Origin of the sequence: Rickettsiella massiliensis 20B, from assembly GCF_000257395.1 — a bacterium.
Classification (GTDB): Bacteria; Pseudomonadota; Gammaproteobacteria; order Diplorickettsiales; family Diplorickettsiaceae; genus Diplorickettsia; species Diplorickettsia massiliensis.
Genome location: NZ_AJGC01000001.1, coordinates 54,792 through 112,462 on the forward strand (window position 1 = coordinate 54,792; position 57,671 = coordinate 112,462).

The following is a 57,671-nucleotide window of genomic DNA, read 5'->3' on the forward strand; positions in this document are numbered from 1 at the left end:
ATTTAATTTTGCAGGAGAAGACCAAGAAAACAAATTCATTGTATTCCTTAAGTTAAATCCCAATTTGTGATCAGTAGCTTGATTTGCCAATGTTGATATGAAAGTAATAAATGATCGGGCAGATCAATTTTTCCACGGTTGGTATAATGTAAATAATTGACTTGCCAGCCAGATTGGCGCAGTTTTAAAAGACGATTATAAGCATCTAAGTTTGCCGTGTATCGGGTTTGTGGGGCCGGTAAGCCGCGTAGCCAATAGCGTAGTTGAGAGACGGGTAAACGTAAACCAAGTTGTTGTTGTAATAATTTTTCAGCAGTCGCCGCTTGATAGTTTTTTTGAGAGGTGATTAAGGAAACGTGTTGAGCATTGCCTTTGAGTAAAAGGCTCGGGGAGCCAAAAGGTCCAAGAAGATGAAATTGATAGTTAGGTTCCGCTTGTTGCCAACTAAACGAAGCATTGACGCCGAGCTTTTGTTTGGAATGAACCGCAAAATTACCGCCCGCTTGCCAATGTTGGAGGTGTTTTAATTGCGCTTTTCGCTCAGACCATGCTAAATAGTGATTAATCGTTTCCGGAGAAGAGGGGGGTTGGGTTGGAAAACCAGCACAACCCGTAAATAAAAAAGGAAAAAGAAGTAAAAAAAGGTTTTACGGTTGGAAAACATGGCTTATCCTTATTAGGCGGATCATGATAAAAAGTCGAAAATATCCTAGACGCTTCGTGCTTTAAGATCGATTCTTTTTGATTAAAAATTGTACCTTAAAGCGAGCATTCTAATAATAAAAACAATTTAACCGCTATTTAAATAGGTCAAACATTCTATGCGCGTTACTCGTTTGTATCAACCACAAACCTTAATTTGTGGGCAAGTGATTGATTTATCGACAGACGCAGCACAGCATCTGATCCGTGTGCTGCGCGGCAAGAAGGATGATCCGCTCATTGTGTTTAATGGACAGGGTGGGGAGTTTCAAGCAAAAATTGTTGCGATAACTAAAAAAAGGTCCAGGTACAAATTGAACAGTATCGAAAGGTCTCACGTGAATCGCCGGTTTCGATTGAATTGGTTCAAAGTCTGATTCGTTCAGAAAAAATGGATTATGTGGTACAAAAGACAGTTGAGCTGGGTGTCACCCAGATTTTTCCTGTGCTCAGTACACGAAGTTTGCTTCGTCTTGCTGTGGAACGACAAGCAAAACGGCAGCAACATTGGCAAGCGATTGCGGTGGCGGCTAGTGAACAGTCCGGGCGCACACAAGTGCCTCGGGTGGCTCGAGTGAATACTTTTGCAGATTTTCTCCACTCAGAAGGGTTTTATATTGACGCCCGGCGCGTCTTGCTCATTGGCGGAACAAATTAAAACATTAAAAAAACCGCTTCACTCAATCCGTGTTTTAGTGGGCCCAGAAGGGGGATGGTCAGAAGAGGAACAAAAAATGGCTCAGCAGGCGGGGTATCAACCGATTCATTTAGGGCCACGTATTTTACGAACAGAAACTGCAGGTATCGTCATTATGGCACTTTTACAAGGATTATTGGGCGACATTGCCGTAAATTTAGTCTAGGATGGAAACCGAATCATTATTGAGAGAGTATCGAACCTTATGGCGAGAAGAACGAAACCGTTACTGGATCCTTTTGCACAACGCGAGGCTGAAAAATATACCAATCCCATTCCGAGCCGGGAGTATATTTTAGATCATCTAAAAAAAATAGGCTGTTTAATTAAACGCGATGAGTTGTGTCAGGCTTTAGGTTTGCACGATCCTGAAGCAGTTGAAGCCTTACGGCGCCGTTTACGCGCGATGGAGCGTGATGGACAAATTGTGTTGACCCGCCGTGAAGGCTATGGCTTACCAAAAAAAATGAATTTAGTGCGGGGGCGGATTATTGGACATCGTGATGGTTTTGGTTTTCTGGTTCCGGATGATGGCAGCGATGATTTATTTTTAAGTACTCGCCAAATGCAGCTCGTATTTCATGGTGACCGCGTCTTAGTACGTGTTGTGGGTATGGATCGACGAAATCGACGTGAAGGAATCATTGCTGAAGTACTTGAACGGAATACGCCTTCGTTAGTAGGACGACTTTTTACTGAAAAAGGGGTTTCTTTTGTGGTTCCGGCGAACACTCGGATTACCCAATCAATATTAGTAAGCCCTGAAGATCAAGCGGGTGCACGGCCAGGACAATTGGTTGTGGTAGAAATAACCAGTTACCCGAGTTTTCATAAACAAGCGATTGGTCACATTACGGAAATTTTAGGGGATCATATGGCCCCTGGTTTAGAAATTGAAGTGGCGATACGTAATTATAATATTCCTCATGTTTGGCCAGACGCCGTACAAAAAGAAATTTATTCTCTTGAAAAAGCGGTTTTAGATACCGCGGATACAACACGTGTTGATCTCACTGAGTTGCCTTTTGTGACGATAGATGGCCAAGATGCGCGGGATTTTGATGATGCGGTTTATTGTGAACGAAATAAAAAACAATGGCGTTTGTTGGTCGCGATTGCGGATGTCAGTCATTATGTTGCATTGAACAGTGCTTTGGATCAAGAAGCACAGAATCGCGGTAATTCTGTGTATTTTCCAAACCATGTCGTACCCATGTTACCGGAAATTCTTTCTAATGAATTGTGTTCACTTAAGCCCGAAGTGGCACGCCATTGTTTAGTTTGTGAAATGCATCTTTCGGCGAAAGGTGAGTTGAAAAAATTTACATTTTATCCGGCTACGATTTATTCACATGCACGATTAGTTTATGAGAAAGTCAGTCAGTGGCTTGAAACGGAAAAGTATCCGGCCGCCTACGCAGCGATATTCCCTCATTTGCAAAATTTACATCACTTTACGAAGTATTAAGAGAAAATCGTGAAAAACGTGGGGCGATTGATTTTGAAACCACTGAAACACGGGTTATTTTTGATAAAGCGCGTAAAATAGAAAAAATTGTCCCCACTGAGCGTACCGTTGCGCATCGTATCATTGAAGAATGTATGTTATTGGCTAACGTTTCGGCTGCGCAATTTTTAATTAAGGCTAAAATACCGAGTTTATTTCGTATTCATGCCGCGCCAACCACAGAAAAGCTAACGGATCTTAGAGCGTTTCTTGCTGAGTTAGGATTACGTCTTCCGGGTAGAAAAATACCTAAGCCCAAAGATTACGCACTCTTTTTAAAATCGATTACAACCCGCGCCGATATCTCTTTAATTCAAACTGTATTACTGCGCTCACTCAGCCAGGCAGTATATAGTCCAGAAAATATCGGCCATTTTGGTTTGGCATTTGATGCGTATACTCATTTCACCTCTCCCATTCGACGTTATCCGGATCTGATTGTCCATCGTGCGATTCGTCACATTTTAGCCAAACAGAAACCGAAAAAATTTAGTTATGATGCGGTCACGATGGCGCGCTTAGGTGAGCATTGTTCGACTACAGAACGGCGTGCCGACGAAGCCACGCGTGAAGTGCTAGATTGGTTAAAATGCGAGTTTATGCGTGAACGAATTGGCGAGCATTTTTCAGGAATTATTACTAATGTAACTGGTTTTGGTTTATTTGTAGAACTAAAAGATATTTATGTCGAAGGACTCGTTCATGTGACGGCCCTACAAAATGATTATTATCAATTTGATCCCAAAAAACATTGTTTAATCGGTGAGCGGACTGGGAAGGTGTATCGTTTAGGCGATCCAATAAAAGTATGCATTGGACGGGTTGATTTAGATCAACGAAAAATTGATTTTGAACTCTGTCAGAACGTCACAACTCAAAAAGTGAAAACGTCTCGAAACCGAAATAAGCATAGAAAGAAAAAAACGAGTCGCAATCGATAAGACAAAGTAAATATCTTTACGAAAAAACGTTTATGTTGGCATCGATACGTCAATCAATGTAATCAGTGTTTTTATATAAATATAAGTCGATGGGTATTATTGCTTAAATTAAATGCCGCAGAATCTGTAATAGTTTTTTGACCGAAAAATTATAATATTTCTGCTCGCGCCCTTCGTTTCTATCATTATTTTTTGTATAATCGGGGAGTTTTTTCAATGACGAATTTCTGTATGTGATTGAATATTATCTATACAGAGTAAAAAAATAACAAATCAGTCAAAATACATATAAATAATGAAAAACGGCGACTAGTTGATTTGATTGAAGATAGAGCGGAGAGCGTTGTCTCGATGTATACAGAGAAAACATCAAAGAAATAGATAGCCGATATTTTTATCAACGACAAGTTGAGTACAATCTGTGATCAAACAAAGACAGAGCGTTTGATCTTGGGTTGCAGAAAAGGTGTGCTGAAAAATTTGTCAGTTGTCGTACCGCTTTATAAACGGCTTTAGATCAATCACGATAATCATGAACCAAAACCCCTGTTATTCAGTGATGGAGTATTTATTTTATAAAAATCAGAGGGATGATTTGTGAAGGATTATCTACAGTGTGCTCAATCATGAAGATAAGGGAGTTTTTTTATGATGCCTAATATTATGCCATACCAAACAGATGATATTTACTTACATAAGCTGATAAATTATAAAGATCTTTTTGAACTCATTTTTAACAATATTAAGCTTGACTCTATTTGTGAAATTGGTATTGAAATAGGTGAGTTTACTTCAATTATTGAAATTTATTTGCAAAAAGGAATTATCAAAGAATATCATGGTGTTGATGTTTGTATCACGCCTACCACGAATAAAATTAGCTCTAATGCCTATTATCATCAGGTCACTTCTTTAGAGTATCTTACTTCGGATATGCACACTGGTCATGATTTCTATTTAATTGATGGTGATCATAACTATTATACGGTGAGTGCTGAATTAGAAAACATCTTTGCTGCTGATTCAGGTAAGAAAATTTGTATTCTACATGATACTAACTGGCCTTGTGCGCGACGTGATTTTTATTACAATCCAGGCCAGATTCCAGAAAAAGCTAAAAAGCCGTTATCATGGGATAAAAGCTGATACGTAATAGTATTAAAATGCAAGAGTTTGGTTTTTATGGCAAAGGAAACATTGCTATTGCTGAAGAAGAAAATACGCCTAGGAATGGCGTGATGACTTCAATTGAAGACTTTATATCAGGGAAAAGAAAAATTTTAAAACCATCTCATTCCCGCAGTTTCTCGGGTTGACAATCCTGTATAATGAAAAACTCTTATCATCAGTAGAAAAAGATTTTTTCTTAGATATTTCAATGCTACTGAATAATAAGTTTATTGCTAATTGTCTATATCAGCTTGAATATAATCGTCTTGATATTTATACGAGGTTGGTGGCTGCTTATCAATTGCACGAATATAAAAATCAGGAAATTTCCAAGCTGGGGCATGAAATAATAACATTAAGACGGAAACTTCAACAAGCTGAGTTACTTTTATTAAAACACAAAAATTCGTTTAATGATAATAGCAGGCAAGAAGAACAAATGGGACCTATATCATCTAATCGATTGATACGACGTTATCTCATCTCCGAATTAGAAAATGTCTATAGAGTCAAGCAGAAGAGAAACATAGGGATTAACTTATGGATGACGAACTTGGTTAACTATGTGAAGCTTAACCACGCTTCTCTTGGTAAAAAATTTGATAAAAATCGCCGTATTAGTCATCTATCTGATTTTGTAGCTAAAACCATTAATTATAAATTGGTTACGCTTGATTTTTTTGATACGTTAGTTATTCGCTCCGTTGAGCCACCTGAACTTGTTAAAGATAAAGTAGCCGAAATGAGTTGCGATATATTGTGTGGATGGCTAAAACGCAATATCAATACGGCCTACTATCATGAACTACGTGCGTTTTATGAAAATAAGCTGCGTGATGAAATGCAGTCTATGTTATTAAAAGATCATGAAACTACACTGCAGTCTATTATAACAAATTTAGTTAGTCATTTCGGGCTTAGTGATGAAATACTGATATCTCGACTGGTGGAAGTAGAAATTCAGCTGGAAATTGATGTTTTGAAAGCGAATAACGGTGCACTGAAACTCTTACGTGCGCTTAAACAAAAAAATAAACGTATCATCGTTGTTTCAGATATGTATCTACCGCGTCATGCGTTAATTAGGATTGCGAAAAATCTTGGGATGGAAGAGTATATTGATGAATTTTATGTCTCGGGAGATATTGGCTATGCCAAATATTCCAGTCGCTTGTTTACTTACGTTGCTGAAACTGAAGGTGTTGCGATCACTGATATAATACATTTGGGTGATAATTTTAACTCAGATTATTTTGTTCCTAATAGAGTCGGTATTTCTTCTTACTGGTTACATCAAACAGCTCATCTGAAGCGACGTTATCTTGCTAATAAAAATAGAGTGAGTAATTTTCAGTCAGCGATTGATAAGCTCATTGAGCAGGCAATACCGGTTAGTTGTGCTAAGCCACACTTGGTTGTAGCCTATTATAAAGTTTTTGCGCCCGTAGTATTTAGTATGGCGTATAAAAATCTCAAGGATAGTATCAAGCTAGGAATTAAAAATTTTTATTTCCTGGCGCGAGAAGGTCTTGCATTAAAAGTTGCCTACGATCTGTTGTTGGCAAACCATCTGGAATTCCAAGGATTGAATATAAACACTAGAGTGCTTTATATAAGTCGTGCTAGTAGCATTTGTGCCCGTTATCAAGGCAAAGAACAATTGGGGGTAATTATTGATACAATTTATGAGCGTTTTGGAGCCCTTAGCTATGACAATCTTCTTAATGCTTGGTTAATTCGTGAAGGTGAATTCGATTATCAACCATTAAAACGGCCAGAAATCAATCAACCTCAAGACATTTATATTTTGTTTAAAAACGAAGCATTTTCTAGTAGCTTTGATCGTTACCAACGTAAGGCTCAAGAAAATTTGTATAAGTATTTACAGCAAGAAGGTGTGTTTGAACAGGCAAGTTTCTTTGTTGATATTGGTTGGCGAGGAACTATCCAAAGTAATATTCAGTTACTTATTTCCGAGTTTGATATATTGGGGGCTTATCTTGGTACCAGTACCACTTATGGTCTCAACAGTATGAAAGGTTACTTGTTTAATGAGTATGATCTACGCACCAATATTATTATTAAATCTGCGCCAATTTTAGAAAAATTACTCTCAGTCAGTAGCGTTAAGTCAACATTGTATTATCAGCGAACTGAAAAAGGTTTTATACCTGTATTTCAGCCTGGTTCAGCAGAGGTTTCAGAATTAGAGATTATACGCGATGACTGTTTTAAACAGTTCGCGCCAATTTTTGAACAATTGACTCGAGATTATTGTTTGTATGCTGATGAAATGATTAATTTTGCAAAAAATAAATTATATTGCTTTGTCACTCGTCCTAATAAATATTTTATTCGCGAAGTTGCAGAGCTAGAATTTGAGTTAGATTGGGGTGATAGTCAAAAATATAAGCTGATTAAACCAATTCAAAAGAGAATGTTGTTAAGAAAGCCGAAGATGTTTTACCGTGATGTCATCTCGTCGCTGTGGATCTTTGCTACACTAAAGGTGAGCGGTCTTGGTATATTGAATTTTCCACTATCTCAGGCGATGTGTCTTGATCCATTCATTATTACGAAACTATCCAGTATTTTTAAAAAATTATACTACCGATTACACGCAAAAATTAATAGCGGTAAAAAAATGATTATTAATAAAAAACTATAATACCTAGTTTCTAAAACATAGTATAATCTAGAAAAAAATAAAAGATATATTCTAATAATCGTTTATTAGTTATAGAAAACAATTTTTAGAAATCTATTAGGGCTATCTTTTTATTAACGATGATAAATTTTATATTTCATTTTTATATCAATTATTTGATAATAAAATAATTGATATTTACTTTTATTTATTTTTAGCTCGTAATATTCGCTGAATAACTCAGAGTTTACATATTAGTAAAATAATGATTAGTCTAGTATAGAGCCTACTTATTATATCTAACTCTAACTTATTGATCCACGGTTTTCTCCTTGAAAAAAATGAAAAATACTTTATTATCCGACTTTTACATCTATTAAAATTAATAGTAGCGCCGATTAGATAGATATTACTTATTTACAAGTTTTACAGTTTACAACTAATAGTCGTTTATCAAATTAATAGGGATGTTAATATTGCTGTTTTTTAGTTGCTTTAAAAAAATATCAAAAATTTATAAAGTATATGTGACATTCAAAAAAGATTTACAGTATTTATATTTTTACGAAAGTTATTTTCTAAATTTAAGATAGGTACTCGTTAATTTTTAGATAAGGAGGTGTTGTTGAAGATAATCTTATTAGGGAATAGTTTATCTACAATGATAAATTTTAGAAAACATTTGATTGATTATCTTGCAGAGAAGAACCACCAGGTTTTTTTGATTGTTCCTATAGATATAATATTACCTAATAATTTATTTAAACGTAATGTATATATTAAAAATATTAACTTTAGTCGATCTATAAAAATTCATAAAGAATGCCAATCAATATTTCAGGCAATAAAATATTTAAAGCAAATTAAGCCAGATATTGTATTTAGTTATTCTTTAAAAATATGTATATTTGCAATGTTAATTGTATGGAAAGCGGTGCTTTGTAATGTTATTACAGGTCTCGGCAGTGCTTTTAAAATAAAAAAATATAGATACTCAACAATAGGTATTTTATATATCATAAAGTTTATTAGAAAATTTTCAAAAAAAACAATTTTTATTTTTTAAATAAAAATGATCTCTCTTTTTTCGTAGAGAAAAAACTGTTTGATAAGGATAGCTGCTTCGAGCTTCCAGGGGAAGGTATTGATTTAGAAAAGTTCCGATTTTCACCTATAATAAAGGTAAATATATTTACTTTTTTATTTATAGGTCGTTTTATTAAAGATAAGGGTGTTTTGGAATTAATCGAAGCGTGTCGAAAAATGAAAAAGAGGCAGGTTAACTTTCAAGTAATATTTATTGCTCCTCTTGATAAAGAGAATCCAACTAGCTTACATCATGATATTTCACTAAAAGATTTGGATAAGCTGGGAATAGAATATATCCCTTATGTTTCTGATGTGAGAGCATATATTAGAAAAAGTCATTGTGTCGTTTTGCCTAGTTATGGTGAAGGGATGCCACTATCTTTATTAGAAGGAATGGCGATAGGCAGACCTATTATCACTACAAATGTTCCAGGATGTAAAGATTTAGTAAATAATAATGGATTGCTGGTTAGTGTCAAATCGACCGAATTTTTATATGAAGCTATGTTAGCTATGACAGGAAAAGATTTAGTATCATTACAGAATATGGGATTAAATGGAAGAAAATTTGTTGAGAAAAAATACTCTATTTTTTACGTATTAAATAAGTATCAAGAGTTAATAGACAATATAAAAGATAAAAGAAAGGAATAAAATTTAAAAGTAATTTAGGTATTTTTCCATATAAATAGCCAGAGGGCCAGCCAGAGTGTTTCATTTTGATTTTTTTTGGGCTAAGAAGTAAACCGGCGCCATAAAGATTATTGAAATATGTATTTTTATAAAAATAGACTAGTGCCTCATTAGGTCTCCAAACTATATTTATTAATTTTTTTCTATGCCGCTTAATATTTAGAATAGGTTGATTATATTGCTTTATTTCATCTAATACCGCTTGTTGGAAGGGTAGAATAATTTGCTTAGTAAGCACCTCTTGTTTTTTACATTCTATTTTTTGGTATAAAGGAGTAATATTTTTTTCATTTGTACCATGATATCCCAAAACACTATGAGTACTATTATTACATAAAATTTCTAATGGCAATACAAACCTTAATAAACATTCATATATAGAAAAAAATTTAGATTCATTTCCATTAAATAAAAATGCTTTTTTATATTTATTTACTGAAGTATCACTTTTAAAAAAATGTAGACCTAAGTAAAAACCATAAATAGTTTGTAATGGGCAAATTTGAGATAGATTATCTTGTATGCTACCCCGCCATCCAATATCAACAATAGCTACTTCTGGTGTATCAAAGAACCTTTGCTTTGTTAAGTAACACTCTAATTTATATTTAGATTCATTAATTGCTTCTTCTATGATAGAAAGAACTTTTTTATTTTTTAAGAACGATTGGAAAATTTTGTCACGAGCAATATAGTGTATGATGCTATCATATTTGTAACCTGTTTGTTCGAATATCTCCTTTAATTGTAGGTTATTTTGTAATGAAATTGAGTAAAAAAAAGATTCAGCGGATTGATGTGGGAACATGTCCCATAACCTTTGAAATGGATTTTTTTGTTCAAGATTGATGGAGGGTAAAAACGTGGCCACTCTACTTACTTCTAGAATACATAAATCAATTTCATTTGATAGTCTTTTATTTAATTGGCTGGCTACTCTATGAAAAAAAATACCTTCTCTAGTAAAAAAAAATACTTTTTTGATATTTAATAAATTAACCTGTTCCAGGATCCAAGAGCAATAATCATAAAATAGATGACTACATACCTTTCCATAATTTTTTGCTTTTATCGTAAGTGGATTTTGTTTATTTTTCATCAATAAGACCTATTTTTGAATTTGGAAATAGATACTTATGTGATAAAAATTCGGACCGGAGTATTTGATCGATTGGGTTATCACCATACATCGATTTCCATCCTAATTTTTCTATAATTCGTTTTGTATTTGCTACTGAGAATACAATATCACCCTTTCTTCTTGGTCCAATTGAATAGTTTATATCGGTAGAAACTAAATGGCTCATTTTCTTATAGATGTCAAAAACTGAATTTCCTACACCGGATCCAATATTGAATCTATCACTAATAAGTTTAGTTGAACGTTCTAGACAGTTAATTGCGTTAATATGTGCATTCGCTACATCCATAATATGAACATAATCACGAACACAGGTACCATCTTGGGTGTCATAATCATTTCCATTGATTATAAATGGGTATCCTGATAATAGGTTAATTATTGATTTTTGAATAAGTGTGTTTTTTTGAGGTGGATTAAAATAACTTGTATATTTTTTATGCTGTCCTGCAACATTAAAATAACGAAATATAATGCAGTTTATATAGTTTTTTTGACAAAATTCATATAGATATAGCTCTGCTTTATATTTAGATTTTCCGTATGGGCTAATCGGGTTAATATATCCATCCTCATCAATTTTATAATCATTGTTATTACAATATACAGCGGCAGTTGAGGCAAAGATAAAATTTTTAACATTATATTTTTGTGCTGTGTTGATCAAAGATATGGTATTGATTAAATTCTCTTGATGGTATAAATCAGGATGTTTTATCGATTCTTCAACGGAAGTTTTAGCAGCTAAATGTATTATAATTTCAAAATTATATTTGCGTAATATATAGTCAATAAATTTAACATTACCAATATCTTCTTCTAAATATTCGACACCAGGTGTTATGTTTTTTCTATTTCCTGTTGAAAAATTATCAATAATTACTTGTTGATGTTTTTTTTCATTAAGTAATGAGACAACATGACTTCCTATATATCCACATCCACCGGTGACTAAAATATTTGCCATCTTATCTCCTATATTAGTAAGTAACTTTATTCTTATCAAGATAAATTTACAAGACATCGATATTATTAAATTTATCTTGATAACGAGTATTATTTTAAAAAATACTCAGAATTCTTATATAGTAAACGAATATTCAATCTATTTCATTAATTTTATTATGTATATCAATGATATCCTATTGTAAATAGCAGGAAAATCTATTGTTTAAATTTTTACATATGATTACTTTTTGAATAAGAGTTAAAAAAATGACAGAAAATTTTTTTATTATAGATTTATATCTATAATTTTGATGTACAATAAATATATTTTTTTAATCATTAATAGCTAAGTATGCGATAAAAAAAGTAAGATATTATTAAGTGTAAACGTGTGTAGTAAAAATCGAATAATTTACGAAGGTGGATGCATTGATACAAAAAGTAGGTAATGTATTATGCCATAAAATGATTGCAGCAGCCTTTAGATATATAAATTCTATCTAATTACGTACAAAAATCGTGTATTTTTCTAATTTTAGTTCAATTAATAGGATTAATTTGCTGACACGATGAATAAAATCCTTATAAAAGCTTATAATTTTTATATTTATTGAAAATGATTAAAGCTATTTAGTCATTAGATTAATTTCAGTTGTATAATCCGTTCAGTTATAAATTTTTTGCTTACTATTGTTCGGAGAATGTTTAGTTTGTGTTAAGTGATATAATTTATCTTTTATGAAAGTCATCATTTTTATTAACTAGATCAATACGAATTGTTGATTACTAAAGGTAAATCAATAAATATAAGACATAAATTTTATGTATGTAATTTTTGATAAAACACTAGATTAATTTTTATTTATGTTGGATAATAAGATTTATTATAAATAGTAAATCTTAAGCATAAAGTAAAAATGAATTTTCTTCTTTATTTATCATGGAATAGATGATGCCTTATAATTACCCTACCCCTTTGATTGACCCATTTTTTTCACAAAAGCTATTAACAACTAAGCCAACACAACAATTGTTTGAATTAGAAGAACAATTACATCAAAAAATAGAAAAATTGTACGAAAGTTTATCAGTAAAAAGTGCAATTTATTATGAGGGAAGTGCAAGCGGGGCAGCATTAACTGCGTTTGCACAGTCTAATACGTTTGATCATCTCATTGCACAGTTGGAAGTTTGTATTACACAGCTGAAAATTTTTTGTGATACACAATCAATTACGATTCTACATTCTGCAAATCTTGAATCTGGGGCGTCATTATTAACTACATTTTTTGAAAAATTAAAAACAGATTATTTTTCAGATCGTCTTGCCTTACTTTATAGTTATGGTAAGAAATATTTAGAAACAATTGCTATTTTCATTAATGAAGAAAAAATTGATTTAGCTTTTCGAATGATACAAATTAATCAGTTGCTCAGTGACCAAGGTTTAACTCAATCTTGTGCAGAAGGTTGTTTTACACGTCTCCAAAATGCTGCAGAAAACTTTAAAAATTATGGTATTTTTGAAGTACCTGTTTTATTTAAACGCTATATTCAAAGGATTGTAGATGATATTATTCATCGGCCGATTTATTTGGGTGGGATCGAAAATATTGCAAATAAAATAGCTAAATTAATGAAATTCTCTCCGGAGGCATTTGAAATTCATGGCCGAAATTATGCATTAAAAACTTTTAAAGAAAGCTTTAATCTTGATCTCATTGAGTTGGTAGAAGATAATTATATTCAGAGAATAGAGCTATTTTTATCTCAGCATACCGAAGAAAAGATCGCTTTAGAGTCCGACTTTCATTATTTATATCATTATTTGCTACAAGAAGCGACTACAGCGGGTTGGATTCAATATTTAAGCGAAGAAATTAGTTCTTCGATTCCTAAAAAAGCAGATTATATGACGCGTATTGAGTTTCTTGAAAAAACTGCTTTACAAACTATTGGGTCTGATCCACAATTTAGTCTAAGGGAAGTTCTTGAAGAAGAAACCGGTTCAGTTAAATCAAATAAATATTTGACGATTACATTAATGGAACGCTTATTGAATTCGGGTTGGCTCGAACTTAACTTAGCTAAATTATTAATTAAAGATAGTCTTTTTTCACATAGGAATAAAGTATGGTTTAGTTTTATTCCTTTTCAGCCATTCACTGAAAATTATAAGATTTTTTATAATAATTTAGAATTAAGCTGGTTAAAAGTAGGAGAGGAGAGACTATTATTAATTGATTTACTTAATCACAAGGAAGGAATACAACGTATTAAAGCCTTGCATTCTGATCAAGCGGTACTCTTAAATAATCTATTGCAAACACCGAAAGATTTAACAACGTTTTTAAATTATATCCAATTATCTTCTCCTGAGACGGTAATTAATTGGCTAAGATTTGATGAGACAGTTATTACAAAAGCTTTAAGTTATTATCGATCGGAATCTACAACAGCACTTTCAACAGCACTTTTAGAACCAATACTTTATGTAGCTGGAAACTTAGATAAAAAAGTCGATCTTTTTTTTAGATAGAATTGTTAGTTTTAAAACTTTAAGAGAATTATTACAAGAGAAAATTCGGATACTTAGCAGTTTAGTTGCAAATAATAATGCAGTCGACATTATAAATGCACTGATTCGAAAATCAATTAGTATTGGTGCCGAAGACTTTTCTCAATTTATTTTTTATAAAAATAAACAGCATGTTGAAAAAACTTGCTATTTAAATCAAATTAATTTTTATATGTCAGAATGGACAATGACGCAGTTTAAAGAAGAGGTGTATTCTTGTCATTTTTATAAAATGAGATTAAAAGATAATTTTTTTTATAGTCATCTTGTTTTTTCAATGTTTGTAGAGACAATAATTGAAGATTCTTTTTTTTATGATAGTGTTATTCGATGTAGTTTTTATTTGGCTCATTTGAATAATTTATCTTTTTATCAAGCTGTTTTGAATACTAATTTTAATGATTCAATTTTAGTTAAATTAATTTAGAAATGTAATACAAAACTGTGTTTTTAAAAAATCTAGGATGTTAATTAATCAATTTTTAGATATTGTGAGTAGCGCAAATTTTAATATGGCGCATATGGAAAATGTTTTATTTAATAAAATAATAATGAATAGTCGTTTTCATTTCGCACATTTAGAATGTGTTAGCTTTTATGGAGAGATTAGTAAATGTAGTTTTGCATCTGCTTATTTTATAAAAATTAATTTTCATAATAGTATGATTGAAAGTAATTGTAAGCTAGTTGATCTAGATGAAGTAAATTTTTATAAAGAAGTAAATCAAGTTAATTTTGATGCCGCTCAATTCAGATGTGTTAATTTTCAAGATAAAATGTTTAAATGTATTTTTAATCGAGCAAAACAGACAGATGTTGTTTTTTTAAGGCAATTATAGAATCACCTTTTATAGGTGCGACATTAAATAAAGTCACTTTTCGTGATAAGGTGGAGCATTGTGATTTTACGACGGCGTATCTGGATGAAGTTCATTTTTTAGGAATGCTAGCTCAAATTAAATTTAATGAGAGTGTTTTAAAAAAATCTAGTTTTTAGGAAATATTTATCGTTCAGATTTTAGCGGGACGATAGTACAAGAAAGTAAGTTAGAAGACTTAGTGATAAAAAATACCAAATTTAATAAAGTGGATATTAGTGAAGTTGATTTTTCAGGTACTTTTTTTAATTTAAAGTAAAAATTTTAAGTTCAAACTAAATTTAGAGAAAATTAGTTTCAGAAAATCCATATTTGAACAAGTAAATTTTAATCATTGCGAATTAAGTTACGTTAGTTTTAGAAACGCAAATTTTAATCAAAAAGTTGAGTTTAAAGGTACGTCATTTAAAAATGTTGATTTTGGTTATTGTAATCTTTCTCATGTAAAATTTGAATTATTTTTCATGAAAGAAATAAATTTAAAAAAAGCAATTATCAATGTAGAGCAGCTTTTTGATATTTTTTATTATCATAATATTCATGATTTTTCCGATGTTTTTTTAAGTGATCCTGAAATGGTTTCTGAACATTTTTTATCGGTTTATGGGCAGCGTACATTACGTAACGTGATTCTTTCTGAATCACTTTTTCTAGGACTCATTGCTTTAGGATTTAAGAATTTCCAAGAAACGAACTTAAGTGATCTAACAAAAGATCAATTTATCCCTTTTTATCATAATCCAGCTTATAATTTTGAAAATATTATTTTTCCTCGAAATTGGAATGAGCAGGAACCTATCATCAGTCATTCTACAGAAAACACAGAAGAAATAAGTGATATTGCGCACTGTTTACCCGAAAAAAGAAGACGGTAATCGTGAAAAAGAATACTCACGAGTGATTCAAAAAATTAGTATTGATCAAGCCGCTTTTACTGCAGTATTACGACAAACCGTTTCGTTACAAAAACGAAAACAGTTGATGCAATTGGCACAGTTTGTGACAAGCGAAAGTAATGAATTGCCGAGTTTAGTTTATTGGCGAAATGCTCAAAAAATCAAACAACATTTTACCTATGTCGATAAACTATTGAAAGGGGTGAGTCAGGGGCTCATTTATGAAGAAATTTTTCAAGAATTAATTCGCGGTGATTATAAACATGTTTGTTTAAATTTTGGTGTCATCGGTGGGAGTATTGTTAGCTCTAAGTTCGCCAAGGCGTTGGTCAAACGAGGAGAAAAATTGACCCTTGCAAATAAAGTTATTTTAGGCCGGACCTTAAAAATCATGGCCCCTTTTGTGAGAGGCACACCCATTTCTGCTTATCTTATCTATGATTTGATCCAACAAGCAGAGGCCTTAAAAGCTGGAGATCTTGAAGCGTTGGTCAGTTTAATCAGTGATGGTTTGTTTATTGGGATTGAGACCGCTGAAATGGGTATTGAAATTACCGAAATGATGGGTTTGATTGTCGATGTGTCTTCTTTTACTGGGCCATTAGGTGAGACACTGGCCGCACTGATTTTTTTAGGCACTCAGGGTTACTTTGCAGCCAAAAAAGTGTGGAAAATAGAAAATTTAATTTCATTATCGAATTGGCAAGTTTTTGTAGAGGGGCTTTATGCTTTCCTCGGAATCGATCCACCTATTCATATCCAATCTCTTTTACAATTGGATCAGGCTTATACCGCTTACAAAGAGAACATTTATCGTTTTTTAGAAGCCAACCCTAAAGTTAAACACTATATTGTTCCGAGTATTGATATTCAATTTGATCAAAAATCAAAATCGCTTTTGAATGATTCGGTATTGAATGTTTCTCCTTCGCTAGTCAAAACTTCAGTCTATGCAGATGAGAATAGTTTTGTTTGGTTAGTCAAAGAGCCACAAGTGGGTTGGCTTTTTAATGATATGAATCCACTTAAAAATCATATCAATCATCAAGATTTATTTTGTAACCCTTATAAAATAAATCTTGATGAAAATAGAACTCGAATTTGTGATAGAGCTTTAGTGATAAAAAATCCTTGGGCAAAACAAGAGGGCACTTATACGCTGTGGCGTTTGGGGGAAGGGCATGATAGCGGTTATAGTTATTTGCCAGATATCAATACGTTTATTGTGAATGAGGGTTATAAAATATATAAAGGTTCTAATCAATCCGACATTTTTATATTAGATGGATCGTTGATTTTGGGGTTTTTAGATGCTGATCAAGGGGTTGATACACTGGATTTAAACTATTATGCGCCGAGTCAAAAAAATATCATGATCGATTGTTATGAGGGAACGTTGCTTTATAATGATACTGCACCGTTATATCTGCGTCGTTTTGAACGAATTTTAGGGCGTACAAAAAAGTGGGATACTTTACTTGTTTCATCAGAAGTAGAGTTCATTGATTTACGTGGCGGAGACAAACCGTATTTTGACGAGATTAAGATTCCTGAGCGTTTATCGCCTAAAACGAAAATAGAGATGATGGTTTGGCCAGAGACTATCGTGAATAATAAAGCTACACAAGGTTCTTTTGATTACATTCTTTCAGTGGATCGTCAATCCTACACATCGACTCAGATAGAAGGTTGGTCTATCTTATTATTCTCGGAAAATAAGACATCCAATCAAAATCGTTTTTTCTTCCAATGTTATTTTCATGAACTCAATGCCATTCAAATGAGTCCTTCCGAGGTAGAGCTGACTTTTTATTTTTCACTTAAAAATGCTTCCGTATCTAATTTTAAGACAACTATCGTTTATCCTCCGCTACAAGCAGAGTATATTTTCATGGACCATACTCAAATACAAATCGGTGAAGAGGATCATTTTTATGCTTTTCATCAAAGTAATCAGTCGGTTTCACAATTAATTACTACTTATAATATGACATTAGTCTTATACCAAGCGTTGGAGAATGAAATAATTGTTATTGGTCGGTCACTACCAGAAGTGTTTTTTAACGATGTGAACACAACTAAAACGCATTTAGTGGGGAATGGGGGCAACAATACTTATGTGATAGCCGGCAATACCGATCTAAATACTAACCGTGCTTATGAAGTCGTTTTGTATGATTTTGCAGAACCTGGGCACCAAACGTTAGATTTACGTTTATTGAATAAACAATTTCCAGGGGGGGTCTTAGAAAATCCAGAGTTGAGTGTAATGTTAATGAATATAGCAGATGATTTGCAATTATTTATACACCGAACCGCAGAACAAAAAAAATTTCATCTTTAAGAATAACATTTCGAAACGGGCTCAATTGGTATCAACGACTGAGTATATTATGCAATCACGTTCCTCTTCATCTTGTACAAAGCGCAGAGACAGTTTGGCGTCTGCAACCTTTACCGCTCTATTTTAATGCGCAACAGAATATTTTAATTATTACCCAGGATGATGTAGAAAGAGAAAATAAGATTGTTCTTGATCGAAAAGAAGGGCAGTATCAATTTTATCGTGATGCATCCGATCTTTGGCTAACCAATTGGTTTAATTATCCACAAAATAAAACTGAATTATATAGTTTGCTTTTTAAAGAGTTTTATCTTCACGATAAAATGCGTACCTTAACCTTAACTTTTTCAGACGCGACACTTAAAATAATAGATTTAAAGGATGCGATTGATAATGCGGCTAATTTGAATGAGCGTTTAATTGCGCTAGAGCAAGCGACTTGGCAGGTATTACTTTCCTCCCCAGAGAGTGCGTTAACCAGTCATAATCAGACAAAATCCAGCACACGTCGCCGCCGCGCCAATCAACCTAGTCGTTCAGAGAAAGAAACTCAAGTTGATTCTACCGTATCCTATCGTCAACGTAATGCGCAATCTTTTTGGGCTCAACAAATTGCTGCGCATGCAGATCAAACAACGCGGTTTATAATAGAGGAACAAAAAAATCCACCCAAGCTTCTCTCTCCCTATTTTTTAGTACATTAAGGAAAAGGAATTCATTTCTACCCAACAATATGATTGCAGTGAACGATACGTTTAATAAGACATCCTGTGAATCTTTGTCTACTTCGCAGCGTATAACACATGAAACATTTGATTTAAAGAATACAATGACTTATCCATCGGTTCCGATTATCGATATTCTTGAGCTGCTTAATTTTTGGGTTCGACGTTATTGTTTTTCTTCTAATAATTCGAAATCAAATTGCTCCGTAGAAAAGTCAGCGCTGAAAAATAGGACCTAAGCAGCTGATTTTTTTGTGCGTAGGAGTCCATTAAAAAATGATTCAGACTCCGCGATGGTTTCTCTTGAGAAAAAGACAAGCATTCCCTCTATGCTAGTTAGACTAAAGTAGAGCATCGTGACACACCAAGTATTTTAAACGAGCTTGCCAATAAAGACCTTCTCTGTTTACTATTAGAACATTTATACAATAAAAAAGTTGAATCTATTATACAATAAAATTGAATCTATTTTTAATAGCGAGTGGTTCCGTCATCACCTTCATATTATGCAAAAACGATATTATCCTTGGCTTATCTGGGGTCTTGCTGCCAGTGCCTTCTTTATAGAATATTTCGCACGTGTTGCGCCTGGCGTGATGGTTGACCATCTGATGCATGATTTTCAGGTTCATGCCTTGGCATCTTATCGGCTTTTTTTATTATGCTTATGTCGGCATGCAAATCCCGGTCGGGTTATTATTCGATCGGTTTAGCGTACGTTGGTTATTAACGAGTATGATTGCGCTTTGTGCTTTAGGTTGTTTTTTATTTAGTTGGAGTCATACCCTTTTTTTAGCGTCACTCGCGCGCTTTATGATGGGTTTGGGTGCGGCATTTGCTTTTGTGGGTGCACTGAAGATTGTTTCGCTTTGGTTTCCCTCACATCGTTTTGGATTATTAGCGGGATTAACCCAAGCCGTCGGCATGTTTGGGGCAGCGTTGGGACAGATGCCGATGGCGTATTTAGTTGGGAAAGTAGGTTGGCGAACGACTTTGCAATTAATTGCTGGAGTGATGTTGGTCTTGGCAGCGACGATCGCGCTACTGGTACGTGACCGTACGTTACAAATCGTCAATTCAGGACTCAAAGCGACGGTGGGACATACTCCTTGGTCTGGATTATGCGTAGTTCTACAAAATCCACAAAGTTGGTGGAATGCGCTGTTTGCGGGATTACTTTATGCACCAACGGCGGCACTAGCCGAATTATGGGGGGTTAAATTTTTTAGTCAAACTTATCATTTAAGTAATGAAGTCGCCGCAATGGCGGTTGGTTTAATTTTCATTGGTTGGGGGATAGGCGGTCCTTTAACGGGATGGCTGTCTGATCGATTGCAGCGCCGTCGGATTATCTTAATTTTATCGGCTTTATTCAGTTTATTTTTTGCAAGCCTGATTTTATTCGTACCGCAGCTTCCATTAATGCTTTTATTTACCAGTCTCTTTCTTTATGGAGTCGCCAATACGGGGGTTGCGACGGCTTATGCGGTCGCTTCTGAAATTAATCCTTTATCTGTATCCGGTACTTCGGTCGCGTTTGCGAATATGGTCTCGATTATGGTAGGCGCCGCGTTTCAACCGCTGATTGGGGCGTTACTTGAAAAAAATTGGACCGGCGCCTTGTCAAACGAGGGGGTTCCCATTTATTCTGCTGCCGATTTCCATTCCGCTTTGCTGATTATTATATTCAGCTTAGTGGCCGCGCTCAGTGTTGCTTTTTTTATTCGCGAAACTCACGGTCAAAGAACACCATGAAACTATTTTGTCTATCCAGAATGTATTTGCGGGGCCAAAGGTTTTTTGGGCTCGTTTTGTTTATGTTGAGTGCCAGTAATGCCTCGGCGGCATTAAATTTGCAATTAACGCAGGGCATTTCGAATCAATTACCTATCGCAATCGTTGCTTTCTCGGGTGCAGAATCACTTGATAAAGAGCAAGATGTCAGTGACGTGATTCATAATGATTTAAAAAATAGTGGACAGTTTAAAGTACTGGCTTTTTCTTCTGGTCCACACCAGGCTGCGCAAATACGTGCGGCAGATTGGCAGCGTAAAAATGTCGATGATGTGATCATTGGTACGATTCAGCGTTTAACGGATGGGCGTTATCGGGTAAACGTTGCGCTTGTCAATGTTGCGCAGGGGAAAAGCCAAACGCTTTTCCAGCAGCAATGGACTGTGGCGGCTACTCAATTACGACGATTAGCTCATCATATCAGTGATCAGTTATATGAAAAACTAATCGGGATTCGTGGCGTCTTTTCAACACGAATCGCTTATATTCTCGTGACCGATAAACCTACCCGGCATCGTCAGTATAGTTTACAAGTCGCGGATATGGATGGACATAATGCAAAACCTTTATTGACTAGTACTCAGCCAATTATGTCACCGGCTTGGTCGCATGATGGAAAAAAAATTGCTTATGTTTCGTTTGAAAAAACACAACCCCGGATCTATATACAAACCGTCAGTACCGGAAAAAGGCAATTGGTGTCTGAATATCCGGGGATTAACGGTGCCCCCGCTTGGTCACCGGATGATAAGCAATTGGCTTTAGCGCTTTCTAAAGGTGCGGAAGCACCCAAGATTTATTACATGGATATCGCGACTCGAACGTTAAAGCAGTTGACTTATGGTTTATCCATTGACACGGAACCGAGCTTTTCACCCGATGGTCGAAGTTTACTATTTACTTCAGATCGTGGCGGTGGACCACAAATTTATCAATTAAATCTTCGTACTAAAAAGGTACAACGGGTAACGTTTGAGGGCTATTATAATGCGCGCGCTTCTTTTTCGGCGGATGGAAAAATGATTGTCATACTCAATCAAGAGCGAGGGGCGTATAATATTGCGGTTCAGGCATTGGGCGAGGAAAATATTGAACAAATTATAACCCACTCTGGTTACGATGCGTCTCCGAGTTTTGCACCCAATGGGCAAATGATTCTTTATGAGTCAAAACCTGGGCAACACAGTTTCTTGGGTATGGTTTCGACGGATGGTCGTATTGCCATACGCTTACCTGCACCGCAAGGTGACGTCCAAGATCCGACTTGGTCGCCATTTATGTCATAATAACTAAAATCGTTTGTAACATTTGATTGGGGATACATTATGTTGATTAAAAAAAGTTCAAAGGTCATCTCGCTCTTGGCTACTTTTCTTCTTTTAGCGGCTTGTGCAACGGAAAAGGGACAACTCGATGCGATGGATACCCATTCGTCACAAGAGGATGATCAAGCGCAGGTCCAGGGTGCGGATATGGAGGAAACCGAATTTGATGATCAGGGTGCTGTGCATCCGCTTAAAGTGGGTAATCAAATCTATTACTTTGCTTTTGACAAAAGCACACTACAATCTAGAGATATACCCTCATTAAAAGTACAAGCGCGCTACCTTTTAATGCATCCCCGTGCCAAAGTATTAATTGATGGGCATACCGATGAACGCGGGAGTCGTGAATATAACATTGGTTTAGGAAATCGACGTGCATTAAGTATCGCTCGTTTTTTACGGGCACAAGGAGTCAGTCAAAACCAAATTTTAACGGTCAGTTATGGTGCTGAAAAACCGGTGGCTTTTGGGCACAGTGAAGCAGACTATGCTCGCAATCGTCGTGCAAATTTACAGTATCAAACTCCGATTATTACGGATCAAGATTAATCACACTGAGGAAGCCACAGTATGCAACGGATGAAATTTATTTTTCTATTAATGATCCTGGGTTTTAGCTCCTTAGTTTATGCCGTTGCTCCCGTGGTAGATGCCTATGATGAGGAGGAGGATGACGACGGATCACCGCCGGCTGCGACCACTCACCGTCATCCCTCCGCGGCATCAAATACCGCGGCGACGTTTTCTCTGCCACAACGCGTCAGCATTCTTGAGCGTCAGATGAGTAATTTAAATCCTTTATCCGTGACCATCGATGATCTGACACAACAATTACAGGCACTGCAAGGTAAAGTCGAACAACAGCAGTTTCGTTTGAAACAGCTTGAAGAACAAATACGTATCCAATATCAGAATTTAGAGAAACGTTTCACTGAACAACAGAGTAAAGAAAAAATATCGGTATCTAAGTCGACTGTACACACGGTGGCTTCAGAACATTCTTCATCGCCATCGTCTACCGAGTCGGAAGCACCGAATTCATTCCATAAGAAATCAACTGTGGCGTCTACTCGTACGCCAGTGCCTACTCCAGCGAGTGAACGGGCTTATCAATCCGCTTTTCAACTTCTAAGAAGTAAGCAGTACTCTACGGCAATTGATGAATTTGAAGCGTTTATTAAAAAATATCCAAGTGATCTAAACCGAGCGAATGCGACTTATTTTTTAGGTCAACTCTATCTTTTGCAAGCCCAACCCGAGCGAGCGATTAATCAATTTAATCATTTTGTGAGTCACTATAGTCAAGATCCTCGTGTACCGGATGCGTTGTTGCAACTGGGTTTAGCTTATTTTGCAAAAGGTGATAAAACGGTTGCCATCGATATATTTAAAAAATTATTCAAACATATCCAGACACCTCGGCGGCTGAATCCGCTAAAGCGCGTATTCAACAATTTGCAGCGATGGTTTCAGCAGCGAATCATTTAGAGAAAAAAAAGAAAACGTGATATGAGCGATCAAGTAGGTCTGATGTGAATAAAAATCAGCGTCAAGTGGATGTTTACCCAAAATTTATTTATTTGAACTATTTGGCTGATAGACGTTTTCTATGCGAATAGCGTTGGGTATTTCCTATCAAGGAACGCATTATCATGGTTGGCAAGCGCAACCACAATTAGTGACCATTCAATCGACACTCGAGGCAGCGATTGCTCGAATTGCCAATCATCCAGTGGAATTAAGCTGCGCCGGTCGAACTGATAAAGGTGTGCATGCGTTGGGACAGGTTGGACATTTTGATACCGTTTCACATCGAGAAAAACGCGGCTGGTTACTTGGGATTAATACGTATCTTCCGCAAGATATTCGTGTTGATTGGGTCGAAGAAGTAGGGGAAGCGTTTCATGCACGTTTTTCAGCACTCTTTAGGCGATATCGTTACATTATTCGAAATCATTCGGCACCCAGCGCACTGTGGAATCAATATACCACGCATTATTATCGTCCTTTAGATGAACAGCGTATGCAAGAGGCGGCCATGTATTTAATTGGGGAGCATGATTTTAGTGCTTTTCGGGCAAGTAGTTGCCAATCGAAAACGCCGATTCGTGAAATTACTGAGTTAAGGGTTTTTCGACAAGCACATCGTGTGATGATTGACATCACTGCGAATGCTTTTTTGCATCATATGGTACGTAATATCGCTGCCGTATTAATGTTAATCGGTTCTGGGAAGCAATCTCCCAAATGGGCCGAAGAAGTACTACGTACTTGTGATCGTAGCCAAGCCGGGGTCACGGCGCCACCTAATGGTTTATATCTGTGTGAAGTGGGCTACCCGAACCCGTTTCGCTTGCCGTCACCGCAAGCCGAGGGATGGATAGACTAGCGTTTGCTTATTACCTCCATAATAATTACTTAATTTTTTGTAGCTACTTTATTTCGTCCTATTGATTATTGACGAGTAAAAAAGGTTACCCAATTTTATAAAAAAAAGATCGGTTCAATTACCTTTATGCCAAGACAAAATTCAGCAAGCGAAAGTTATTTCGAGTGTCTTGCTACAAATAGTCGTAGAAAAAGCACAACAAAATGCGCTGAATCAAAGTCAAATAAGACGACTGCTGGGCCATTTAATTCCGCTGTGGGCGTGTGGTTGGGTCTTGCAATCGGCAGATAACCCGTGCATGCGCTGATTGCTTGGGCATTAAATTTAGGTGCGCATAGGCTCAGTTACTCTGCTTGGACACATTGCTGTATGCGCGGCAAATAGCCCTCAAGAAAGCGAAGCACCTTCTTCTTTACAAGCGGTTGCCTCGGTCAATACCGATTTTTCTCATATCGGCACATTTCATGAACGTTCTCTACAGAGCCCACAGCGGATGACAGAACGCGTTATCTCCAAGCTTGTATTATTACTAGAAACAAATGAAGAAAAATCTGTTCCCGTTTCAGAGCCGATCTATAGTGCAATTAATGAATTAACTTCTGGTAGATCGGCGATGGCAAAAGAGAACATCGTCACGCATTCGACGCTTAAGATAAAGAGGATGTATCTGAAGCGGGCTATATGGATATGCGTGCGTCGCAAAAAAGAAGTCCAATACCGTTATCTTCTTCGTTACTGTATGCCGTTCCACAAAAACAACCTCAGCCAGTCCTAACAGAGATGGAGGAACAAAGTGAGAAAACCACCTATGTCTGTAAAGTGTAGACTCTAAATCTGGTATGCTTTGCTGAACTGAGAGCATGATAAATCAGCGAAACGTAAAAGAGAGTCGCTAATCAGTAATCCTCTTTTACGTGCATACTTGGCATAGATAGAACCAATATTGGTTTCAATCCGTTTGGTTTACGAGGAATTTTTAGTAATAGGTAGACATCAATGACGACCCATTGCATAATCGCTCCCAGTTTTACCATTCCATCCCACGTGAGGTTGTTTATTGAATGAATGGGAATGTACTTGAACTCGAAGGGGTTTACAAAAAATTTCACGATCAATCTGTTTTAGAAAATATTCATTTTCAGGTAAAACATGGCGAATTTCTGACCTTGCTCGGACCGAGTGGTTGTGGGAAAACGACTTTACTGCGTTTAATTTCCGGATTTGAAGTGCCGGATCAAGGTATCATTCGTATCGAAGGGCAAGATGTACGTGGTTTATCTCCACAGCAACGTCACGTTAACACGGTTTTTCAAAGTTATGCATTGTTTCCCCATCTCAATGTATTTGATAACGTCGCCTTTGGTTTACGCTGCCAGGGTCGCTTAAGCGATGCAGTCATTGAGAAAAAAGTCAACGAAGCGCTGCAAATGGTGAAATTAGGCCATTTAATTAAACGTAAACCTTATCAATTGAGTGGTGGGCAACAACAGCGCGTCGCTATTGCCCGTGCGGTAGTAAATCAGCCAGCTATTTTGCTATTAGATGAACCATTAAGTTCCTTGGATTATCGATTACGTAAAACAATGCAATTGGAACTCAAACAATTACAAACTCAGTTAGGTATCACTTTTATTTTGGTGACGCATGACCAAGAAGAAGCATTATCGATGTCGGATCGCGTGGTGGTGATGCACGAAGGGCATATCGAACAGATTGGCACACCGCGTGAAGTGTATGAAGAGCCCTACAGTTTAAGTGTGGCGCGCTTTATTGGGGAAGTGAATATCTTTGAGACAGAAGTGTTGTCTGTGGATGAACACGCTTTTCATGTTCAGATAGAAGGAAAACAATTTGTTTTAAAAAACCGCCGTGGATTTACTGCCGCCCAAAAAGTTTATACGTTAGTGCGCCCAGAAGATTTAGAGGTTTGGTCACCCGCTGAGGTGACCGATACGACTCAAATGTTTCCAGGTATAGTCGAGCAAGTGATTTATAAAGGTTCTACGGTGGATTTAATGGTGAGGCTTGAAAGTCAAACTTTGCTTGCCGTGACGCAATTTTTTAATGAAGACGATGAAAAGCTCGTTTGGGTGCATTGGATTCCAGGATGGGAGGTAATTTTACCTGATGAAAGCTGACCATATCTTTAAGCGACTCAACTTAACGGTTGTTGGACTTTGGCTGTTTCTTTTTGCGTTGTTACCCAATGTTCTTGTTCTGATTTTAAGTTTTTTAAAAACGGATCCCGTTAAATTGGTCCGTTGGCAATGGACATTGCAAAACTATGTTACGTTGGTTAATCCACTGTACTTTAAAGTATTTTGGCAGTCTTTTTATATGGCCGGTGTGTGTACTCTTATCTGCTTAGTGTTAGGGTACCCTTTTGCTTATATTTTGGCGCGAACGCCCTTTAAACATAAGAGCTTACTTCTTTTTTTAGTCATTATTCCGTTTTGGACCAGCTCATTGATTCGGACTTACGCCATTATTTCCATCCTCAAGGTGAAAGGATTACTCAATAAATTTTTTGTTAAGTATTGGTCTAATTGATCACCCGCTCTCAATTCTTTATACGAAAACGGCGGTGATGATCGGTTTGGTGTATAGCTTATTACCTTTTATGATTTTACCGTTGTATGCCAATATTGAAAAGTTGGATGGTCGTTTTATTGATGCGGCACGTGATCTCGGTGCGAATGGACAGACAATCTTTTCACGAATCATTTTTCCGTTAACTTTACCGGGAATTGCTAGTGGGATGATCTTAGTTTTTTTACCTGCGATGAGTATGTTTTATATACCCGATATTTTAGGGGGGGCGAAATCACTGTTGATGGGTAATTTAATCCAAAATGAATTTTTGGCGGCACATAATTGGCCGCTCGGTTCAGCGGTGAGTATGGTCTTGACATTGAGCATGGGGCTTCTTCTGCTCATTTACCGACGGGCAAATAAAGTAGGGCAGAACCATGATCAATCGATTTACTAAATATAGCTATCTCACGCTCGTTTATTTTTTCTTATATTTCCCTATATTAGTATTGGTGATCTATTCTTTTAATAATTCGAGCTATTCATTACTTTGGCATGGCTTTACACTGGATTGGTATCGGCAATTGGGCAGTGATACCGATTTATCAACGGTTGCGCTTCATTCTATTGAAGTCAGTGTATTAGCAGCAACGACGGCAACGCTTATCGGGACATTAGCCGCAACCTGTCTCTATCGTTATGTATTTTTTGGTAAACAGTTATTACATGGTTTACTGTTCGTGTTGATTATTTCGCCTGATATTGTCATGGGGATTTCCCTGTTAGTTTTATTTTTTCTCCTTAAAATGAAACTGGGTTTTTGGACATTGTTGCTTTCTCATATTACCTTTTGCATTCCGTTTGTTGCGGTCACTGTTTACAGTCGACTGAGCGGATTAGATCCCCATATTTTTGAAGTGGCGCGCGATCTCGGTGCCAGTGATTTTACAAGTTTCCGGCGTGTGATTGTTCCGATGTTTTTATCGCTTGACGATGTGATTATCAGCTTCTTTGTGACGGGACCAGATTTTCAGATTTTACCGCTTTATATTTACTCGCTCGTTCGTTTAGGGTTAAAACCCGAACTCAATGCCTTATGTTCAGTGATGTTTCTCATTACTTTGCTTATTTTGTTACTCTTTCAATTTGTCCTTCGTAAAAGAGGGGCTTACTAATGCATTCACGACGACGATTATTAGTTTTAGGTGGGTTGATCGGATTATGGTTCAGTTTGATGAGTGTCCCGGCCTGGGCCGAAGAAAAGGTAGTTAATATTTATAATTGGTCGGGTTACATTTCGAGTGATGTACTGAAGCAATTTACCAAGGAAACCGGGATTAAAGTCAATTACACGACGTACGACAGCAATGAGACGATGTATGCTAAATTGAAAGCCAACCCCAATACGGATTACGATATTGTGGTCCCTTCTACGTATTTTGTTGATAGGATGCGTAAACAAGGGATGTTACAGCCACTGGATAAAGCCAAGCTAAATAATTTTAAAAATCTAAATCCCGCTTTACTCAATAAGCCTTACGATCCCGACAATCGGTATAGCGTGCCTTATTTTTGGAGTACCACCGGTATTGCCCTGAATACCCGCTATCATAAATTGACAGCGGTGCAAACTTGGGCGGATCTTTGGAATCCACGCTACCGGAATCAGTTACTTTTTTTAGACGATATGCGAGAAGTTTTTTCGGTTGCTTTGTTGGTTTTAGGCTATTCACCCAATGACACCGATCCTGAGCATATTCGGCAAGCTTATTTAAAATTGAAAGCATTAATGCCCAATATTCGTCTGTTCAATGCCGATGGAGTGAAATCGTTGTATATTGATGAAGATCTCACTTTAGGCATGGGTTGGAATGGCGATATTTTTCAAGCACAGCAAGAAAATTTGGCGCTACATTTTATTTACCCGAAAGAGGGTTTCATTATTTCAATTGATAGTATGGTAATTCCAGTCGGGGCGGCGCATCGTAACAATGCTTACCGTTTTATCAACTTTATTTTGCGCCCAGATATTGCGAAAAAAATTAGTTTATCGACGGGATACGCTACACCGAATGCGGCGGCCATTCACCGGATGCCCACTTTACTTTTGAATAATCCGATTGTCTATCCAAACCAAGCAATTCTAAAACGGGGTATTGTTCAGGTCGCAGTCGGTGAAGAGGCGGAAGCGATTTATCAGAAATATTGGGAGCAATTAAAAATCGGTGGATTTTAAGATAAAATTCTGATTATTGATAATAAAATAGGCGTACATTTGGGAAAAAAAGCCAATAAATTATAAAATCAAGGGAAAGCCTCTATAAAGGTTTTGTATTTTAAGCAACCAGAGTATGATGGCCGATAAGATTTTTTTATATTGATAGTTTAAAGATTATGAGTTGGTTAAAAAGTGTTATCAAGGGTATCCAGACGGTGGTAAGCGGCCCCTTAAAAAGTCCCGATAATATTTGGGCACAAAAATGCCAAGGCTGCCAAAATAGCCCCTTAATTGAAAAATTAAAAGAAAATCTTTATGTATGCAACCGAGAATTGTATACCAGTGAAGGGTCTCCCAAAGTAGAATGTGGTTATCATTATCCAATTAATGCTCGCGAACGGTTGCTTCAGCTGTTAGATGAGGGCACCCAAGAAGAATTAGCGCAAGAAGTGGTGGCAATCGATTGGATTAAGTTTAAAGATAAAGTCAAATATAAGGATCGGATTGCGCAAAATATAAAAAAGACGCAGGAAAATGAAGCCCTCATCGTTGCAAAAGGACAAATCTATACTATCCCTGTGGTCATCGCTGTGTTTGAGTTTGGTTTTATTGGTGGTTCGATGGGAACTGCGGTAGGAACCCGTTTTGTACGCGGAGTGGAAGCGGCGATTGCGTTAGGCGTTCCTTTTATTTGCGTGTCAGCCAGCGGCGGGGCGCGTATGCAAGAAGGGCTCTTTTCGCTTTTTCAAATGGCGAGAACCAGTGCGGTACTTGCAAAGCTCAAGCAACGAGGTTGTCCTTTTATTTCTGTGCTCACCGATCCCACAATGGGTGGCGTAACGGCGAGTTTAGCCAGCTTGGGCGACATTATTATTGCTGAGCCCAAAGCACGTATCGGATTATCGGGCCCACGGGTGATTGAAAAAATCCTCAGTAAAGTTGTTTTTCCTGAAAATTTCCAACGAAGTGAGTTTCTTTTGGCCCATGGTGCAATTGATATGATTATTGATCGACGCGAATTAAAATCAAAAATCGCTGGGTTATTAAGTAAATTAAAAAAGGGTCAGCCACGCGTATATTCACTTACTGCGATCAAATAAAAAACCAATCTTTTCTTTTTTTAATACAAAAATTAGGTGGGGCGAATGAATCTTCATCAATTCACAACCAAGCACCAGTGGTTGAGTTATCTAGAAACACTCCATCTTAAAACGATTGATTTAGGTTTAGAACGTGTTAACAAAGTCGCTGCAAGAATAGGGGTGCGACAATTTGCTTGTCCGGTTATTTTGGTGGCTGGGACAAATGGTAAAGGTTCTACCGTCGGGTTACTGCAGGCTATTTTAGCTTCGGCAGGTTATCGTGTCGGAACCTATACCTCTCCTCATTTACTCGAGTTTAATGAGCGTATTCAATTTGCCGGGGTTCCCGTCTCTGATCATGCGTTACTTGAAGCTTTTCACTATATTGAACAGCAACGACAGGAAATTTCTTTAAGTCATTTTGAATTTACTACTTTGGCGGCATTTCATCTGTTTAAGCAAGCCTCATTGGATGTGCTCATTTTGGAAATAGGTTTGGGTGGACGTTTAGATGCCGTTAATTGCGTCGCAGCCGATTTAGCGATTATTACGAGTATTGATTTTGACCATATGGATTATCTGGGTACAACGTTAGAAGCAATTGGTGCCGAAAAAGCTGGGATTATTCAAGCGAAAAAACCGTGTGTGTACGGCGATGTCACCTCGATAGCAAGTATTACGCAGCGTGCGCAGGCGTTGGAGAGTCCACTCTATCAGCAGGCCAGTGATTTCCATTATCAAAAACAAGGTAAAACGTGGAGTTGGCACAATGCACAACAGCGGTTTGAGCATCTTCCTTTACCGACCATTGATTTACAAAATGCGGCAACGGTTCTGCAAGCGATCGATTTGCTTAAATCCTTTTTTACTATTACCCGCGATCACATTGAACAAGGACTAAACGAAGTGTTTATTCCGGGTCGCTTTCAAATAATACAAGACTCACCGCAGGTTATTTTAGATGTGGCACATAATCCAGCCGGCGCACGTTGTTTAACAAAGCGTCTTAAAGGAGAAAATAAACCTAAAAAAACTCATGCGGTGTTCGCTATGTTAGAAGATAAGGATCATCAGAATACCTGCGCGCCGTTAATTGAAATGATTGATGTGTGGCATGTTGCGAGTTTACCGACCACCCCACGTGGTGCGAGTGCCGCACAACTCACTTCAATGCTTCGTTCACTCAACAAACAAGTGGTTTATCAGCAGTACTCCAATCCAGGTATAGCCTATCAAAATGCTTTGTCGCAGCTAGAGCCATCGGATCGCGTGCTTGTTTTTGGTTCCTTTTATACAGTTGCTGCAGTATTTGTTGCGCTACAACAGCCTGTGTAATGAGTGATTAAAAATAGGAAATTTTATAGACGAGCCAAAAAGAACGCGAAGTTTTCATCGTAATCGTAGGTGATTGAGATCTCGTGGTAGTTGTGTATTAATTGATTTCACTACGCATTATTTTCCTTTATATCCATAGTTGCATATCTTAACTTTAAATCCGTGCCCTGTGTAATTAGGGTTAGTCAATAAAAATACTGTTTTAATATATTGATTATTCCATGCAGTAAATTAATTATTTATTTTTTTATAGATTTTAATTTAATTAGTATAGAATTATTTTACAATAAAAATCAATAGTTATTATATTATGTTTGTGAAACATAATATAAATTTATATTGGACAAAATAATAAAAAATAGATGATTTTACCTTTTTATTAAGAATTTAGATAAAATTTTTCTATAATGATATGTTAATAATTTTTATACAGCTATATAATGTTATAGTATTTTTATGTTAATAATTTATAATATTTTATCATAAATAAAAACCAGGATAAAATATGGAAAATATTCAGGAAAATAAAATTATAATAGAAATCCCAAAACCACCTATTACTGCTTTAGTATTTGAAGGTGGTGGTGTTAAAGGTCTGGCCTATTCAGGAGCATTCCAGGCGCTTAAACAAAAAAATGGATTACTCGATAATGTAAAGTGGGTAGCTGGAAGTTCTGCAGGGGCGATGACGGCTTTAATGGTTGCCTTGAATTATAGTCCAGAGGAAATAGAGCAAGAATTAACAGAAGTAGATTTTTCTAAATTTACTGACTCTCAGAGTAATCGATTAAGCGCTATTTTTGGTTATGTCACTAAATTAAAAAATATTTCTAGTCTTCATCAGGGAATGCATGATGGAAAAGAGCTTTATAATTGGGTAAAAAAGATAGTTAAAAATAAATTAAATAATGAGTTAGCGACATTCTCTGATCTTCAAGAAAAAACGAATCAATCTTTAGATTATAAAAACTTATTTATTATAGTAACTAATGCAAGTAAAAATAAAACAGAGATATTTTCTTATGAGACGACTCCTCGTTTGCAGCTTGCAGATGCTGTATTAGTGAGTATGTCTATTCCAGGTTATTTTTGGACACGTTATCTCGACGAAGATGAAATGCAACGAATAGATTGGGAACCAACAAAAGAAAAAATTAACAAAAAAACCCATAGGCTTATTCCTTATGTGGATGGTGGAGTCTTAAATAACTATCCTGTAGAAATTTTCAGTGATCGTCAATATTGGTTACCAGAATATTATGGTTTAGCTAAAACGCATAATTATAATCCTAGTATTATAGGTTTTCGCGTTGATTCAAAAACAGAAGTTGATTTTCTAATAGAAGAACATAATAAGGTTTTAAAGGAAGATACCTCTTTTCCTATACAAGAAGGACCTATGCAATATATTGAGGATAAAATTTCTAGTCTTTTACAATTTTTTACATCCGATTTAAATAAAATCGAGCAATTTAGTCGTGTAACTATCGGAATTAAAGATTGTGATGTTAAAACTACAGATTTTAAATTAACTAGAGAAAAGAAAGCTGAGTTAAAAGAAGAAGGAAAGAAAGCGGCCCAAGATTTTTATAATAAATTCTTGAAAGAAAATGTTTATAAGAAAATAATTTATAATAACTTATCTGATTTAGAAGATGACTATAAAAAAATAGAATCACTTATTCAAACAATAAGAAAATTAAACAGTAAGGATAGACATTTTTATGAATTAATTATTCCAGTCTTAGAGCTTAAAATAAATTAATTAGTAATAAAATTACGGAATTATCTAATTGATAGTCTAAGTTTATTTTAATTAAAAAAACCAGGTAAAAAAATATCATTTTTTACCTGGTTCTTTTTATATAGTATTATTAACTTTAAAGTTAAAGTGTATCCAGCAGACTAGTGTGAGTTATCTTTTGAGTAATAAAATTTAATCTTAGGTTGTTTCTACTTTTTTATCAACGAGCGAGTCGCTATTCTCACAAAAAGTGTAAGTCATCCTACCCCACCCCAAAAAAAATGAACTCAAATCACACGACGAACAATCGCTGTGATTTGTCCGGTGTCCGGCATATATGCACAGATTCGATTGGTTCAGCATATCAGTCTGTAATCAGTTATACTAATCGTTTCTTCTGGTGTTCAGGGGTGATAATGTCGATCTTCTCTAGAAATCGTTTAGGCATCACGATTATTTTTGTACTGATTGCTGTATTGATTGCATTTTATGCCTTTTTTTTAAGGAAAGTACCGGTCGCTTGGCATCAACAGCGTATTCCTTCTCCACCTCCAGTACCAAGTGTCGCGCGATTTGAAGCCGTTACCCCAATGAATGAAAAAACCAGTTCACTCAAAGAAAATGGATGGGTGCTAGTGGTACAAACTGTGAAAACGGCACAAGATGCGCAACGTCTCGTGCTTACCCTGCAACAAAAAGGTTTTAGAGCCTATGCACGTCCTCTTTCGAAGTCAGAAGGGCAAGTATGGCGTGTTTTTGTTGGGCCAGAGTTGAATTTAGAAGTGATTAAAGCGCTTGCACAACAATTACAACACAGTCAGGCACTTTCGACACAAATTGTTCCCTTTAACCCGTTAATTTAAAAAACTGTATGCAATCTAATAAAAAATTACCTTATGCGGTACGCGCCGCTTACTGCACGAATCCGACAGCAAAAAAACTCTGTGAACGGATGGCCGAAAAAAAAACGAATCTTTGTTTATCGGCAGATATCAGTGATCCACATGCATTACTGAATTTAGTTGAGGCAGTTGGATCTGAAATTTGTTTACTAAAAACCCATGTGGATATTTTGACAAGTTTTGATCAGGTATGGGTACACGCTTTACAAGCATTAGCGAAAAAACACGCTTTCTTGATTTTTGAAGATCGTAAGTTTGCGGATATTGGTCATACTGTTAAGCAACAATATGGTGGGGGGCTTTATCGTATTGCGGATTGGGCCGATATCGTGAATGCACATATTGTGCCCGGTCCTGGGATCATTGAAGGTCTTAAATCGGTCGGTTTAACTCAGCAGCGTGGTTTACTTCTTCTTGCCGAAATGAGCTCCGAAGGATCCTGGGCGCGGGGGGATTATACGCAGGCCAATGTGGCACTGGCTGAACAACATCGCGATTTTGTAATGGGTTTTATTACCCAGCATCAACTGAGTGACCATCCGGGCTTTTTACATCTCACTCCTGGCGTACAATGGCAACAGACCCAAGACTGCCTAGGTCAGCAATATATCTCCCCAGAACAGGCGATCATTCAGCATAAAACGGATATTGTGATTGTTGGACGGGGTATTTATCAAGCTGAACAGCCACGTGAACAAGCGCAACGGTATCGAAAAGCCGCTTGGAATGCCTACCAACAGGTTTTGTAAGTCTAGTTAATGTCTTTATTACAGGAGGCCATTTTAATGGCGGATCAAGATTCCGTACAGTTTGTGCCAGTTATCACCGTCGATGGACCCAGTGGCTCGGGTAAAGGCACGATCAGTCAAGCATTGGCGCACCATTTAGGTTGGCATTGTCTCGATAGTGGGCTGATTTATCGAGTGTTTGCCTATGTGGCCGATCAGCAAGCAATTCAACCTGAACAAGAGGCGGCTTTATTGAAGCTGATTGACGATTTTTCTCATTCGGTGCAAATGAAGGTCATCAATACGTCTTTGTGCGTATTTTGGCAGGAAAAGGAAATAAGTTCATTTGTTCGCAGTGAAGCATGTGGTGAATTGGCGTCTAAATTTGCGGCTTTACCCAGTGTTCGTACGGCATTACTCGATTATCAACGTGCTTTTCGTCAATCCCCAGGGCTGGTGGCCGATGGACGGGATATGGGCACCGTTGTGTTTCCGGATGCGGTGCTCAAAATCTATTTATCAGCCAGTCTTGAAGAACGGGCAAAACGCCGTTATTTACAGTTGAAGCGGTGGGGGAAGCATGTTAGCCTTGGCGCTGTACAAAAGGAGCTAAAACAGCGTGATACTCGAGATACAGAGCGTAAAGCGGCCCCACTCAAGGCAGCAGAAGAGGCTCTGATTCTTGATACAACACACTTGAGTATTCCTGAAGTACTCCAACGTATTCAAAAAACGTTGGCAAAAAAAGAGTTACGTTAAGTAGCGTAGCTACTAGGGGTTATTGGTCTAAAAAACCGATAACAAATAAATAAACGCGCTGAATGCGCCTAACCTAAAAAGTTCTTGATAAAAGAACAAGTGATATAACGATATGACAGAAAGTTTTAAACAGTTATTGGAAGAAAGTTTTTCTGACCAAGTATTCCATCCTGGGATGATTATACGCGGCACCGTCGTTCGCATTGAAAAAGATCGTGTGGTCGTGAATGCGAATCTTAAGTCAGAAGGCCTGATCCCGATTGAACAATTTTACGATGAATCCGGAGAATTAGAAGTCGCCGTCGGTGATGAAGTCGATGTGAGCATTGAATCCTTGGAAGATGGTTTTGGTGAAACGCGCTTATCACGTGAAAAAGCAAAACGGGCAGAAATGTGGACTGCACTGCAAACGGCGCATGATGAAGGTTCAATTATTAAGGGACTGGTTACTGGTAAAGTAAAAGGTGGTTTTACCGTCGAGCTTGGCAATATTCGTGCTTTCTTACCCGGTTCCTTAGTGGATGTACGTCCTTTACGTGATTCCAATACCATTGAAGGTAAAGAACTGGAATTCAAAGTGATTAAACTGGATCCAAAACGGAACAATATCGTTTTATCTCGTCGTGCGGTGCTCGAGTCTGAAGGTCAAGCGGGACGTGAACAACTCTTAGCGGAATTAGAAGAAGGACAAGTGATTAAAGGGATTGTGAAAAACTTGGCAGACTACGGTGCCTTTATTGATTTAGGCGGAATTGATGGTCTTCTTCACGTCACGGATATTTCTTGGAAGCGTGTAAAAAATCCATCGGAAGTGCTGGCCATTGGCGATGAAACTGAAGTGCTTGTCCTGAAAATCGAAAAAGAACGTGGACGTGTTTCATTAGGTCTTAAACAATTAGCGGGTGATCCGTGGGCAGATTTAGTGAAGCGTTATCCCGTTGGGACACGCTTGAAAGGTAAAATTACTAATGTCACCGATTACGGTTGCTTTGTTGAAGTCGAAGAAGGGGTGGAAGGACTGGTTCACGTTTCTGAAATGGATTGGACAAATAAAAATATTAATCCGAATAAGATTGTTCAAGTCGGGATGGAAATTGAAGTGGTGGTTCTCGATATTGACTTAGAACGACGCCGCATTTCTTTGGGTATTAAACAATGTCAATCCAATCCTTGGGAAGATTTTTCGAATAACCACATGAAAGGTGAGCGTATTCGCGGTAAACTGAAATCAATTACTGATTTTGGACTGTTTATTGGTTTACCCGGTGGTATTGACGGACTCGTACACTTATCGGACATCGCTTGGAATATGTCAGGAGAAGAAGCGGTTCGTAAGTATAAAAAAGGTGATGAATTGGAAACCATTATTCTTTCCATTGATCCAGAACGTGAACGTATTTCGTTAGGGATTAAGCAATTGGAGCTAGAGAGTGATGAGAGCGTCGCGAAGGTGGATCCATTCGATGCGTATCATGAAAATCAATGGGTTCGTGCGACAGTGAAAGAAGTGACGCCAGAGCGTATTCACGTTGAGTTAAGTGATCAGATCGAAGCAGAACTTTTATCGTCAGAATTAGGCGATGATGCAATGACGTTTACGGTAGATCAAGAAATCAACGCACGAATCTTGACAATTGATCATCATCATCGTCGTATTGAACTTTCTTTGATTCCATCAGAAGAAAAATCATCTACTTAATCATTGGATGATTTGAAAATAGATAATATCTAAGAGATGATAAGCGGTTGCCCGATTACTTGAAAGAAGAATAATCGGGCGATTGTTTTCCTAATCATCCACTGTATCTTTCTTTTATTAGGCCGCTATAAGAGACTTTATTATGAGAATAGTTATCTACTTATTCCTCTTTCTATTGGCATTGACGTTTGTTTTTTTCTCAGGGCTCAATGCGCAATTAGTCACGGTAAATTATTATATTGGGACTCAGCAACTCCCGCTTTCACTTTTAGTGATTTTAAATTTTATTTTAGGGGGGCTTTTAGGCTTATTATCCGGGTTAGTCTTATACCTCAAACTACGTTATACCAATCGTCGTTTACGGAATCGTTTAAAACTTGTCGAAGAAGAACTGGTTAATTTACGTGCATTACCATTACACGATCCTTCTCATTAGGTAGCGCGCACGATGATAGAGTGGCTATTTTTATTGCTTCCTCTTGCTGCCGCTTCTGGTTGGTATTTCTCCTATCGAAATTTTTCGGGGAAAACTATTGATCAAAAATCCGGCATGAATTCAAATTATCTGCTGGGTATTAATTATTTACTCAATGAACAAGCGGATAAAGCAGTCGATACATTTATTAAAATACTCGAGGTAGACATTGAAACGGTCGAAACCCATCTAGCTTTGGGTGTTTTATTTAGACGGCGAGGTGAAATTGATCGTGCCATTCGACTTCATCAAACAAGCGCTTTTGGCGTTGGGCCAAGATTATTATCATAGTGGGCTACTCGATCGTGCAGAACGTCTTTTTAGCCAGTTAATTAGCGAAAAGAATGAATACGGTAAAATGGCATTACATTATTTATTAGATATTTATCAACAACAAAAGCATTGGGAACGCGCGATTGAGCACGGTCAAAAAATTGCTCAATCAGACTCGTATCGTGTTAAAGATATGGCCCATTATTATTGTGAACTTGCATTGATCGTTCAACAGGAAAATAATCATTCAAAAGCCAATGAGTATTTGCGTAAAGCTTTACGTTATGATCCCCATTGTGTTCGGGCGAGCTTGATGAAGGGAAACTGGTTGATGCGAGATAAAAAATGGCAAGCCGCAATAGAGGTGTATCAGCAGGTTAAGCAGCAAGCAGACTATCTCACCGAGACGTTGACGCCATTACAATATTGTTATGCACAGAAAATAGATGGGCAAAAGGCCTTTTTAGATTATCTACAGACGGTATTAACAGAATATCCGAGACCCACTATTTATTTAGCCATGGTTGAGTTACTTCGCCAGTACGACCCAGAGCATGCTCGTGAATTTTTAATTCAACAGCTCCAAACGCAACCCTCATTACAGGGGATTTATCATTTAATGCAGTTAAATTTAGATAAGAGTGAAGCGTGCGAACAGGAAAAAAACCATTGGCGGCTATTAAAAGAATTTGTCACCGAACTCTTGAAAAAAAAGACGATTTACCGCTGTTTTCATTGTGGTTTTAATAGTAAGATCCTCGACTGGCTTTGCCCGGCGTGTCGGCGCTGGGGCAGTATTAAACCAGATATTGATTAATATCGATGTGTAAATGAAATAGAGGCATCGATCGTTTTGCTTGGAGTATTCTGATGGCCACAGCGTTGCGTGTTAAAGATAAAGTCGCTTTGATTACCGGAGCGGCTTCCGGTTTAGGGAAAGCGATAGCGGGTTTACTTCATCGGGAAGGGGCGCAAGTGATTTTGACCGATATTCAAGATGCAATTGGCGTAAAAGTGGCTCAAAACTTAGGGCATCGCGCCTTTTATCATTCTTTAGATGTCAGTCAAGAAGCGCAGTGGGTGACATTGGATCAATGGATTCAACGGAAAGGTCTTAAAGTAACTATTTTAATTAATAATGCGGGGATAACTGGATTTTCTGAAGCGTTAGGTCCACAAGATCCAGAACACGCGAGCCTGGAAAGTTGGCGGTCTGTTCATGCAGTGAATGCCGACGGTGTTTTTTTAGGATGCCGTTGGGCGATTGCCCATATGAAAGGACACGGTGGAGCGATTGTGAATATTTCTTCACGCTCGGCAATGGTTGGTATTCCCGGCGCCGCTGCTTATGCATCAAGCAAAGCATCGGTACGTAATCATACTAAATCGGTAGCGATCTACTGTGCAGAGCAAGATTACTCTATTCGTTGTAATTCAATTCATCCTGGCGCAATTTTAACGCCAATGTGGGAATCGATGTTACCCAATGTAAAAGATAGAAAACAAAGTATACAAGCGATTGCAGAACAAATTCCGTTAAAAAGAATGGGTGAGCCAATCGATGTGGCCTATGCGGCGCTTTATTTGGCTTCGGATGAAGCGAAATATATAACGGGTACGGAATTAACCATTGATGGAGGTATTTTAGCCAGTTCCGGTGCACCCCCTAAAAATAATCAATAATAGAAAAAACGGATGAATTGTATAGAAAAACCAACTATTAATCTAATTGGTGCCGGAAAAGTCGGTAAGGCGTTAGCAAAGCGTATTATTCTGCATCAGTGTGGTACGATTCAGGCGGTGTGTAACGCTACATTACAGAGTGCTAAACAAGCGGTTGCTTGTTTAGGGCAAGGTTATGCCGCAAAAATTGATGAATTACCGCCAGCGCAAATAACTTTGATCACAACACCTGATGATCAGATAGCGCAGTGTTGTAGGCAATTGGCACAAACAAAGACCTTAGTCCATGGCGCTTATGTGATCCACTGTAGTGGCGCTTGGAATGTCGATATCTTAACGCCTGCTCAACAGCAGGGGGCGTTGGTAGCAAGTGTGCATCCTTTGCAAAGCATTACGGAAGATACTTTACAGCAATTTGATCAAGGTACTTATTGTGCGATAGAAGGAGACCTTGCTGTCATTCCTCCTTTACAAGACTTTTTTACAGCACTGGGTTTTATTCCGTTTGTTCTCGAAACTTCACAAAAAGTTGCTTATCATGCCGCGGCTGTTTTTGCTTCGAATTACCTTGTAACCTTAGCCGAGCAGGCATTACTTTGTTTAAAGGAAGCTCAGATTGAATCGCCGCTTGCCATAGAATTGATTACAGTCCTGATGCAGCAAACCTTGAATAATTTAAAGAAAGAAAAGATCCCAGCTCATATCTTAACAGGGCCGATTCAACGTGGTGATAAGCAAACGATAGCGAAACATCTTGCTGTTCTTCCTGAGGGATTACGCAATGTTTATCAACAATTAGGACAAAAAACAATCGCTATTGCGGCTCTTCCTACCTCGAAAAATTGAAGCATTACTTACTTCATCCTTTACGAGTAAAAAATAATTGGAGATCCATTGAGTGAGAGATGAATCAAGCCTTTATTGATTTATTTTTTACCTATTAAACTAGGATAAGCGGACTTTTGAGAAAATGGGCATACAAGGCGGCGGTTGTTTTAAAACAAGGAGTAAATATGCGTGGTCTAAAAAAGGAAAACAAGCTTATATTTATCCGAACCTTTGTGTTAAAGGCTATGTTCATTTTTCTTGATATAGTATCATCAAGAAAAATGAACTAGGCGTTATAGCTTACATCAGTGATAACAAGCGAGTGGTTGAAAGTTACCCGATGGCTTTAACAAAATCTCATTAATGTATTACGCTCATTAGGTTTAGACTCAGAACTTCTCGAATTTAAGCCAATGACATTACAATCGGCTATTCTTCGGTTTTCTTCATATGTATTAAAAAAAATAGGGGGATCGATCTATTGGTTAATACAGTCTCTTTCTTATAATTTAAAAGATTCTCTTTAATTTCTGCTAGCTCTGCTAGTAAAGCTTGTAAATTTTCAGTAAAAGTACTTGTTATTTCTGAATTTTGTTCAGTAAGTTGATTTAAATATTGATATTCCTCTTTTCTATTTTCGAAAATATGCTTCATCCAACGTATATCAACTTTTCCTCTACCTAATCTATCGATCTCATTGAATTGTTTCTCTATACTTTTTAAGTCTTCTTTCCATGAGTTTTTTGTTTGATTAGTTAAAAAAGTATTCGCATATTCTTCTGCTAAGTATTTAGATTGATCACTTCTTTCATTGAAAAGATGCTTAAACCAATGATAAATCTTTTTCCCTTCGTGGAGTAACACTTGCAATAGAGGAAGTTGTTTATTGAATTGATCAAGCGGATTCACATAAATTTTTGGCACATAAAAAGCATGGGTATTTTCACCTTCAAAATAGATGCTAGGATGCCCGTTAAATTCAATGGGACACAACGTTGGTTTAGAATATGTGTCCTCTAGCATGGCTACTTTAGCAGTACTTTCTTTAGGGAAGTGATCTAATTTTATAGAGGATTCTTTACTTGTTGGATTTTTTGGAAGATCTACATCAAAAACTGCCGGTTTAAAATCGTTTTTTATGTTCAGGAAATATTTAAACAATGAGTTTAACCAGCTTTCTGGTCTTGTTGCGCTTGAAGTAATGGCTTCTTCCATTATTTTTGAATTTTGATTTATATCTACTTCAAGCTTATCTTGCGTAAGTTTTGATAATTGGAGATGATCCCTTTTAGTAAAAAATTGATAATAATTAAAATAGCGCAATGTAACCAGTTCATCATCAAATTGAAGTAATGTAATAAATCTTGTCGAATTCGAAAATGAATTTATTGGAGTTATCTTTGAATAATTTTCAAGGCTATCTTGTATTCTAAATGGAGCGAGTAAGGGCCTTGTTAAGGATCCTATTATATTAACTGCTAATAAACTTTTATATTCAAAATTAATAAAATAAGAGACATTATTTATCGTCACGAGGTTAATTTTTGAATTTAAGAATATAATCGTTGAGTTTTCATCAGGTTCATCTCCTGTTGTTAAATAAAGTACATAAATAGCTAGTAAAATCACCTGTTATTACAATATCATTATCATTTTCTCTTGGGAAATAGAAATAATTATTAAAAATATACCTGTCAAATACAATCTCATCATAATGATTATTTTGATTCATACTTATTGCCTGTGATTCAATCATAGAATAAGGTTTTTCAATTTTTATTTCCACTATGATAAGTTTAGTTTTCCAAGCTTGCTCTTTCTTTTTTGAAAACTCGAGATAAGTCTTTGTATAATTGTTATTTTTTGACCAATAACCTTCAATCCTTTGAGAATAATTGTCTAAATATTTAGCAGATTTTTCTAAACTTAAAGTTAATATCGCTATGTCGTTATCTAAATTGAATTGTAATTTTAAATGCTCGCTACTTGGTATGACAGTAATCTGATCAAAAGTAATATTACTAGGTAATGAAAATATTTCTTGTTTTTAATATAAATGTCTAATAGTTCACCCGTAAACGTTCCCGTATCAAAAGATTCTGCTCTGAATTCTAAAGTATTATTATAGGTGAATTGCATATTAGTTACTAATTTAACCTCAAAGTGAGTATGATAAAAGTTATAATCACAGGCGGGCCGAGATAAGTGAAACGGGCGGGTAGCATTAACTAATATATCTTGAAGTATAAATGTATTATTACAAGGAATAGAAAAAATTGAACTTTCTGTAGTAACATAGTGATTTTTAAAACAAAGAGTTAAGTTTTTTATCTTCTTTAAATTAATAACACTTAATCCTTTTTTATTTGTCACTCTATCTTCATCAAAATAAAAAGTATACTTCAGTTCTGATTCAGAAAATCCCAAAAAATGCTCAATAGGTATATCCTCTACAAGCTCAAAGATTGTCTCTGAATGATTTCTGTGTGGAAAAGGATGAATATTAAAGTTGATTGAATAGATATTTTTATAAACATCAGGACGTGCAAGCCCTGGACCAGTAATTTTAATTCTAGATATATGAGGAGTTTCTGTTTCTTCTAAAGGTAGAATTCTTTTCACAATAAAACCAATCACTTCTTTTTTATACAATTTCGATCTTTGATAGTCTTCTTGGAATATCCAGGTATAATTATTAATAGTAGCGGGATCAATAAGACCAAATAAATAATTCGCAGAACTCACAACTAATTTCCTGCGTTTTGATTCTGGTAAGATATTCGATAAAATAATCGCTTTAGCATCATTGTCTGCATTAGGTATATAAGGAGCCGTTATAAGCTCGCCTTTTGAACATTTTTTTTCCTTAGATTTAGGAAAACCCATAAAGGTTCCTATACTAATATCATATTCTTCAGAAAATTTTTCTTTATGATCGGGTGTAATTTTAATACTTCTTGGGTCATGGCAAAAAGTGGTATTTTTAGTAAAAATAAATTCAAAATTAGATAATTTTTTTATCTTAAATATTGGGAAATATTTTCTATCTGGCGATATTTTATTTTTAGGTTTATCTTCTATATTGGGTATTGAAAATGCAGCATATTTATAATCAAGATTATATTTTTTGGCCATGATCATCAATAAATCTTTCAAATGCTGCAAATATAAGATCTTTTGAGTCAATTCCTACGGTTGTATAATTAAAATTATCAGGAGAAACCGAACCAATAGCCGTATTAAGCGCTAAATAGCTTTTTTCAAGCAATCCAAGTTTGGATAAATTAAATCCATCAATTATTTCTTTTAAGTTGTAATACGTTTCAATGCCAATCCCATATGAAACTAACATAAGTAAGCTTATAAAACCATATTTAATTGATTCTAGTTGGATAGGATTTATTGTCTCTTCGATAGCAAGAAAATAAGATAAAAACATATATACACTCATGTGCATACAATAATGATTATTTTTGTTTTTTTCGGAAAAGATACACTCAGGAATAACATCTTGTATCAATGATAAAGTCATTACTCCTATACTAAATATAGGAAAATTTTTGTAAATTTTAGATAGACCTTCAGCGCATCTAGGACAGTCTTCTTTTATCTTTATAAAAGACGCGTAAATATTTAGCTAACCATTTATCAGTAGCGTCAAAAAAAGGTTCTACAAATAGATCAAGCCAAGGTGTAATAGTTGTCAAAAAATCAACAGTCGCTGATTGATTTGTCGTAGCTTTCATTATCGCTCTAATTGCATAAGGAAGAGAACTCGGAATAGGGAATAAAAACTTTTTAAAAAAATCAAGCTGTCGACGTGTTCTAATTTTTTTTAAATCAGTGATCAAAGATTTTATCTTTTCATTATATATAAAAGATAAAATCTTTTCTTCACCATGAATTTTTTTTAATTCATCAATAAAATCACTATTATTTTCATTAATCGCTTTTATATGGCAATCATAACTAATTTTATATAAATCATGGAGAGTCAATTGAGTAATATTGAATTTTTCTTCTCGTATTTTACTTAGAAGTATTTCACCATAAAATTCAAAGAATAACTTTTGAAGTTCTATATAGTCTATTCTATCCTGTAAAGCTTTAAAATATTCCTCATATCTCTCAAAGGAAATATTTGGATACATTATTAAAATATATTGAAGAGCAACCTTTTCTTCATGACTGAGCTTAAAAAAAGAACTCTCTAGTTTTTCTACTCTAAAACTTAATTTTTCAGAAAAATCATCAAAAAAATTTTTTGATGATTTTTAAATTTTTCAATATTAATAAATAGGGTATCAATAGCAAAAAACTCTTGAATAAATTTAATTGGGAGACCAAGTATTTTTTGTTCGGGTAACATTTTATCTGTAATTATGATTGTTAAGTTAAGTTGATTTAACTTATCTCCGTAGTGTTGGTAATTTTGATTAAAATCAATACCATATAAGTTAGCATGACTTGAATTTTTGAAAAAATTAAAAGGATGAAATATGACTTCTTGTTTACTTTCGGAACGATCGATAAAAAAATATTTTTTTATCCACGCTGAAATGTGGTAAGTATTATCTAAAAAGGTAAATAAAAAATTTTTCGTAGGAGAAAATAAGCTATGAGAAAAAAAATAATAATTAAGGGTAGATTTTCCTATCAAAAGCGTATCTACGCTACTTTTACATAATAAAACATATTGATATGAATTATTAATAAATAGTTCTGTTAACGTGGAATTTATAGTATTGATGCTGTCTGAGGTATACCCTCTTCTTTTCTCATCACTCAGCAGTGATTGATGAGCTAATATATAATTATAAAAATCATCAATAGCTTTTTGATAAATAGCAATTTGCTCTCTTTCTTCTTGATCCAGTTGTAAAATATTCGGTTTATTATATATAATATCTTGAACACATGCATTTAAAGCTTGTGCATCAGTATTTTGAAATAGGTAGGAAAAAAGCGAGAACATACTTTCTTTTTTTAATTGATCAATACCAAGTATATTCGAATATGTTTGTGAATCACTTTGTATATAATTAATGTTAAAAAAATTAACCTCATTAGCTAATGGAAGCTGATTATAAGGACGCGCTTTTTGATCAATCATGTCATTATAATTAGTTGTTAATAGATTACAAACGTTCTTTTTTTCTTCACTTGATTTAGTTACTAAAAAAGGTGTGAACCCTCGAAAATCTCTATAATTTATAATTTTTAAAAATTTATGGGTATCTGTATGAAAAATAGTTCTTATTTTATTTAAAATAAGAACTAACAGACTATCATCACTCATATCATTATTATCTATAAGATGTAGAAAAATTTCTCCTTTTGAATTAGAAATAGTAAAATAATCAAAAATTAATTCATTATTATTAGATACTTTTAATAAAGCATCGATAAGTGAATTAAATATATTGATAGAATATGCTCCATTCTTCGCTCGATTATCATCTAATTGATCTATAATAGATTTATCAATAGGAGAGTGTAAGAATGCGTTGAGTATTTCAATATTTTTCGGTTGGTTAGTCAACTTGAGGATAAGATGCTGTACTGAAACTATTTCTAAAATATTTTTTTTAAATAGCTCTTTTTGAGACAAATAGTTTACTAATTCTAATGGCTGGTCTTCATAAGCTATGCTAGCCTTTTCAACTAAGATACGAAAATTTTCATCTTGTGCTAAAATTGAAGTAAGAACAATAGGTGAAGTAGGTAAATTATTATTTATAAATTTCAAATAAAGAGGATGTTTAATTTCATAAATTTCTTCAATACCCTCCATAAGTGTACTAAAAATATGGTCATTATTAGTTATAATAGCGCTATTTATTAAAGAATAGATTTTATTCGATGAAGTAATATAATTTTGATTAAAAAACAAATCATATAAATCATGTGAATGGTCTATATCTCTTAATATGATTTTTTTCATATATAGAAGTAATTGACTTACGAAATCTTTTTTTACTGATCGTATTGAAATCAGTAAAGCGGTCATTCCTAAATGATTTTTATGAGAAATAAACTTAATAAAGTTTTGTAGAGAAAATTTTTTATAGGCACTTTTTAGTAGACTATTAAAGAAATTTTCATTATTAATAGTATTTAATTTTGCATTGCTCATGGTTGTCAATACAGTATCCTTCGAATGACCACTAATATAAAAAAGGTATTCTTTCTATATTATTTAATAAAAAAAAATCTTCAGGAGACGTCGTTAATAATTTTTCAGAGATTTTAGATAATTCAGGCTCTATATGCTCTTTATCTAATGATTCTAAAACGCTTATGAGTAAGCTTTGTAAAAATAGACTGTAATCTTCTGATAATGCCATAAAATTTATATTTTTATTTGATCTATACCTATCCGAATTAATACAATTCTCGAAATAGATATTCCAAAGATTTTTAAAAGGATCAACTTTTATAGAGTTAATAACTTGAGTGAGATTAGGTAGGGATCCGTTACGAGTGTCGCAGGTTGTTAAATCAAAAAATTCTTGCATGATAACATTCCATTGTTTATTTTAAATTTTTTATAAAAATAATTATAAGGAAAAATATTTTTATAGGCAAAAAATTTTTTACAAAAAAGATAATATCGTACGTTTTAGATATCTCAAAAATAGAAATTGAGTAAAATATTGCCTCATAATTAATATAGCGAGACATCACTCGAGTCTGAACAGATAAACAGAGTGTGGATGCTCATGAAAAATTTGGGCCATCTAGATCCCCAAATTAGTTCGAACTCAATTCAATTAGAAAATCTTAAAAAATATGAATGGATAGGGTATTGGGGGTGGGATAGACTCAGAGAGTCGATATTGCATAAGAATTCAATCATTTTATATATTTATGATACTCGCTAAATAAATAATTTTTTATCCAAATAGACTCTCTTCAGAGAGTCTATTTGGTGTCAGGATTATTTCTGTGATTCTTCTTTTTTGGGATGTCCAAAATGACGTTGACGTAATTTTGGTTCACCACCATAGCGACGTATAGTAGAGCGATGCGACTTGAGTGTATTGATAGGAGGAGAGGTTAATACTTTTTTCTCAAAAGACTCAACTAGAGAAGAAATTGTAGTTGGGGGTGTAGTGGGCGCGACAACACAGACAGGTATTGTTTTAGCTTCTTTGACAATCGAAGGTTTTACACACTCTACGACTTCTATAATTGAAATAGCTTGTTTTTCAGGCAAAGTGGTGGTTGGATTAGAAGGCGTTTTAATGGTTGTCGCAGCATCTGGATCTGGTGCTGTAACGATTGTTGAACGGCTTTCTGAATTAGCAATCGATCGTGCGACAGATCGTCGTTGATTTTGCGATCGATTGGTTGTTTTCTTTTCTAAAGTCGCGGTAGTTTGTTGTTTTACCTGATTATTTTTATAGCGCTCAGTCTGAGTGAGTGGGTTTTGTATACCACTTCCCGAACGTGATGTTGGGTTTCCTCGTTTTCTACGATTACGTGAACGAGAAGAAGGCGCGGTTCGATGAGAAAGATCTTCACTATTGTTGTTTGAAGTTTTGGTAGAAGAGCCAACGGACCTACGATTAGACGAGCTTGCGGGTGTTTTTGATGTCGATTCTATATGATGATTGGTTTTATCTTTTATTGAATCGATATCCTTTATTTTTTTAGTTTTTTTAAATCAGTTAATAATGAAAAAAGACGGCCCAGTAAACTTAATTTTGTTTTCGATTTATATTTTCTACCTGTTAAAACCATTGATTTAACAGCCGGTTCTTCTGACTTGGGTATAGTCGCGTTGTAATGGACAGGTGTCACCGATTTTTGAGCATAATCTTCAATCAATTCATAGCTATGATGGGTAGAGGTTTCTCGATGAGTATCCAACTTGTTTTTAGAAATGGGCGTGACTTTAAATTGTGGTGAGTGCCAATGAGGATTAGGAATTAAAACGAGTTTTACTTCATAATCGGTCTTCTAGCTTGACCAGTGTGCCACGTTTTTCATTAATTAAATAGGTGATGATTTCAACGGGCACTTCAACTTGAATTTTGATTGTTGATTTTTTTAAGGCCTCTTTTTCGATAGAGCGAATCAAGGATAAACTCAGTGATTCAATACTACGTATAGTGCCTTGACCACTACAATGAGGGCACAGTGTTTCATTACCTTTACCCAGAGAGTGTCGTAAACGTTGGCGTGACATCTCTAAAAGACCAAAACTCGAAATACGGCCTATTTGAATACGTGCTCGGTCATGCTTGGTGGCTTCGCGTAAACAGTTCTCGACCTTACGTTTATTTTCTTCAGAATTCATATCTATAAAATCGATAACAATTAACCCACCTAAATCACGAACGCGAAGTTGGTGTGCGATTTCTTTCGCCGCTTCTAAATTGGTTTTAATTGCTGTTTCTTCAATATCGGTATTGCGTGTCGAACGTCCAGAGTTAATATCGATCGCAACTAAAGCCTCCGTACGGTTAATGACAATGGTGCCACCGGAAGGCAAACGAACTTCTGGTTTGAAAGCCGATTCTACAGCATCTTCTAAACCATAATCTAAAAATAGGGGTGTTTTCTTTTGATAACAGTTTATTCGCGAAACAAAATCTGGTCGAATTTGTTCAATATACTGCTTTACTTTTTCATAAATAGATGGATCATCAATAATAATTTGGTCAATATCTCGACGTAAATAATCACGTAAGGAACGCGTGACCAGGTCACCTTCTTGAAAAATCAAGAAGGGGGCGGAACGTGCAACAAAAGCGGCTTGAATGGCATCCCATTGACGGAGCAATAAGTTAAAATCGGCTTGTAATTCGTCTAACTCACGACCCACGCCGGCTGTACGGAGAATCAAACCCATGCCTTCTGTAACTGGAAGTTGGCTTAAGCGTTCTTGCATGCTGCGGCGTTCTTCGCCTTCAATCCGACGCGAGATACCTCCGGCACCGGGATTATTCGGCATTAAAACTAGATAACTACCTGGCAAAGTAATATAAGTCGTTAACGCCGCACCTTTATTACCACGTTCTTCCTTTTCAATCTGAACCATAATCTCTTGACCCACTTTAAGGGTATTTTTTATGGCTTGGAGATCATTACGATTTTTAAATTTAAAATAGCTGGGGACAATTTCTTTGAATGGCAAAAAGCCATGGCGTTCAGAAACGCGGCCTCAAGGCTGGGTTCAATACGGCTGATTTTCCCTTTATAAATATTTGATTTTTTTTGTTCACAACCACTGTATTCGATATCTAAATCGGCAAGTTTTTCGTCTTCCATTAAGGCTACCCGTATTTCTCCAGGTTGAGCCGCATTGATTAATAATCGGTTCTTTTCTCTCTGCATCGTTGAATCCTAATCTAACTGAAGGTCCAACTAAGCTTGATTGTATTTTAGGTCCTGTCGTTATTCTTTATTTTTTGTCGTTAAAGCGAAGCGCCACGTATTGCATTTTTACATAACATTATTAACCCGTATTCTGTCAGAATAATACCTACATTTTATTTTAAAAATACGGATATCACCTTTCTTTCGTACAGGCTCTAGTTTTAAAGGACTAGAGTGTAAAAATTTGATTTCAATAAGGGTTTGACGCTTTACAACGGGCATCCTCAGAAAACTCTCGAGTAATGTTTTATTACTAAATCGAGGTAACAACTCAGCGAGTGATTTACTCAAACTAGGATATTTACCTATTCCTGAATCTTAAACAGGGTATTTTTGACCCAAAATAACAGCTACAAACTTAGAAGCTGGATGTATCTTTTAAAAAGTGACGGTTAAAAGTAAGCTTTAAACTGCCACATATTTTGTAATTTAATAACCCCCGTAGGGTCACTAAATAATTAAACTTGCTGTCTTTACAATAGAGACGACAGAAAGTCCACAAAAAACTAAATTTAGAGGCATTATAACAGCATTTAGAGGCTTAGCAACACATTTTGAAGGGTGGGGAAGCCGGATTTATCAACGATGGGCTGTACTCATTTAGGTCGAATTGTATTGGATAGTTTGTTTTAAGTGAAACTTTTGCTATCCTTATCGTGGCTTATAAAAAATACGTGATTTGATAATAAATGATGTATTTTGAACGTAGGAATCGAGTTTTGTCAGAAAAAGCCTGAAAAAAACGATTATTTTCAGTTGGATTGACTAGTTTTTCGTATCTCTTCTCTCTTCTTAAGAGGTATGCAAAAGAGGGGTTCGACTGAAAGATTTTTCTTAACGCTTAAATTTAAGCATACTTTACCTATAAAGAGGAATTCTGCTGATGTACAAGAAGCTTTTGGTTTCAGTGTTGTTGACGACCGCGTTAGTGGCCGGTTGTGGCCCTAAATCTGAGGATAAACAAACAACAAATGGTGACCAGATTGATACCGTTATGCCGCTCCAGGATCAAGGAAGCAGCCCCCCAGCAACGTCTTCAGAGAATGGAAATGTCGTGCCTAATACCAATGTAGCAGAGCCTACGCAAGTACCCCCTACTTCGACCACACCGGATGCGAAAACACCGGCTACGGTGGATGGTACGACGACTCCGGCAACCGGCTCCGATGCTCAGAATCCAGGTGAGACAAAAGCACCTACCGATAAGATGGACAATTCTAAAGTCGATCCAAACGGTGCTTCTAACAATCAGAATGATTTACATAAAGAGATCAATAAAGGGTTGGATGCAGCCGGTTCAAATGATCCTTCCGTAAGTACGAACGGTGATAAATAACCTAATAATCGTCAGCGATTAATTAACCGTGTCACGGATAGAGAGAACAATATTGCGTTGTTCTCTCTATAGCGTCTAAAACAACATTTCTATCGTTCAGCCCGTTTTCTATTTTATTGCTGCCTCAGGCAATTGAGCTGCTTTTTTATATCAATTATGGTAAAATTACCCCCTAATTTTCCAGTGAAATAAAGTGTTATGACCGACTTTGTAGCCAATGAAGTGATTTCGGTAACGATCGAAAAAGAGCTAAAAAATTCTTATCTTGCCTACGCAATGAGCGTCATTGTTGGGCGTGCTTTACCAGATGTTCGTGATGGTTTAAAGCCCGTGCATCGTCGTGTTCTTTACGCAATGAGTGAACTACGAAACGACTGGAATAAAGCATATAAGAAATCCGCTCGTGTTGCCGGGGATGTCATCGGTAAGTACCATCCTCATGGTGAAAACGCAATTTATGATGCCATTGTCCGTATGGCACAAACTTTTTCTATGCGTTCAGTACTCATTGACGGTCAAGGTAACTTTGGGTCAGTTGACGGTGATGCGCCTGCAGCGATGCGTTATACCGAAATCCGAATGTCTAAATTGGCCCATGCGCTGTTGGCTGATTTAGAAAAAGAAACCGTTGATTTCGTACCTAACTATGATGAAACTGAGCAGCTACCGACGGTTTTACCGACCCGTATTCCCAATTTATTGGTCAATGGTTCTTCAGGCATTGCGGTGGGTATGGCCACCAATATCCCACCTCATAATCTGGGAGAAGTCATTGATGCGTGTGTGGCGCTGATTGATAATCCAGAATTATCTATTGATGAATTGATGCAATTTGTTAAAGCGCCAGATTTTCCAACTGCCGGCTTAATTTATGGGCGTCAAGGAATTATCCAAGCGTATCAAACCGGTCGAGGACGTGTGTTTGTCCGCGCACGGACGGAATTGGAATTCGAATAAACAGCGCATCGTGGTGACAGAACTGCCTTTCCAAGTAAACAAAGCGAAATTAATTGAAAAGATTGCTGAATTAGTAAAAGAGAAGCGTATCGAAGGCATTACTGCTTTGCGTGATGAGTCCGATAAGGAAGGGATGCGAATTGTGATTGAAGTGCGTCGGGGTGAAAATCCTGAAATTTTATTGAATCAATTATTTGATCAAACTTCTTTACAAGTGACTTTTGGAATTAATATGGTGGCCCTCGTCAAAGGACGACCTGCCGTTTTAACATTGAAGCAGTTTTTAGAAGAATTTTTAGCGCATCGCCGTGAAGTGGTGACTCGTAGCACTTTATTTGATTTACGTAAGGCACGTGAACGGGCACATATTTTAGAGGGATTAGGTATTGCGTTGGTTAATATTGATCCGATGATTGCCTTAATCAAAGCTTCTAAAGATTCTGCAACCGCTAAAATTAAAGCAAGATTGGGAGCTGGGTATCGTAGCCGATATGCTTTGTAAAGCGCAACAAAGCTTGAATGAAAATCCGTTGATGCGTCTAGTCGCGGATGGATATGGTTTAGATGAACAAACACAGCGCTATCGTTTAACGCCTGAACAAGCACAAGCGATTTTGGATTTACGTTTACATCGTTTGACGGGCTTAGAACAAGATAAAATTTTGAATGAGTATCGTGAGCAATTACAACTCATTACTAATTTATTGGAAATCTTAAATAATGCTGAACGTTTACGCTGTGTCATTCGTGAAGAATTGCTTGCTGCACGTGAAGAATTTGCGGATTCACGGCGTACAGAAATTGTTACCGTGGACGCAGAGATCAACGAAATTGATTTAGTTCCTGAACAAGAAGTGGTCGTAACGCTTTCTCAAGCACAACGTCGTGGTGGACGTGGAAAAAGTTCAGGGGTGTTAAGGAAGAAGATTTTATCGAACATTTATTAATTGCCAATACGCACGCAACGCTCCTTTGTTTTTCCAGCCTAGGTAAAGTGTATTGGTTGAAAGTATATAAAGTGCCGGAAGGAAGCCGTACTGCAAAAGGCCGACCGATCGTGAATCTACTCAACTTAAGTGAAAATGAGCGTATTCATGCCGTATTACCGATTAGTGAGTATCGTCCTGAGCAAACGTTGTTTATGGCAACGGCGAAGGGAACTGTGAAAAAGACCAGCTTAACCGATTTTTCTCGACCACGAAATGACGGCATTATTGCCATTGAACTACGAGAAGGCGACCGTTTAGTGGGCGTTTCGTTAACTGATGGACAACAAGATGTATTGCTCTTTACGGATGCCGGGAAAGTAATTCGTTTTAACGAAAATCAAGTACGCACAATGGGACGCGGTGCGTGTGGTGTTCGCGGTGTAAAATTACAGACTAAGCAACAGGTAATTTCCTTAATTATTGCGCAAGCCGACGGACAGATTTTAACCGCAACCAGTCAAGGTTATGGCAAACGAACGCCAATTGAAGAGCATCGTCTAACAGGGCGTGGTGGAAGTGGTGTCGTGGCGTTAAAGGCGACTGAAAAAACAGGTCGTGTTGTGGCGGCGGTACAAGTCTTTCCACAAGACGAAGTGATGCTGATTACTAATAAAGCAACATTGGTCCGTACGCGCGTGGAAGAAATTCGTAGTGCTGGAAGACACTCGCAGGGTGTACGCTTGATTCGCTTAAATGAAGGTGAGACCTTGGTTGGTTTGGAACGTATTGAGGAAGAAATCTTGAATGGAACGAGTGATCAGGTGTCGGAGCAAGAAGGATAAAATCTTTTTGGTTGTGCATCCTTTTCTCTGAATAAATAACAAACCTTGTGAAACGATATATGTCTATTAATAATGTAAAAAATACGCTCGCCCAGTCACTCGTTGAGATTAAAGCGATTAAAAAAGGTGAATTTACTTTGCGTAGTGGCGAAAAATCACCGATTTACGTCGATTTACGAACATTAATTGCTTACCCTTTGGTATGGAAGACGGCTGCGATGGCCTTATGGGAAGTTATACAGTCTTTAGAACCTCGTTTATTATGTGGGATTGCTTATACGGCGTTGCCTTTAGCCGCTTGTATTGCGTTAAATCAAGATTTACCGATGGTCATCTGTCGTAAAGAAAATAAAAATTACGGTACAAACTATTTTAAAAGAATAATGGTTTAGTCGTTACCGATGCAGTGTGTTTGGTTGATAGGGAGCAGGGTGGACGCGGGGCTTTGACCCAGAATAATATCCGTCTGCACTCAGTATTTACGTTAAAAGATTTAATTAATACTATTGATTAATTTCTTGCGTTGAGTGTTTAAACTCGACACCAATATTTATCCCATAATCAAAATATTTATTTATAACCCATAGAAATGCTCTATGCAATAAAACTCTTGATTAACGACACCTTTACCTTTACATAAACAAATATAAACTTATTCATCTAACGAAGAAAAACATCCTAGGGATGTTTTATTTTTTATGTGTATTTTTAACTAAAAATATTATCCCATAACTAAGTTTAGTTTATACTCTATAATAAATCTCTCGATTTCAATTCTAAATGAAAAGGTAAAATATTATGGTTATCGCAGCCCAAAAAATTATCGCTATTTTTGAATCGATCGGCCAAAATTTGACGAGGTTAACCCAAGATCTTTGTCAAAAATTAAATAAGCTTCCAGTATGGGTCGATGATGGGGAAGGGGACTTCATTAATGATCGTGAAAAAATTATTTTTGCATTGACACATTTCACATCGACACCCGGCTTGTCTCCCCAAGAGACCTATCGATGTCCTGGAGTGGTTGCGGTGACTCACGATACGCTGGTATTAATAAAAAAGTAAATGAAGCAAAGGAAGCATTTCGTGCTCAACTTAAACAATATCATGAAGAACACCAGGATAAAAAAAGAGATACCACGGCTTGGGCAAGACAGTTATTAGCTAAAGCCGGTTATCCTGGCCTAAGATTAAAACAAGTGATGCGTAATCTTCCTTTTATTGAATATCACCCGCGTCGAATTGCTTGGGTTCAAGGAATCCATACTGCCAGTAAGCGTTTATCAATTGAAGAATCGGATGCCTTACTTCGTAAAGTCGGGAAGGGTAAACACATTGAAATTCAACGCAAAAAACTGCAACGTTTGCATCATAAAACACCGTTAGTGAAACATCGTAAAATAAAGCCAGGCTAGGGTAATTAATATTGCTACGTTTAAACAAGAGGATAATCGTTCTGTTTATGAATCACTGCGTGCTTCATTACCGCTTTTTTATTTACATGATCCTCAATTAGTACCACCCTTAGTTTGTTTTAGCCAAACGCGAAGTCGGAGAAAGCCAAGATTAGATAAAAGTATTGAAGAAACCCCTTTTTTACCTTCAATTAGCGTATATCGGCATAAAAAATATAACTGATTTTGTTTTGCTAGTTTTAATAAACTAAAAAGGTAAAACATCTTATTTGAATAAGATGTTATTATTCTATTTTTACCCAAAAGGAAGATAATATGAACTCAGAATCATCTAAAAAAGATCCTCAAGAAAATATTAAAAGGCAGGCGCTTGAGCACGCTCAAGGTAACAGTCAGTGGCGGGAAATGACTGAGGAGGAGTTTCAAAAAATCGTAGCGAATGAGGCTAAAGAAGAAACCTCTAATCGATTATTACCACAGCAAATACTTGGTATTCAAAAGGAAAAACAACAGCATTTATTTCCTAATTTAAGGTATTTACCCAGAAATAATTTTGACACTCCTCAATCTTTTAAAGAAAGACAACTGCTTCATCATCGTTATAGCGAAAATAAAAGTTCTTTTCATTATTATCATGATTTAGAAGAGAGACCAGGCTTCGGTCATATAGATCACATGCCAGGAGGCCCAAACTATTTTTAATTAATTACCATAATTCTTATCAAATTTTCTGCATCATCTTAAAACAAAGCACGTAAAAATTAATTTTTACGTGCTTTGTTTTTTTAAGATTTAATTTTAGAAATATATATATTTATGTTGTAATATCATACCATAATATTTTCATGCATTAATGATTTTTGTATATCGCTTTTATATTTGATTAATTCTAAAGGTATTTCATCTGAATTGTATTCTTGTTTCTTTGTTTCTTTTCCATTCATGTCATATTCTGTAAGAATCATACGTTCTAACTTACCATCTTGATAAACCATCCTTATGTGGGTTTTAATTTTTTCCTCGAATTATCGTGATAAATTCTTACTTCTTTACCCAACAACTCTCCGTCCTCAGTTTTATTTAGAGTTATCACTTGTCTTAAAGCTAGTCGAAGACTTTCGAGCTCTTCTTGCATTTCTATTGATTTTTTTTTACAGGCATTAAATCTTTATTTTTATTTTTAGATTCATCTAGTTCTTTCTGTAAATCTTTATTTTTATTTTTAGATTCATCTAGTTCTTTCTGTAAATCTTTATTTTTATTTTTAGATTCTTCTAGTTTTTTATCTAAATCTTTATTTTTATTTTTACATTCTTCTAGTTTTTTATCTAAATCTTTATCTTTATTATTGTCTTCTTTATTTTTACAATTACAGTCTTCATCCCATAATTTATTTTTCCCTATAATTTTGGTAAGTTTAATTAATTTATAAGCTAAAAATTCATCTAGTTCTGATAGGTCGTTACTGCATGATCTACACATAATAATAATGCTCCTATTAATTAAATAAGATAGATATCAATAAATCTTAAATTTATTATTATTTATAAATAATAATTATTCGATATCTTTCTTTTACTATTTTATTTGATTGATTTTTCTTATAAAAGAAAAATCAACATATATATAACTAATTTGCTAGATGTAATAAATAAAATTTTAAAACTTATATACTCAAACAAGAAACAATAATTTTAATAAATAAGAATTCAATATATAGCATCAAGTATATTGAATTATAAAATATGATATATTTAATTAGGTTCAATATAAAACTTAAATAAGAAGGATATTTATGAGTGAATCTAATTTTTTAAATTTAATACCGACTAGTAATCTTCTAAACTATACTGATTTATTAAACGGAAACTTAAGTTCTGATGAAATAATCGTTAAATTAAGTAAAACAGAAGATATAGGCAAATGGAATCCAGAAAATTTAAATGAAATATTATTTAAATTCAAAGTAGATAGTTTGGAGTTTATGAATAGACATCGGTTTTTTAAATTTAATATAAGAATCCCAGAAGAGATTAAGAGTAGTACAGATTATTTAATCAATGAAGTAGGTTTATTTTTTAAA

General features: G+C 35.8%; 57 protein-coding genes and 5 pseudogenes (2 of these 62 cut by a window edge). 46 read left to right on the forward strand and 16 right to left on the reverse strand.

All coding sequences use genetic code 11. The annotated features are described in order from the left end of the window. Both ispE and lolB read right to left on the reverse strand, forming a co-directional pair. Positions 1 to 39 carry the 5' portion of a 4-(cytidine 5'-diphospho)-2-C-methyl-D-erythritol kinase gene (gene ispE, locus S3O_RS10260; RefSeq protein ID WP_010597068.1) on the reverse strand. Its footprint begins 849 nt before the window's first position, so the window shows 39 of its 888 coding nt (coding positions 1–39); it begins with the start codon at positions 37 to 39; its stop codon lies off the left edge, out of view. 8 nt (positions 40 to 47) lie between these two features. Then, a pseudogene (gene lolB / locus S3O_RS20220) lies at positions 48 to 626 on the reverse strand (lipoprotein insertase outer membrane protein LolB); the annotation flags it as partial. 195 nt (positions 627 to 821) lie between these two features. Between lolB and S3O_RS19970 the strand changes: the two are divergent. The 8 genes and pseudogenes from S3O_RS19970 to S3O_RS10275 all read left to right on the forward strand — a co-directional run bounded on the left by S3O_RS19970 (position 822) and on the right by S3O_RS10275 (position 9,407). Then, complete coding sequence (locus S3O_RS19970) at positions 822 to 1,079, forward strand: RNA methyltransferase PUA domain-containing protein (RefSeq protein WP_010597069.1); 258 nt, start codon at positions 822 to 824, stop codon at positions 1,077 to 1,079. Continuing rightward, positions 1,058 to 1,484 (forward strand): annotated as a pseudogene (locus S3O_RS19975) (RsmE family RNA methyltransferase); the annotation flags it as partial. The gene S3O_RS19970 and the pseudogene S3O_RS19975, both read left to right, overlap by 22 nt. A gap of 120 nt (positions 1,485 to 1,604) precedes the next feature. Continuing rightward, positions 1,605 to 3,847, forward strand: a pseudogene (rnr, locus tag S3O_RS12955) (ribonuclease R). Positions 3,848 to 4,495: 648 nt separating this feature from the next. Next, on the forward strand, positions 4,496 to 4,993 hold the full coding sequence (locus S3O_RS0100425) for a class I SAM-dependent methyltransferase (protein WP_010597072.1): 498 nt from the start codon (positions 4,496 to 4,498) through the stop codon (positions 4,991 to 4,993). Positions 4,994 to 5,010: 17 nt separating this feature from the next. After that, positions 5,011 to 5,163 (forward strand): hypothetical protein, encoded by a 153-nt coding sequence (locus S3O_RS16875; protein WP_156792657.1) that lies wholly within the window; start codon positions 5,011 to 5,013, stop codon positions 5,161 to 5,163. Continuing rightward, positions 5,160 to 7,685: an HAD-IA family hydrolase gene (locus S3O_RS0100435; protein ID WP_010597073.1), complete on the forward strand. Its 2,526-nt coding sequence runs from the start codon at positions 5,160 to 5,162 to the stop codon at positions 7,683 to 7,685. Before S3O_RS16875 ends, S3O_RS0100435 begins: the two co-directional genes overlap by 4 nt. Before the next feature lie 604 nt (positions 7,686 to 8,289). After that, positions 8,290 to 8,730, forward strand: coding sequence for a glycosyltransferase (locus tag S3O_RS0100440; RefSeq protein ID WP_156792658.1), 441 nt, complete (start codon positions 8,290 to 8,292; stop codon positions 8,728 to 8,730). A 77-nt stretch (positions 8,731 to 8,807) separates the two neighbouring features. Beyond that, positions 8,808 to 9,407, forward strand: a complete 600-nt coding sequence (locus S3O_RS10275) for a glycosyltransferase (protein WP_268869423.1) — start codon at positions 8,808 to 8,810, stop codon at positions 9,405 to 9,407. Here the strand turns inward: S3O_RS10275 and S3O_RS0100450 are convergent. Continuing rightward, positions 9,340 to 10,545 (reverse strand): hypothetical protein, encoded by a 1,206-nt coding sequence (locus S3O_RS0100450; RefSeq protein WP_010597076.1) that lies wholly within the window; start codon positions 10,543 to 10,545, stop codon positions 9,340 to 9,342. The two genes, S3O_RS10275 and S3O_RS0100450, sit on opposite strands and share 68 nt — an antisense overlap. Further along, entirely contained in the window at positions 10,535 to 11,554 is a 1,020-nt protein-coding gene (gene galE / locus S3O_RS0100455; RefSeq protein ID WP_010597077.1) for a UDP-glucose 4-epimerase GalE, read from the reverse strand. The genes S3O_RS0100450 and galE overlap by 11 nt, the downstream gene beginning before the upstream one ends. A 933-nt stretch (positions 11,555 to 12,487) precedes the next feature. Between galE and S3O_RS0100460 the strand changes: the two genes are divergently transcribed. The 31 genes and pseudogenes from S3O_RS0100460 to S3O_RS10295 all read left to right on the forward strand — a co-directional run bounded on the left by S3O_RS0100460 (position 12,488) and on the right by S3O_RS10295 (position 40,740). Further along, positions 12,488 to 14,074: a hypothetical protein gene (locus tag S3O_RS0100460; protein WP_010597078.1), complete on the forward strand. Its 1,587-nt coding sequence runs from the start codon at positions 12,488 to 12,490 to the stop codon at positions 14,072 to 14,074. 503 nt (positions 14,075 to 14,577) lie between these two features. After that, positions 14,578 to 14,952 (forward strand): hypothetical protein, encoded by a 375-nt coding sequence (locus S3O_RS0100470; protein WP_010597080.1) that lies wholly within the window; start codon positions 14,578 to 14,580, stop codon positions 14,950 to 14,952. A 329-nt stretch (positions 14,953 to 15,281) separates the two neighbouring features. Then, positions 15,282 to 15,359: pseudogene (locus S3O_RS20605) on the forward strand (hypothetical protein); the annotation flags it as partial. A gap of 96 nt (positions 15,360 to 15,455) precedes the next feature. Continuing rightward, positions 15,456 to 15,866, forward strand: a complete 411-nt coding sequence (locus tag S3O_RS0100480) for a hypothetical protein (RefSeq protein ID WP_010597081.1) — start codon at positions 15,456 to 15,458, stop codon at positions 15,864 to 15,866. Continuing rightward, positions 15,832 to 18,231: a hypothetical protein gene (locus S3O_RS0100485; RefSeq protein ID WP_010597082.1), complete on the forward strand. Its 2,400-nt coding sequence runs from the start codon at positions 15,832 to 15,834 to the stop codon at positions 18,229 to 18,231. The genes S3O_RS0100480 and S3O_RS0100485 overlap by 35 nt, the downstream gene beginning before the upstream one ends. 323 nt (positions 18,232 to 18,554) lie before the next feature. Beyond that, entirely contained in the window at positions 18,555 to 18,935 is a 381-nt protein-coding gene (locus tag S3O_RS0100490; protein WP_010597083.1) for a hypothetical protein, read from the forward strand. A gap of 458 nt (positions 18,936 to 19,393) precedes the next feature. Further along, positions 19,394 to 19,669, forward strand: coding sequence for a hypothetical protein (locus S3O_RS17640; protein WP_192805836.1), 276 nt, complete (start codon positions 19,394 to 19,396; stop codon positions 19,667 to 19,669). Next, entirely contained in the window at positions 19,632 to 20,711 is a 1,080-nt protein-coding gene (locus S3O_RS12960; protein ID WP_192805837.1) for an MFS transporter, read from the forward strand. Before S3O_RS17640 ends, S3O_RS12960 begins: the two co-directional genes overlap by 38 nt. 20 nt (positions 20,712 to 20,731) lie before the next feature. Continuing rightward, complete coding sequence (gene tolB, locus S3O_RS0100500) at positions 20,732 to 22,036, forward strand: Tol-Pal system beta propeller repeat protein TolB (RefSeq protein WP_010597084.1); 1,305 nt, start codon at positions 20,732 to 20,734, stop codon at positions 22,034 to 22,036. A gap of 39 nt (positions 22,037 to 22,075) precedes the next feature. Further along, on the forward strand, positions 22,076 to 22,624 hold the full coding sequence (pal, locus tag S3O_RS0100505; protein ID WP_010597085.1) for a peptidoglycan-associated lipoprotein Pal: 549 nt from the start codon (positions 22,076 to 22,078) through the stop codon (positions 22,622 to 22,624). A 21-nt stretch (positions 22,625 to 22,645) separates the two neighbouring features. After that, the gene (gene ybgF / locus S3O_RS0100510; RefSeq protein ID WP_010597086.1) at positions 22,646 to 23,563 is read left to right on the forward strand and encodes a tol-pal system protein YbgF; all 918 of its coding nucleotides are present in this window, start codon (positions 22,646 to 22,648) and stop codon (positions 23,561 to 23,563) included. Positions 23,564 to 23,684: 121 nt separating this feature from the next. Further along, positions 23,685 to 24,464, forward strand: coding sequence for a tRNA pseudouridine(38-40) synthase TruA (gene truA, locus S3O_RS0100515; RefSeq protein ID WP_010597087.1), 780 nt, complete (start codon positions 23,685 to 23,687; stop codon positions 24,462 to 24,464). Between the two features lie 169 nt (positions 24,465 to 24,633). Then, positions 24,634 to 24,771, forward strand: a complete 138-nt coding sequence (locus S3O_RS16885) for a hypothetical protein (RefSeq protein WP_156792659.1) — start codon at positions 24,634 to 24,636, stop codon at positions 24,769 to 24,771. Positions 24,772 to 24,792: 21 nt separating this feature from the next. Continuing rightward, positions 24,793 to 25,239: a hypothetical protein gene (locus tag S3O_RS16890; RefSeq protein ID WP_010597088.1), complete on the forward strand. Its 447-nt coding sequence runs from the start codon at positions 24,793 to 24,795 to the stop codon at positions 25,237 to 25,239. A gap of 286 nt (positions 25,240 to 25,525) precedes the next feature. Then, positions 25,526 to 26,602: a spermidine/putrescine ABC transporter ATP-binding protein PotA gene (gene potA, locus S3O_RS0100530; RefSeq protein WP_010597089.1), complete on the forward strand. Its 1,077-nt coding sequence runs from the start codon at positions 25,526 to 25,528 to the stop codon at positions 26,600 to 26,602. Continuing rightward, positions 26,592 to 27,014, forward strand: a complete 423-nt coding sequence (locus tag S3O_RS18410) for an ABC transporter permease (protein ID WP_010597090.1) — start codon at positions 26,592 to 26,594, stop codon at positions 27,012 to 27,014. Before potA ends, S3O_RS18410 begins: the two co-directional genes overlap by 11 nt. Continuing rightward, a complete protein-coding gene (locus S3O_RS18415) occupies positions 26,992 to 27,453 on the forward strand; it encodes an ABC transporter permease (protein ID WP_010597091.1) in 462 nt (153 codons plus the stop codon). Before S3O_RS18410 ends, S3O_RS18415 begins: the two co-directional genes overlap by 23 nt. Next, on the forward strand, positions 27,434 to 28,171 hold the full coding sequence (locus tag S3O_RS0100540; protein ID WP_010597092.1) for an ABC transporter permease subunit: 738 nt from the start codon (positions 27,434 to 27,436) through the stop codon (positions 28,169 to 28,171). The genes S3O_RS18415 and S3O_RS0100540 overlap by 20 nt, the downstream gene beginning before the upstream one ends. Beyond that, positions 28,171 to 29,232 (forward strand): ABC transporter substrate-binding protein, encoded by a 1,062-nt coding sequence (locus S3O_RS0100545; RefSeq protein WP_010597093.1) that lies wholly within the window; start codon positions 28,171 to 28,173, stop codon positions 29,230 to 29,232. Before S3O_RS0100540 ends, S3O_RS0100545 begins: the two co-directional genes overlap by 1 nt. Before the next feature lie 158 nt (positions 29,233 to 29,390). Continuing rightward, positions 29,391 to 30,314, forward strand: a complete 924-nt coding sequence (gene accD, locus S3O_RS0100550) for an acetyl-CoA carboxylase, carboxyltransferase subunit beta (protein ID WP_010597094.1) — start codon at positions 29,391 to 29,393, stop codon at positions 30,312 to 30,314. Between the two features lie 45 nt (positions 30,315 to 30,359). Continuing rightward, positions 30,360 to 31,631, forward strand: coding sequence for a bifunctional tetrahydrofolate synthase/dihydrofolate synthase (gene folC / locus S3O_RS0100555; RefSeq protein WP_010597095.1), 1,272 nt, complete (start codon positions 30,360 to 30,362; stop codon positions 31,629 to 31,631). A gap of 505 nt (positions 31,632 to 32,136) precedes the next feature. Then, positions 32,137 to 33,396 (forward strand): patatin-like phospholipase family protein, encoded by a 1,260-nt coding sequence (locus tag S3O_RS0100560; RefSeq protein ID WP_010597096.1) that lies wholly within the window; start codon positions 32,137 to 32,139, stop codon positions 33,394 to 33,396. A gap of 395 nt (positions 33,397 to 33,791) precedes the next feature. Next, positions 33,792 to 34,238: an SPOR domain-containing protein gene (locus S3O_RS0100570; RefSeq protein WP_010597097.1), complete on the forward strand. Its 447-nt coding sequence runs from the start codon at positions 33,792 to 33,794 to the stop codon at positions 34,236 to 34,238. 8 nt (positions 34,239 to 34,246) lie between these two features. After that, positions 34,247 to 35,026: an orotidine-5'-phosphate decarboxylase gene (gene pyrF / locus S3O_RS0100575; RefSeq protein ID WP_010597098.1), complete on the forward strand. Its 780-nt coding sequence runs from the start codon at positions 34,247 to 34,249 to the stop codon at positions 35,024 to 35,026. Positions 35,027 to 35,062: 36 nt separating this feature from the next. Further along, positions 35,063 to 35,764 carry a (d)CMP kinase gene (cmk, locus tag S3O_RS0100580; protein ID WP_033227287.1) on the forward strand — a complete coding sequence of 234 codons (702 nt, stop codon included), beginning with the start codon at positions 35,063 to 35,065 and terminating at the stop codon, positions 35,762 to 35,764. A 112-nt stretch (positions 35,765 to 35,876) separates the two neighbouring features. Continuing rightward, on the forward strand, positions 35,877 to 37,463 hold the full coding sequence (gene rpsA, locus S3O_RS0100585; protein ID WP_010597100.1) for a 30S ribosomal protein S1: 1,587 nt from the start codon (positions 35,877 to 35,879) through the stop codon (positions 37,461 to 37,463). A gap of 142 nt (positions 37,464 to 37,605) precedes the next feature. After that, positions 37,606 to 37,899: a lipopolysaccharide assembly protein LapA domain-containing protein gene (locus S3O_RS0100590; RefSeq protein WP_010597101.1), complete on the forward strand. Its 294-nt coding sequence runs from the start codon at positions 37,606 to 37,608 to the stop codon at positions 37,897 to 37,899. Between the two features lie 12 nt (positions 37,900 to 37,911). Next, a complete protein-coding gene (locus S3O_RS14920; RefSeq protein WP_010597102.1) occupies positions 37,912 to 38,229 on the forward strand; it encodes a tetratricopeptide repeat protein in 318 nt (105 codons plus the stop codon). Next, positions 38,171 to 39,028 carry a tetratricopeptide repeat protein gene (locus S3O_RS12970; protein WP_156792660.1) on the forward strand — a complete coding sequence of 286 codons (858 nt, stop codon included), beginning with the start codon at positions 38,171 to 38,173 and terminating at the stop codon, positions 39,026 to 39,028. The genes S3O_RS14920 and S3O_RS12970 overlap by 59 nt, the downstream gene beginning before the upstream one ends. Before the next feature lie 53 nt (positions 39,029 to 39,081). Further along, positions 39,082 to 39,894: an SDR family oxidoreductase gene (locus S3O_RS0100600; protein ID WP_010597104.1), complete on the forward strand. Its 813-nt coding sequence runs from the start codon at positions 39,082 to 39,084 to the stop codon at positions 39,892 to 39,894. A gap of 12 nt (positions 39,895 to 39,906) precedes the next feature. Beyond that, positions 39,907 to 40,740: a Rossmann-like and DUF2520 domain-containing protein gene (locus S3O_RS10295; RefSeq protein WP_010597105.1), complete on the forward strand. Its 834-nt coding sequence runs from the start codon at positions 39,907 to 39,909 to the stop codon at positions 40,738 to 40,740. A 411-nt stretch (positions 40,741 to 41,151) separates the two neighbouring features. Here the strand turns inward: S3O_RS10295 and S3O_RS0100615 are convergent, their stop codons facing one another. The 10 genes from S3O_RS0100615 to S3O_RS17845 form a co-directional block, all read right to left on the reverse strand. After that, a complete protein-coding gene (locus tag S3O_RS0100615) occupies positions 41,152 to 42,351 on the reverse strand; it encodes a hypothetical protein (protein WP_010597106.1) in 1,200 nt (399 codons plus the stop codon). A 342-nt stretch (positions 42,352 to 42,693) separates the two neighbouring features. Beyond that, positions 42,694 to 43,857: a hypothetical protein gene (locus S3O_RS0100620; RefSeq protein WP_156792661.1), complete on the reverse strand. Its 1,164-nt coding sequence runs from the start codon at positions 43,855 to 43,857 to the stop codon at positions 42,694 to 42,696. Continuing rightward, positions 43,841 to 44,161 (reverse strand): hypothetical protein, encoded by a 321-nt coding sequence (locus S3O_RS0100625; RefSeq protein ID WP_029463565.1) that lies wholly within the window; start codon positions 44,159 to 44,161, stop codon positions 43,841 to 43,843. Before S3O_RS0100625 ends, S3O_RS0100620 begins: the two co-directional genes overlap by 17 nt. Positions 44,162 to 44,312: 151 nt before the next feature. After that, positions 44,313 to 44,873: a hypothetical protein gene (locus S3O_RS0100630; protein WP_010597109.1), complete on the reverse strand. Its 561-nt coding sequence runs from the start codon at positions 44,871 to 44,873 to the stop codon at positions 44,313 to 44,315. An 80-nt stretch (positions 44,874 to 44,953) separates the two neighbouring features. Then, on the reverse strand, positions 44,954 to 46,867 hold the full coding sequence (locus tag S3O_RS0100635; protein WP_156792662.1) for a hypothetical protein: 1,914 nt from the start codon (positions 46,865 to 46,867) through the stop codon (positions 44,954 to 44,956). Between the two features lie 22 nt (positions 46,868 to 46,889). Further along, positions 46,890 to 47,240: a hypothetical protein gene (locus S3O_RS0100640; protein WP_010597111.1), complete on the reverse strand. Its 351-nt coding sequence runs from the start codon at positions 47,238 to 47,240 to the stop codon at positions 46,890 to 46,892. Positions 47,241 to 47,662: 422 nt separating this feature from the next. Further along, positions 47,663 to 47,941, reverse strand: coding sequence for a hypothetical protein (locus S3O_RS16895; RefSeq protein WP_156792663.1), 279 nt, complete (start codon positions 47,939 to 47,941; stop codon positions 47,663 to 47,665). Positions 47,942 to 48,369: 428 nt separating this feature from the next. Further along, on the reverse strand, positions 48,370 to 48,597 hold the full coding sequence (locus tag S3O_RS17840; RefSeq protein ID WP_010597113.1) for a hypothetical protein: 228 nt from the start codon (positions 48,595 to 48,597) through the stop codon (positions 48,370 to 48,372). A gap of 76 nt (positions 48,598 to 48,673) precedes the next feature. Next, positions 48,674 to 49,867 carry an Rne/Rng family ribonuclease gene (locus S3O_RS12975; protein WP_083827573.1) on the reverse strand — a complete coding sequence of 398 codons (1,194 nt, stop codon included), beginning with the start codon at positions 49,865 to 49,867 and terminating at the stop codon, positions 48,674 to 48,676. Next, a complete protein-coding gene (locus S3O_RS17845; protein WP_010597115.1) occupies positions 49,801 to 50,067 on the reverse strand; it encodes a ribonuclease E in 267 nt (88 codons plus the stop codon). The genes S3O_RS12975 and S3O_RS17845 overlap by 67 nt, the downstream gene beginning before the upstream one ends. Before the next feature lie 925 nt (positions 50,068 to 50,992). On the opposite strand from S3O_RS17845, the gene S3O_RS0100655 reads away from it, so the two are divergent. The 6 genes and pseudogenes from S3O_RS0100655 (at position 50,993) to S3O_RS0100700 (ending at position 56,290) form a co-directional block, all read left to right on the forward strand. Further along, positions 50,993 to 51,445: a hypothetical protein gene (locus S3O_RS0100655; RefSeq protein ID WP_010597116.1), complete on the forward strand. Its 453-nt coding sequence runs from the start codon at positions 50,993 to 50,995 to the stop codon at positions 51,443 to 51,445. Positions 51,446 to 51,643: 198 nt separating this feature from the next. Then, positions 51,644 to 54,173: pseudogene (gene gyrA, locus S3O_RS18420) on the forward strand (DNA gyrase subunit A). 59 nt (positions 54,174 to 54,232) lie between these two features. Next, entirely contained in the window at positions 54,233 to 54,565 is a 333-nt protein-coding gene (locus tag S3O_RS0100680) for a type I phosphoribosyltransferase (RefSeq protein ID WP_010597118.1), read from the forward strand. Between the two features lie 406 nt (positions 54,566 to 54,971). Further along, the gene (locus S3O_RS0100685; RefSeq protein ID WP_010597119.1) at positions 54,972 to 55,238 is read left to right on the forward strand and encodes a hypothetical protein; all 267 of its coding nucleotides are present in this window, start codon (positions 54,972 to 54,974) and stop codon (positions 55,236 to 55,238) included. Beyond that, complete coding sequence (locus S3O_RS0100690) at positions 55,184 to 55,588, forward strand: hypothetical protein (RefSeq protein ID WP_010597120.1); 405 nt, start codon at positions 55,184 to 55,186, stop codon at positions 55,586 to 55,588. Before S3O_RS0100685 ends, S3O_RS0100690 begins: the two co-directional genes overlap by 55 nt. A gap of 315 nt (positions 55,589 to 55,903) precedes the next feature. After that, entirely contained in the window at positions 55,904 to 56,290 is a 387-nt protein-coding gene (locus tag S3O_RS0100700) for a hypothetical protein (RefSeq protein WP_010597121.1), read from the forward strand. Positions 56,291 to 56,415: 125 nt separating this feature from the next. Here the strand turns inward: S3O_RS0100700 and S3O_RS16900 are convergent, their stop codons facing one another. Both S3O_RS16900 and S3O_RS0100715 read right to left on the reverse strand, forming a co-directional pair. Continuing rightward, positions 56,416 to 56,583, reverse strand: coding sequence for a hypothetical protein (locus S3O_RS16900; RefSeq protein ID WP_156792664.1), 168 nt, complete (start codon positions 56,581 to 56,583; stop codon positions 56,416 to 56,418). 142 nt (positions 56,584 to 56,725) lie between these two features. Further along, complete coding sequence (locus tag S3O_RS0100715) at positions 56,726 to 57,070, reverse strand: hypothetical protein (protein WP_010597122.1); 345 nt, start codon at positions 57,068 to 57,070, stop codon at positions 56,726 to 56,728. A gap of 313 nt (positions 57,071 to 57,383) precedes the next feature. On the opposite strand from S3O_RS0100715, the gene S3O_RS0100720 reads away from it, so the two are divergent. Beyond that, positions 57,384 to 57,671, forward strand: the 5' portion of a protein-coding gene (locus S3O_RS0100720; RefSeq protein ID WP_010597123.1) for a hypothetical protein. It continues 222 nt past the right edge of the window; only the first 288 of its 510 coding nucleotides appear in the window; it begins with the start codon at positions 57,384 to 57,386; its stop codon lies beyond the right edge, outside the window.

Bases quoted from the DNA above. Each gene is read 5' to 3' on its own strand.
- S3O_RS19970 (WP_010597069.1), top strand. From the start codon at position 822: ATGCGCGTTACTCGTTTGTATCAACCACAAACCTTAATTTGTGGGCAA.
- S3O_RS0100425 (WP_010597072.1), top strand. From the start codon at position 4,496: ATGATGCCTAATATTATGCCATACCAAACAGATGATATTTACTTACAT.
- S3O_RS16875 (WP_156792657.1), top strand. From the start codon at position 5,011: ATGCAAGAGTTTGGTTTTTATGGCAAAGGAAACATTGCTATTGCTGAA.
- S3O_RS0100450 (WP_010597076.1), bottom strand. From the start codon at position 10,545: ATGAAAAATAAACAAAATCCACTTACGATAAAAGCAAAAAATTATGGA.
- galE (WP_010597077.1), bottom strand. From the start codon at position 11,554: ATGGCAAATATTTTAGTCACCGGTGGATGTGGATATATAGGAAGTCAT.
- S3O_RS0100460 (WP_010597078.1), top strand. From the start codon at position 12,488: ATGCCTTATAATTACCCTACCCCTTTGATTGACCCATTTTTTTCACAA.
- S3O_RS0100470 (WP_010597080.1), top strand. From the start codon at position 14,578: ATGTTAATTAATCAATTTTTAGATATTGTGAGTAGCGCAAATTTTAAT.
- S3O_RS0100480 (WP_010597081.1), top strand. From the start codon at position 15,456: ATGAAAGAAATAAATTTAAAAAAAGCAATTATCAATGTAGAGCAGCTT.
- S3O_RS0100490 (WP_010597083.1), top strand. From the start codon at position 18,555: ATGCGTACCTTAACCTTAACTTTTTCAGACGCGACACTTAAAATAATA.
- S3O_RS12960 (WP_192805837.1), top strand. From the start codon at position 19,632: ATGCAAATCCCGGTCGGGTTATTATTCGATCGGTTTAGCGTACGTTGG.
- tolB (WP_010597084.1), top strand. From the start codon at position 20,732: ATGTATTTGCGGGGCCAAAGGTTTTTTGGGCTCGTTTTGTTTATGTTG.
- pal (WP_010597085.1), top strand. From the start codon at position 22,076: ATGTTGATTAAAAAAAGTTCAAAGGTCATCTCGCTCTTGGCTACTTTT.
- ybgF (WP_010597086.1), top strand. From the start codon at position 22,646: ATGCAACGGATGAAATTTATTTTTCTATTAATGATCCTGGGTTTTAGC.
- truA (WP_010597087.1), top strand. From the start codon at position 23,685: ATGCGAATAGCGTTGGGTATTTCCTATCAAGGAACGCATTATCATGGT.
- potA (WP_010597089.1), top strand. From the start codon at position 25,526: ATGAATGGGAATGTACTTGAACTCGAAGGGGTTTACAAAAAATTTCAC.
- S3O_RS18410 (WP_010597090.1), top strand. From the start codon at position 26,592: ATGAAAGCTGACCATATCTTTAAGCGACTCAACTTAACGGTTGTTGGA.
- S3O_RS0100540 (WP_010597092.1), top strand. From the start codon at position 27,434: ATGATCAATCGATTTACTAAATATAGCTATCTCACGCTCGTTTATTTT.
- S3O_RS0100545 (WP_010597093.1), top strand. From the start codon at position 28,171: ATGCATTCACGACGACGATTATTAGTTTTAGGTGGGTTGATCGGATTA.
- accD (WP_010597094.1), top strand. From the start codon at position 29,391: ATGAGTTGGTTAAAAAGTGTTATCAAGGGTATCCAGACGGTGGTAAGC.
- folC (WP_010597095.1), top strand. From the start codon at position 30,360: ATGAATCTTCATCAATTCACAACCAAGCACCAGTGGTTGAGTTATCTA.
- S3O_RS0100560 (WP_010597096.1), top strand. From the start codon at position 32,137: ATGGAAAATATTCAGGAAAATAAAATTATAATAGAAATCCCAAAACCA.
- S3O_RS0100570 (WP_010597097.1), top strand. From the start codon at position 33,792: ATGTCGATCTTCTCTAGAAATCGTTTAGGCATCACGATTATTTTTGTA.
- pyrF (WP_010597098.1), top strand. From the start codon at position 34,247: ATGCAATCTAATAAAAAATTACCTTATGCGGTACGCGCCGCTTACTGC.
- cmk (WP_033227287.1), top strand. From the start codon at position 35,063: ATGGCGGATCAAGATTCCGTACAGTTTGTGCCAGTTATCACCGTCGAT.
- rpsA (WP_010597100.1), top strand. From the start codon at position 35,877: ATGACAGAAAGTTTTAAACAGTTATTGGAAGAAAGTTTTTCTGACCAA.
- S3O_RS0100590 (WP_010597101.1), top strand. From the start codon at position 37,606: ATGAGAATAGTTATCTACTTATTCCTCTTTCTATTGGCATTGACGTTT.
- S3O_RS14920 (WP_010597102.1), top strand. From the start codon at position 37,912: ATGATAGAGTGGCTATTTTTATTGCTTCCTCTTGCTGCCGCTTCTGGT.
- S3O_RS0100600 (WP_010597104.1), top strand. From the start codon at position 39,082: ATGGCCACAGCGTTGCGTGTTAAAGATAAAGTCGCTTTGATTACCGGA.
- S3O_RS10295 (WP_010597105.1), top strand. From the start codon at position 39,907: ATGAATTGTATAGAAAAACCAACTATTAATCTAATTGGTGCCGGAAAA.
- S3O_RS0100620 (WP_156792661.1), bottom strand. From the start codon at position 43,857: ATGGCCAAAAAATATAATCTTGATTATAAATATGCTGCATTTTCAATA.
- S3O_RS0100625 (WP_029463565.1), bottom strand. From the start codon at position 44,161: ATGTTTTTATCTTATTTTCTTGCTATCGAAGAGACAATAAATCCTATC.
- S3O_RS0100630 (WP_010597109.1), bottom strand. From the start codon at position 44,873: ATGTATCCAAATATTTCCTTTGAGAGATATGAGGAATATTTTAAAGCT.
- S3O_RS0100640 (WP_010597111.1), bottom strand. From the start codon at position 47,240: ATGCAAGAATTTTTTGATTTAACAACCTGCGACACTCGTAACGGATCC.
- S3O_RS17845 (WP_010597115.1), bottom strand. From the start codon at position 50,067: ATGCAGAGAGAAAAGAACCGATTATTAATCAATGCGGCTCAACCTGGA.
- S3O_RS0100655 (WP_010597116.1), top strand. From the start codon at position 50,993: ATGTACAAGAAGCTTTTGGTTTCAGTGTTGTTGACGACCGCGTTAGTG.
- S3O_RS0100680 (WP_010597118.1), top strand. From the start codon at position 54,233: ATGTCTATTAATAATGTAAAAAATACGCTCGCCCAGTCACTCGTTGAG.
- S3O_RS0100685 (WP_010597119.1), top strand. From the start codon at position 54,972: ATGGTTATCGCAGCCCAAAAAATTATCGCTATTTTTGAATCGATCGGC.
- S3O_RS0100690 (WP_010597120.1), top strand. From the start codon at position 55,184: ATGTCCTGGAGTGGTTGCGGTGACTCACGATACGCTGGTATTAATAAA.
- S3O_RS0100700 (WP_010597121.1), top strand. From the start codon at position 55,904: ATGAACTCAGAATCATCTAAAAAAGATCCTCAAGAAAATATTAAAAGG.
- S3O_RS16900 (WP_156792664.1), bottom strand. From the start codon at position 56,583: ATGGTTTATCAAGATGGTAAGTTAGAACGTATGATTCTTACAGAATAT.
- S3O_RS0100715 (WP_010597122.1), bottom strand. From the start codon at position 57,070: ATGTGTAGATCATGCAGTAACGACCTATCAGAACTAGATGAATTTTTA.